Origin of the sequence: Deinococcus arboris, assembly GCF_009755355.1 — a bacterium.
Classification (GTDB): domain Bacteria; phylum Deinococcota; class Deinococci; order Deinococcales; family Deinococcaceae; genus Deinococcus; species Deinococcus betulae.
In genome coordinates this window covers 1-44,853 of sequence record NZ_WQLB01000038.1, presented here as the reverse complement: position 1 = coordinate 44,853, position 44,853 = coordinate 1, and the positions used below count along the sequence as shown (strand labels likewise).

44 protein-coding genes, 1 tRNA gene and 1 pseudogene are annotated in these 44,853 nt (G+C 65.5%); 20 read left to right on the top strand and 26 right to left on the bottom strand.

The window, feature by feature from the left end:
• Window positions 1-72 precede the first annotated feature (72 nt).
• The 11 genes from GO986_RS19765 (at window position 73) to GO986_RS19720 (ending at window position 7,623) form a co-directional block, all read left to right on the top strand.
• Window positions 73-1,641 (top strand): hypothetical protein, encoded by a 1,569-nt coding sequence (locus tag GO986_RS19765; RefSeq protein WP_157461239.1) that lies wholly within the window; start codon window positions 73-75, stop codon window positions 1,639-1,641.
• Window positions 1,625-1,804, top strand: coding sequence for a hypothetical protein (locus GO986_RS19760; protein WP_198170849.1), 180 nt, complete (start codon window positions 1,625-1,627; stop codon window positions 1,802-1,804). Before GO986_RS19765 ends, GO986_RS19760 begins: the two co-directional genes overlap by 17 nt.
• A 9-nt stretch (window positions 1,805-1,813) precedes the next feature.
• On the top strand, window positions 1,814-2,341 hold the full coding sequence (locus tag GO986_RS19755; protein ID WP_157461237.1) for a hypothetical protein: 528 nt from the start codon (window positions 1,814-1,816) through the stop codon (window positions 2,339-2,341).
• Entirely contained in the window at window positions 2,332-4,071 is a 1,740-nt protein-coding gene (locus tag GO986_RS19750; protein WP_157461236.1) for a complement C1q domain-containing protein, read from the top strand. Before GO986_RS19755 ends, GO986_RS19750 begins: the two co-directional genes overlap by 10 nt.
• An 8-nt stretch (window positions 4,072-4,079) precedes the next feature.
• The gene (locus GO986_RS19745; RefSeq protein WP_157461235.1) at window positions 4,080-4,436 is read left to right on the top strand and encodes a hypothetical protein; all 357 of its coding nucleotides are present in this window, start codon (window positions 4,080-4,082) and stop codon (window positions 4,434-4,436) included.
• Window positions 4,437-4,672: 236 nt separating this feature from the next.
• Entirely contained in the window at window positions 4,673-5,071 is a 399-nt protein-coding gene (locus GO986_RS19740; protein ID WP_157461234.1) for a hypothetical protein, read from the top strand.
• Complete coding sequence (locus tag GO986_RS19735; protein WP_157461233.1) at window positions 5,071-5,583, top strand: hypothetical protein; 513 nt, start codon at window positions 5,071-5,073, stop codon at window positions 5,581-5,583. The genes GO986_RS19740 and GO986_RS19735 overlap by 1 nt, the downstream gene beginning before the upstream one ends.
• Window positions 5,580-6,398 (top strand): glycoside hydrolase family 19 protein, encoded by an 819-nt coding sequence (locus tag GO986_RS19730; RefSeq protein WP_157461232.1) that lies wholly within the window; start codon window positions 5,580-5,582, stop codon window positions 6,396-6,398. Before GO986_RS19735 ends, GO986_RS19730 begins: the two co-directional genes overlap by 4 nt.
• Window positions 6,382-6,714: a hypothetical protein gene (locus tag GO986_RS19725; protein WP_157461231.1), complete on the top strand. Its 333-nt coding sequence runs from the start codon at window positions 6,382-6,384 to the stop codon at window positions 6,712-6,714. Before GO986_RS19730 ends, GO986_RS19725 begins: the two co-directional genes overlap by 17 nt.
• A gap of 210 nt (window positions 6,715-6,924) precedes the next feature.
• Entirely contained in the window at window positions 6,925-7,245 is a 321-nt protein-coding gene (locus tag GO986_RS22675) for a hypothetical protein (protein ID WP_198170847.1), read from the top strand.
• Window positions 7,246-7,269: 24 nt separating this feature from the next.
• Window positions 7,270-7,623, top strand: coding sequence for an SLOG family protein (locus tag GO986_RS19720; RefSeq protein WP_157461230.1), 354 nt, complete (start codon window positions 7,270-7,272; stop codon window positions 7,621-7,623).
• 93 nt (window positions 7,624-7,716) lie between these two features.
• On the opposite strand, the gene GO986_RS19715 is transcribed toward GO986_RS19720, so the two are convergent.
• From GO986_RS19715 to GO986_RS22670, 4 genes are all read right to left on the bottom strand, one after another.
• A tRNA-Leu gene (locus GO986_RS19715) sits at window positions 7,717-7,798 on the bottom strand.
• A 42-nt stretch (window positions 7,799-7,840) separates the two neighbouring features.
• A complete protein-coding gene (gene purD / locus GO986_RS19710) occupies window positions 7,841-9,100 on the bottom strand; it encodes a phosphoribosylamine--glycine ligase (protein WP_157461229.1) in 1,260 nt (419 codons plus the stop codon).
• On the bottom strand, window positions 9,100-10,026 hold the full coding sequence (locus tag GO986_RS19705; RefSeq protein WP_157461228.1) for an MBL fold metallo-hydrolase: 927 nt from the start codon (window positions 10,024-10,026) through the stop codon (window positions 9,100-9,102). Before GO986_RS19705 ends, purD begins: the two co-directional genes overlap by 1 nt.
• A complete protein-coding gene (locus GO986_RS22670; RefSeq protein ID WP_198170845.1) occupies window positions 10,023-10,196 on the bottom strand; it encodes a hypothetical protein in 174 nt (57 codons plus the stop codon). Before GO986_RS22670 ends, GO986_RS19705 begins: the two co-directional genes overlap by 4 nt.
• A 109-nt stretch (window positions 10,197-10,305) precedes the next feature.
• On the opposite strand from GO986_RS22670, the gene GO986_RS19700 reads away from it, so the two are divergent.
• Window positions 10,306-10,782: a peroxiredoxin gene (locus GO986_RS19700; protein WP_157461227.1), complete on the top strand. Its 477-nt coding sequence runs from the start codon at window positions 10,306-10,308 to the stop codon at window positions 10,780-10,782.
• Window positions 10,783-10,841: 59 nt separating this feature from the next.
• Here the strand turns inward: GO986_RS19700 and GO986_RS19695 are convergent, their stop codons facing one another.
• From GO986_RS19695 to lysS, 7 genes are all read right to left on the bottom strand, one after another.
• Window positions 10,842-12,776 carry a hypothetical protein gene (locus GO986_RS19695; RefSeq protein WP_157461226.1) on the bottom strand — a complete coding sequence of 645 codons (1,935 nt, stop codon included), beginning with the start codon at window positions 12,774-12,776 and terminating at the stop codon, window positions 10,842-10,844.
• Window positions 12,773-13,471: a redox-sensing transcriptional repressor Rex gene (locus GO986_RS19690; protein ID WP_369409491.1), complete on the bottom strand. Its 699-nt coding sequence runs from the start codon at window positions 13,469-13,471 to the stop codon at window positions 12,773-12,775. The genes GO986_RS19695 and GO986_RS19690 overlap by 4 nt, the downstream gene beginning before the upstream one ends.
• Before the next feature lies 1 nt (window position 13,472).
• On the bottom strand, window positions 13,473-14,516 hold the full coding sequence (locus GO986_RS19685; protein WP_157461225.1) for an SPOR domain-containing protein: 1,044 nt from the start codon (window positions 14,514-14,516) through the stop codon (window positions 13,473-13,475).
• The gene (locus GO986_RS19680) at window positions 14,513-16,144 is read right to left on the bottom strand and encodes a tetratricopeptide repeat protein (protein ID WP_369409490.1); all 1,632 of its coding nucleotides are present in this window, start codon (window positions 16,142-16,144) and stop codon (window positions 14,513-14,515) included. Before GO986_RS19680 ends, GO986_RS19685 begins: the two co-directional genes overlap by 4 nt.
• Before the next feature lie 91 nt (window positions 16,145-16,235).
• Window positions 16,236-17,267: a dual-specificity RNA methyltransferase RlmN gene (gene rlmN, locus GO986_RS19675; protein WP_157461224.1), complete on the bottom strand. Its 1,032-nt coding sequence runs from the start codon at window positions 17,265-17,267 to the stop codon at window positions 16,236-16,238.
• A gap of 149 nt (window positions 17,268-17,416) precedes the next feature.
• Entirely contained in the window at window positions 17,417-18,787 is a 1,371-nt protein-coding gene (locus GO986_RS19670; RefSeq protein ID WP_157461223.1) for a DUF1990 family protein, read from the bottom strand.
• 93 nt (window positions 18,788-18,880) lie between these two features.
• The gene (gene lysS / locus GO986_RS19665) at window positions 18,881-20,068 is read right to left on the bottom strand and encodes a homocitrate synthase (protein WP_157461222.1); all 1,188 of its coding nucleotides are present in this window, start codon (window positions 20,066-20,068) and stop codon (window positions 18,881-18,883) included.
• Between the two features lie 149 nt (window positions 20,069-20,217).
• On the opposite strand from lysS, the gene GO986_RS19660 reads away from it, so the two are divergent.
• Both GO986_RS19660 and GO986_RS19655 read left to right on the top strand, forming a co-directional pair.
• Window positions 20,218-21,621, top strand: coding sequence for an MATE family efflux transporter (locus GO986_RS19660; RefSeq protein WP_157461221.1), 1,404 nt, complete (start codon window positions 20,218-20,220; stop codon window positions 21,619-21,621).
• Window positions 21,622-21,714: 93 nt separating this feature from the next.
• The gene (locus tag GO986_RS19655; RefSeq protein ID WP_157461220.1) at window positions 21,715-22,110 is read left to right on the top strand and encodes a hypothetical protein; all 396 of its coding nucleotides are present in this window, start codon (window positions 21,715-21,717) and stop codon (window positions 22,108-22,110) included.
• Between the two features lie 46 nt (window positions 22,111-22,156).
• Here GO986_RS19655 and GO986_RS19650 read toward each other — a convergent pair whose 3' ends face one another.
• From GO986_RS19650 to GO986_RS19615, 8 genes are all read right to left on the bottom strand, one after another.
• Window positions 22,157-22,906, bottom strand: a complete 750-nt coding sequence (locus GO986_RS19650; protein ID WP_157461219.1) for an ABC transporter ATP-binding protein — start codon at window positions 22,904-22,906, stop codon at window positions 22,157-22,159.
• Window positions 22,903-23,736, bottom strand: a complete 834-nt coding sequence (locus GO986_RS19645; RefSeq protein ID WP_157461218.1) for an ABC transporter permease — start codon at window positions 23,734-23,736, stop codon at window positions 22,903-22,905. The genes GO986_RS19650 and GO986_RS19645 overlap by 4 nt, the downstream gene beginning before the upstream one ends.
• An 18-nt stretch (window positions 23,737-23,754) precedes the next feature.
• Window positions 23,755-24,714 (bottom strand): ABC transporter substrate-binding protein, encoded by a 960-nt coding sequence (locus tag GO986_RS19640; RefSeq protein ID WP_157461216.1) that lies wholly within the window; start codon window positions 24,712-24,714, stop codon window positions 23,755-23,757.
• Between the two features lie 168 nt (window positions 24,715-24,882).
• Window positions 24,883-26,058, bottom strand: coding sequence for a sulfate adenylyltransferase (gene sat, locus GO986_RS19635; RefSeq protein ID WP_157461214.1), 1,176 nt, complete (start codon window positions 26,056-26,058; stop codon window positions 24,883-24,885).
• Window positions 26,059-26,157: 99 nt separating this feature from the next.
• Window positions 26,158-26,871, bottom strand: a complete 714-nt coding sequence (locus GO986_RS19630) for a phosphoadenylyl-sulfate reductase (RefSeq protein ID WP_369409489.1) — start codon at window positions 26,869-26,871, stop codon at window positions 26,158-26,160.
• Window positions 26,868-27,407 (bottom strand): adenylyl-sulfate kinase, encoded by a 540-nt coding sequence (gene cysC, locus GO986_RS19625; protein WP_157461212.1) that lies wholly within the window; start codon window positions 27,405-27,407, stop codon window positions 26,868-26,870. The genes GO986_RS19630 and cysC overlap by 4 nt, the downstream gene beginning before the upstream one ends.
• Entirely contained in the window at window positions 27,404-28,975 is a 1,572-nt protein-coding gene (locus GO986_RS19620) for a nitrite/sulfite reductase (protein WP_157461210.1), read from the bottom strand. The genes cysC and GO986_RS19620 overlap by 4 nt, the downstream gene beginning before the upstream one ends.
• A gap of 58 nt (window positions 28,976-29,033) precedes the next feature.
• Complete coding sequence (locus tag GO986_RS19615) at window positions 29,034-29,483, bottom strand: DUF4395 domain-containing protein (protein WP_157461209.1); 450 nt, start codon at window positions 29,481-29,483, stop codon at window positions 29,034-29,036.
• A gap of 179 nt (window positions 29,484-29,662) precedes the next feature.
• Here GO986_RS19615 and GO986_RS19610 point away from each other — a divergent pair, with 179 nt between their 5' ends.
• The 3 genes from GO986_RS19610 (at window position 29,663) to GO986_RS19600 (ending at window position 32,435) form a co-directional block, all read left to right on the top strand.
• On the top strand, window positions 29,663-31,045 hold the full coding sequence (locus tag GO986_RS19610; RefSeq protein WP_157461207.1) for a YdgA family protein: 1,383 nt from the start codon (window positions 29,663-29,665) through the stop codon (window positions 31,043-31,045).
• Window positions 31,046-31,270: 225 nt separating this feature from the next.
• Complete coding sequence (locus GO986_RS19605) at window positions 31,271-31,801, top strand: phosphoribosyltransferase family protein (protein WP_224576909.1); 531 nt, start codon at window positions 31,271-31,273, stop codon at window positions 31,799-31,801.
• Between the two features lie 91 nt (window positions 31,802-31,892).
• Complete coding sequence (locus GO986_RS19600; RefSeq protein ID WP_157461205.1) at window positions 31,893-32,435, top strand: phosphoribosyltransferase family protein; 543 nt, start codon at window positions 31,893-31,895, stop codon at window positions 32,433-32,435.
• Window positions 32,436-32,779: 344 nt separating this feature from the next.
• On the opposite strand, the gene GO986_RS19595 is transcribed toward GO986_RS19600, so the two are convergent.
• From GO986_RS19595 to GO986_RS19585, 3 genes are all read right to left on the bottom strand, one after another.
• Window positions 32,780-34,009, bottom strand: a complete 1,230-nt coding sequence (locus GO986_RS19595; protein WP_157461203.1) for an NAD(P)/FAD-dependent oxidoreductase — start codon at window positions 34,007-34,009, stop codon at window positions 32,780-32,782.
• On the bottom strand, window positions 34,006-35,109 hold the full coding sequence (locus GO986_RS19590) for a semialdehyde dehydrogenase (RefSeq protein ID WP_157461201.1): 1,104 nt from the start codon (window positions 35,107-35,109) through the stop codon (window positions 34,006-34,008). Before GO986_RS19590 ends, GO986_RS19595 begins: the two co-directional genes overlap by 4 nt.
• A 211-nt stretch (window positions 35,110-35,320) precedes the next feature.
• Window positions 35,321-36,310: an NADPH:quinone oxidoreductase family protein gene (locus GO986_RS19585; protein ID WP_157461199.1), complete on the bottom strand. Its 990-nt coding sequence runs from the start codon at window positions 36,308-36,310 to the stop codon at window positions 35,321-35,323.
• Window positions 36,311-36,453: 143 nt separating this feature from the next.
• On the opposite strand from GO986_RS19585, the gene GO986_RS19580 reads away from it, so the two are divergent.
• Both GO986_RS19580 and GO986_RS19575 read left to right on the top strand, forming a co-directional pair.
• The gene (locus GO986_RS19580) at window positions 36,454-38,538 is read left to right on the top strand and encodes a 3-hydroxyacyl-CoA dehydrogenase NAD-binding domain-containing protein (protein ID WP_157461197.1); all 2,085 of its coding nucleotides are present in this window, start codon (window positions 36,454-36,456) and stop codon (window positions 38,536-38,538) included.
• Between the two features lie 97 nt (window positions 38,539-38,635).
• Window positions 38,636-39,586 carry a VOC family protein gene (locus GO986_RS19575; protein WP_157461195.1) on the top strand — a complete coding sequence of 317 codons (951 nt, stop codon included), beginning with the start codon at window positions 38,636-38,638 and terminating at the stop codon, window positions 39,584-39,586.
• Between the two features lie 42 nt (window positions 39,587-39,628).
• On the opposite strand, the gene GO986_RS19570 is transcribed toward GO986_RS19575, so the two are convergent.
• The 4 genes and pseudogenes from GO986_RS19570 to GO986_RS19555 form a co-directional block, all read right to left on the bottom strand.
• A complete protein-coding gene (locus tag GO986_RS19570; RefSeq protein ID WP_157461193.1) occupies window positions 39,629-40,183 on the bottom strand; it encodes a hypothetical protein in 555 nt (184 codons plus the stop codon).
• Between the two features lie 91 nt (window positions 40,184-40,274).
• Window positions 40,275-41,654, bottom strand: a complete 1,380-nt coding sequence (gene miaB, locus GO986_RS19565; protein ID WP_369409488.1) for a tRNA (N6-isopentenyl adenosine(37)-C2)-methylthiotransferase MiaB — start codon at window positions 41,652-41,654, stop codon at window positions 40,275-40,277.
• 49 nt (window positions 41,655-41,703) lie between these two features.
• Window positions 41,704-43,086 (bottom strand): recombinase family protein, encoded by a 1,383-nt coding sequence (locus GO986_RS19560; RefSeq protein ID WP_157461191.1) that lies wholly within the window; start codon window positions 43,084-43,086, stop codon window positions 41,704-41,706.
• 4 nt (window positions 43,087-43,090) lie between these two features.
• Window positions 43,091-44,111 (bottom strand): annotated as a pseudogene (locus tag GO986_RS19555) (IS4 family transposase).
• Window positions 44,112-44,392: 281 nt separating this feature from the next.
• On the opposite strand from GO986_RS19555, the gene GO986_RS19545 reads away from it, so the two are divergent.
• Complete coding sequence (locus tag GO986_RS19545; RefSeq protein WP_157461240.1) at window positions 44,393-44,671, top strand: transposase; 279 nt, start codon at window positions 44,393-44,395, stop codon at window positions 44,669-44,671.
• Window positions 44,672-44,853 lie beyond the last annotated feature (182 nt).

Here is a 44,853-nt window from a genome sequence, read left to right as displayed (position 1 = left end):
AAGGCGCCCCACAACCCACAAGCCCCAGCCGCCCCCCGTGGGCGGTTTTTCATTCCCCTTTGGAGACCAATCATGGAAGACTACCGAATCCGCGTGCTGTCCCCAGACGGCACGGAGAAACACATCCGCGAACTGGACCCGCCCACCGGCACGCCCCTGTACCTCATGGGTGGCCCACGGCGCATGGAGGTGGGGCCACTGAACGACTGCCGCGAAGCCACCTTTGAGGGTGACCCGGCTACGCTGGGCATCGGGCCCCGCGACACGGTGCAGGTGCAGTACCGGCCAGCAGGGACCGGCCCGTGGCTGAATAAATACGCGGGTATAGCCGTCATCACGGGCAGCGCGCGCAGCGAGGTGGGGCGCTACAAGCTCCAAGGCTTCAAGATTCGGCGGCTGACCGAAGTGGAGGCCCGTACCCTGCTGGCTGAAGCGGACCTAGGTGCCCAGGTGCGGCAGCTGTTCACCGATCTGATCAGTTCTGGCCAGCTGGGCAGCACGCTGCTGGCCCCCACCACCGCCACGGTGCCCGACCTGAACAAATCGAGTCCGGCCATCCACGGCAACCATTGGAAGGTGTCCAAACTGATTGAGGAGCGGCTACGCGGCCGATCCGAGAGGACACAGGCTCTTCTCAATGCAGATGGCAGCAGCACGGTCAAAAAGACCAATCCCGACTGGGGTGTGAACCCAGATCTGCGCCCGGTCTTCGGCTACCCCACAGGGACGCTGGCCATTGACGAGGCCACTGAGGGCGTGGAAATCGACGGCCTCGATACCGACAGCACCCTGCTCGTGACTGACGTTCGGGTGACCTTCGCGCAGACGGTCCTGACGACAGGCGTGGAGAACTTTGCGAATGGTGCCGGCACGGTGCCCTACCGCGATGCCCGCGCGCCTCTGACCCATGCGCTGAACGTGGCGCCGCACAGCTACGGCGAGGCCTGGCGCGGCTTGCCGCTGCCCGCTGACCCCGCGCTGTTCGAACGATTGGTGGCCAGTACCGTCGAGGTCTACGCCACGGGCTTCGTGCGGCAGGGGGCACCGAATCCACCGAACACCACGGTAGGCGTCAGTGGGCCATCTGGTGCGCTCTGGGATGGGGACAGTGGTACCAGCCTGACCCTCACGCCCCCGCCGGACATCGTGGTGAGCTACTACAGCGTTCTGCTGACCTTCCCAGAGACAGCGCCCTTGCCCGATGGCTGGGAAGTGAAGGTGGAAGGTGGCACGGTCTCAGGCCTGAACATCACCGCCACAGACGGCAACCTGGCGCCGAACAACGGCGCGCGGCTGGCCAGCGTGGCCAGCGAGGGGCCACCGACCGCTGCGGGCCTGGCCCTGATGGGTGACACCTCCCAAGCCCGGCTGGCCGGCGCCTGGACGACAGGTGGGGTCTATGACAAGACCCGCAGCGCTTCATTCCTGGTCAAGCCCAACGATCCGGACGCACCCGTCAAGCTCTCGGCCGGGACGCTCATCCGGGCCAGCCCCTCGCTCATGGGCCAGCGCCACGCCCCTGGCCCGCGTGCCCACCCTGAACCCCGTCGTGGCCCGGCTGCCTGGCTGGAACTACAGCCCAGCAGCGAAGGCCGTCCTCACCCTACGCGACCCGTTAGGCGCGGTGCTGGAAACCCGTGAGCTGCCCATTGAGCTACTGGTCTATGACACCGACGAGGACGGCGAACTGTACACCGAGGTGAGGTGTGGTCAGCGAGACGAAGCGGAAGCGCTGAGTTTCACGGCCGCCATCTCTGCCCGTGACCAGGACGCCACGACAGACGCGGTGCGCGCCAGCACCTAAAGGAGGTCTATGAACATCACCCGATTGCCAGCGATTCCGCCTCCCCCACAACCCAGCCAAGCCTTGCCCCCCGCGATCACCTCGGGGGGTATCACTTACCCCCTGAGTGGCGGCGCCGTCACCGTGACACGCGGCGCCATCACCACGCCGTTGAACGTCACGCCGCGCCAGACCGCGCGAGGCCGCACCTGGGCCAGTGGCAGCCGCACCGCCAAGGCGGTCAGCGTGACGCTGACCTTTCAGGTGGAAGCCAGCAACGCCGAGACCCTGGCCGCCCTGGCGAACCAGTGGCACGCCCTGGCATTGCTGGCCTCTGCGTATTGGGAGGGCATCAGCGCGCTGACCATCCTGGAACCTACAGAATCCCAGGAACCGTTCGGCGAGGGACTGACCCGGACCTTTACCGTCACCTACCTGCTGGCCGGGCCGCTCTGGGCAGCGGAGGGGCATGACCCGCACCCGGCGCCGTTGGCCGGGGACTTGAACCTGCCGCCAATTGGGTCTGGCACACCGCAGTGGGGGAACCTATGGACATAAAAGCCACGCAGCTGGACGAGCTGCCAGATGATCTTGAACCCGGCACGCTGTATCTCATCCGCCAGCCAGGTGGCACTTGTGCCCTCTTCGTGACGGGCCTAGACGGCATCCCCTACCGCGTGGTGGGCCCAGCCGACAGCGGCACCCCACCCCCCACCGAGGTCACCCGCAGCGGCCCGATCACAAACCGGCTGACGTTGACCGGCCCCAGTGACGTGCGGCAGATCATCCGGCCTTCGGTCAACATTCCCCTGACCAGCGTGCTCATCGAGAACGCCAGCAAGTCTGGGAACGTGGCCATCGCTCTGATCGCCCTGAACAGCGCGGACCCCTCTTATGCAGCGGCAGCCGTCACCGAGGGCAGCCACCTGCGCGGCACGATGCCGGCGGGCGCCATGCTCTTGGCGGGGCGCGATTACTATCTGCATGTCGGCCAGTTGGGCAACGGCATCAACGGCACGGCCTACACCGGCTCCCTGAGCAGCATCCAGCTCAGCAGCGGCCACACCTGGACCGGGTTGGCCACCGTAGGCAACCCCAGTTACTACAGCGGCACCGCACAGACCGTCCCCGCCCCAGAAGCGCAGATTGCCGCCCAGTACGTGACGGGCGACATGACCGGCACCGACCGCAGTGGCCTGACATTCCGGGCTGTTGCGCCTGCCGTCGTGACGCTGGACCGTGCAACCCGCACGGTGACGACCAGCCTGCAGACCGAGCCCGGCGAGCCGACGGCGATCAGCAGCGGAGTCAGTGGGGGCGCGACCAACGGGGGCCGCAGCGCATTTGTCGAGTTGACACCCACTGAGACGGTCTACCTGTACGGTGCCAATGCCGCACATCAGTCGGGCAATACGGTGGTGCTCCAGGTGTGGGCTGCTGATGGCACCCTGCTGGGTCAGTCCCCCGGGGTGCCCAACGCCACGGATGCGCTGTTGCCTGCACCGCTGCGCCTGGATGCCGGGCAGACCTCCCGCATCGGGTACCGGGGGGCGCTGGCCCAGTCACAGTTTCGCCGGGTGGTCAGCAACACCCCACCCGTCTGGGACGGGTTCGCGGTGGGCAGCCTCTTCACCAGCGCTCTGGATGATCAGTTCCCCACGGTGGCCCTGAACGATGGCGGGGTACCGGCGTTCGATCTGCTGGTCGGGCAGCCGGGGGTGGCCCTGATCGGCCACCGGCACGCGCCAAGCGAGATTGAGGGTCTGCCCAGTATCCTCGCGGCGTACGGCGTGGAACTGGCGGATCACGAGACCCGACTGACCACACTCGAAACCGCGCCACCCAACGGTGGGAGCACCTTTGCGGCCTCTGACATCGTGGGGGCGGATGGGGGGGGCAGTGCGGGCACCTACCAGTATGTGAGCGGCGGTGTATTTACCATCATCAACTTCAACACCGTGCTCAGCGGCAGTGCGGCGAACTTCAACCTGAGCACGGACATCTGGACGTGCCCCACGACGGGTGAGTACACCATCGGCATTGGCATGCAGGCAGATCTACCGGGTGGCACGGAATACTACGTGTTCATCTACGTCAACGGCCAGAGGTCGCGGGACATCCTGCATGACCGCACGCCCAGTGCCGGCTATTACGGCGGGGCGAACTCGGTCAGCCTGCCCCTGAACAGCGGCGATCAGGTGACGGCCCGGGTGTATTTCGACCCCTATGGCGGCACGGTGGTGGGCCATACGTTCCGGACCTTCGCCAGTTTTACCCGAATTCGATAGGAGGACCCATGAAGCTGACCCCTGAACAAGTGGTGGCAGGGTTGCGCCAGCTGCACCCTGGCATTGACCTGATGAGTGATGTGGAGGTGCTGGCGGATGCGCGCGGCACCGTCGAGCTGCGTTGGCACCGGGACGGCCCGGCGCCAACCGAGATGGCCTTGTTGGCGGCGGCTGGCGTGGCGCAGGCACAGGAGGCAGCCCGGCGTGACCTGCGCGAGTGCCAGGCCCTGCTGGACGAGCGGGCCGCACTGCTGGTGCGCGCTCAGCTGACAGGCAACACGGTGGCCGAGGCTGAAATCAAGGCCGAAGCTCAGGACTTGCTGACCTATATGGAGGAGCTGCGCAATGCCCCCGACCCTACCTAAGCGCTGCCCGAACTGCGCGACCCGCTGCACGAAAACAGGTGCTGGCCTGGCGTACTGGAAATGCCCGTCGTGTGGCTGGACTGATGACCCTGAGGTGCTCCAGCCTCTCAACGTGCCGGAGGCTGAATCTGTAGCCAGCGACGCCCCCGACACAGCCATGTCCTGACTCACCCCCCTGCGCCCGCCCCCGGTTGCCAGCACGGGGGCGTCGTCATTCTTGCTGGCACTGGAGACCTATGCGCACACATTTTCATCGACTCTCCCTGTTTCTGACGGAGGGCCGCTTCTGGTATTTCCGGCTCTTCACCAGCTTGGCCACCATCGCCTTTGGCCTGGTCTGCCTCTGGCAGCCTGACCTCTTCAGTCAGGGCAAATCCTTCTCTGGCATGGTCTGGCTGCCCCAGTGGGTCTGGGGCCTCGTGGCTGTGGCTGCTGGGGCGCTGCTCCTGTGCGCGACTGCTGGCCGCTGGCGGCAACTTGCCTACCTGCTGGTCTTCTTCTTCCACATCAGCCTAACGATCAGCTTCGTGCTGGGCTCTGGCACCATTCTGACCGGCACCACCACCTACGGCTTACTCGCCCTGTTCATCGCCTACGCCGGCATCACGGAGCCGCAGCGCTTCCGGGGGGCCTAATGGAACCTGCTGTCATCACGGCCATCATCGGCGGCGTCGCGACCGTTCTGGTGGCGTACCTGGGCTTCTTGCACAACCGCCTCTCTGCGGCCAAATCCTCTGAGCAGGCCATGATCGAGCGTCTCGAAAAGCGCCTGGACAAACAGGACGGCGAGATCAAGGCCCTGGAACAGAAGCTGGCCAAGACCGAGCAACGCGCTGAGACGCTGGAAAAAGAGAACGACCAACTCAAGGAACGGGTGCGCAAAATTGAAGGTGAACGGCAAGCGGTCGGCCAGATCAACGCCACCCTGACCGCTGAGAATGACCGGCTGAAGGGTGAACTGGCCACAGCCGCACGGCACAGCACGGACCAGCTGACGCAGCTCAATGATCTGGAGTTCGAGAATCAGGCGCAGGCCCAGAAGCTTGCGGAGCAGGCAGGCACCATCGCCCAGCTGGAGAAGCTGGTCAGCGAGCTGAAGGCTCAACTGGGGCCGCAGGGCGCTGCCCCGGCGGGAGAGTTCGCATGAACCTGATCCTCACGCCTGAGCACATCCGCGCGGTGGCCACCAACCCCGCCCCAAACGGTGTGGTGCACGCTCTGGCTCCGGTCATTCGCCGGTTTGACATCGACCAGACCCCCGAGCGCCTGGGCATGTTCCTCGCGCAGTGGGGCCATGAAAGCAACTTTGTGGTGCAGAGCGAGAATCTGAACTACTCGGCCGAGCGGCTGTGTCAGGTCTGGCCGAACCGCTTCCCAAACATGGCCGCTGCCCGCCCCTACGCCCGCAACCCCCAGGCGCTGGCGAACAAGGTTTACAACGGCCGCATGGGCAACCGGGCAGGCAGCAACGACGGCTGGACCTTCCGAGGGCGCGGCTGGCCACAGCTGACCGGCCGTGACGGATACCGGGCGTACGGGCGCCTCGTCGGGCTGGATCTGGAGGGCAATCCAGACCTGTTATTGCGCCCGGAGGCGTCAGCAGCCGTGTGCGGAGCCTTCTGGACGCACAAACGCCTGAGAAGTGATCCGCGCAGCGCCAACCAAATGGCGGACCAGGGGGACATGGTGAGCGTCACCCTGCTGATCAACGGGGGTGAGAACGGCCTGCAGGACCGCCTGGCCCGCTACCGCCGCGTGATTCCCCTGCTGCGTGACCAGGCCGAGGCCCTGAAGGCACAACAGGCCGTGGTGTTTCCGGTGCAGACCCTCTTCGTGAACGGGGTGGAGTTGCCGCTGGGCAGCGCAACGATTGAGGGGGACACCATCACGCTGCCCAGTGGCACCCACCGGATCGTCAAACAGAATCAGGTGGGGACCAAGCTCTATGTCCAAACCAGTTGAGCCGCTTGGCCAGCGCGTGCGGCGCGTCATCATCCCCGGCACCACGGGTGGGTTCTACACCCTCACGCTGGGCGCGTTGGGCTTCCTGACGGTCCTGGGGGTGTACGTGCATTCGTACGTCACGGGGCGGGCCATGCCGGACCTGTCGGGCGAACTGCTGGCCGGTTCACTGGTGGCGCTGGGCGTGCATCAGGTGCGCGGCATCTCGGCTGACCGGGTGAACGCCGCCAACGGCTTGGCACCGGTGCCCATTGATCCCACGGCTCCAGCACAGCCAACCCCTGGGCCGCTGCCAGATCTCAGACCTACGGATTAGAGGCACGGACAACTTGCGACGAATCGCCCCCACCTTGCCTTCGGGCGGGTGGGGGCTTTTTTCTTGTCCACAGGCGGGCTGTGGATTGCTGTGGACTATTCCTCGCCGTAAACCTCGTGATAGGCGGCCCGGTGCTTCTCAAACGCGCGGTCATAGGCAGAGTACAGCCTCACCCGTACCCAACTTGCTTTCGTTATGGTCTAAGGCCTGATGAGGCCTGAATGGAAGCCGAAGGGGCCGACTGTCCTGCAAGTGCTTGCTCCGATTGTGTTCAGCCTGTTTGTGATTGGCTTTGTCTGCCTGGGAAGCGTGCCTATTCTCTTGGGTTATGCCGTTGTCGAAGCATGGAGTGGTCAGCGTGCAGAGGCCGGTGAGTACCTGGGAAGCGCGTTGAATGCCAGCTTTTTTGCGATCTTGACACTTGCCCCAGCCATGTACGCTTTTCGGCGGTTCATGAAAAACACAGACCCCGAGCCCCGGAAAACTGATCAGAGTAAGGCGGCCCGAGGGCAGATCGGTCCACGCAAGTAGGTGCGTGGCAGTCCCCACCAACAAGTGCGGGGCCGTCACTTCGCGGACCACGAGCAGCTGCACCTCGCCCTGGCCCACTGGATTGCCCAGCACGGCTGGCCCACCGAGATCGTCAGCGGCGCCGTACCAGGGGCAGACCGGCTAGGGGAAGAGTGGGCAGCAGAGAATGGTGTCCAGATCAAGCGCTTCCCGGCGGCATGGCGAGAGCACGGTAGACGTGCTGGACCCATCCGCAACGGGCAGATGGCGGCCTACGCAGACGGCTGCCTGGCCCTGCCCGGCGGCACCGGCACAGCGGACATGCTGCGGCGGGGCTGGTGGTGGTGGAGTGGTAGGGGAGAGGAAGCTGACCCTCAGAAAATGCTCACAAAAAGCTAGTTACAGTACGGGTTGCAGCAAAGTGGAAGTTCGGTGCGGAATTGCAGCACAGCCAAATGAAGAAAGCTCCGTCTGGGACGGAGCTTTCTCTGATGGTGCCGGTGAGGGGACTCGAACCCCTACGGTTTCCCGCTCGATTTTGAGTCGAGTGCGTCTACCATTCCGCCACACCGGCACAGCGGGCGAGGCGAATGCTAGCGCCCCAGCCCCCTGCTGGTCAAACAGGCTTGGCGTCCGCTTCGGGGACGGCTCCAATTCGTGCCCCCAGGTCCCGCCGGTATTGGGCACCTGGAAAACCCACGCGCCCTGCCAGGGCGTAGGCACGGCTAAGCGCGGCATTCAGGGTGGGCGCAGTTGCTGTCACCGCCAGCACCCGGCCGCCACTGCTCACGAGCTGCCCCCCGTCTTGCTGCGTCCCCGCGTGATAAATCACCTCGTTTTGAGCTTCCTCAGGCAGCGTCAGCGGCACTCCCTTGACAGGCTTACCGGGGTAACCGGGGGCGGCCAGAATGACCACAGCGCTGGCCTGATCAGTAAAACGGACTTCCTCGGGCTTCAGCTGTCCCCGCGCCGCGTCCAGGGCATGCTGGGCCAGGTCGCTGGCTAGCAAGGGCAACACGGCTTCGGCTTCGGGGTCGCCAAAACGGGCGTTGAATTCCACGACTTTTGGGCCAGTCGGCGTCAGCATCAGGCCCGCGTACAAGACGCCCTGAAATGGGTGGCCGTCGGCCTGCATGCCCCGCAAAGTCGGTTCGATGATGGTTCGCTTGACGTTCGTCAACATGTCTGCGTCCAGAGGGAAAGGGCAAATGACACCCATGCCGCCCGTCATGGGGCCGGTGTCGCCTTCAGAGATGGTTTTATGGTCCTGGCTGGGCGGGGTCAGGGCGTAGCGCTCTCCATCGGTCATGGCCAGTACCGTGACCTCCTGGCCCACCATGAAGTCCTCAAGGACAGCCTGGGCGCCGGCTTCGCTGAAAATCTCCTGCAAGGCCGCCTGCGCTTCTGCAAAAGTGTGTGCGATGGTCACGCCCTTGCCCGCTTTCAGGGCGGCGTCCTTCACCACGATGGGCGGCGTGAGGCTGCGCGCATAGCCCAGCGCCGTATCCAGGTCCTGAAAAGCCTGGTGCGCGGCGGTGGGAATGCCGTGGCGAACCATGAATGCCTTGCTCCAGGCCTTGTCGCTTTCCAGGCGACTGGCGGCACGGTTGGGGCCAAAAGCCGGAATGCCCAGAGCGGCACACTCGTCCACCACGCCCGCCGACAGGTAGGCTTCTGGCCCCACGATGACCACTTCTACGCCTTCTCGCTGCGCCAGGTGGGCCAGGCTAGGGGCGTCCTGGGCGCTGTCCAGCACCTGGGCCAGACGAGCAATCCCCGGATTTCCTGGCGTACACAGCACCTCGTGGCCCGCGCGGGCGCAGGCGTGGACGATGGCGTGTTCACGCCCACCGCCGCCAATGACTAGCACCCGCATCAGTAGCCTCCCGCCGCGCCGCGCACGGTCTCCCGCTGCCAGTACCGCATCAGGCCCTGCACACTCATCCAGGGTGGGCAGGCAAAGTCGTAGCGGCCGGGCAGATCAGGAGCCTCGGCCCGCAGGTCGGCCATCAGCTCGCCGGTAAAGGCGGCGTTGATGGTCTCGAAGTCCTGGCCCGCTGCCAGGCCGGCGCGCACCCGTTCGGCGTCGGCAGTCATGGTGCGGCGTAGGCCCGCCCAGTGGTCCAGAGTCTTGGGATAGGTGCCAAAGTGCGCGAGGTGAAGGCGCGTGGCCTCCAGCGCTTCCAGGGTGTCCAGACTGGTGCGCCACGCCTTCAGGTCAATGTCTGGGGGCGGGGTGGGGGCGCGGGGGGTCTGCGTTTCCGTCAGGCGGATGCCTCCCGTATCCCCCACGAAGAGCTCGTCCCCGCTGTGGTAGGCCAGATGGTGCGAGGCGTGACCAGGCGTGGCGATGGTCTGCACCTCTAACTCGCCTAGGCGGAGCCTCTCGCCGCCTTTCAGGGCGGTGAGGCGCGCCGGGGCAATGGGCCGCATGCCCCCCCACAAACGTTCCATCTGGTCACCGTAAATCTGGCTGGCACTGGCCAGTAGCCGCTCAGGACGGGCCAGATGCCCGGCGCCACGTTCATGGACATAGGCGCGTGCCTGAGGCACCTGGGCCAGCACCTCACCAGCACCGCCCGCATGGTCCAGGTGAATATGTGTCAGCAGAAGGTGCCGCACGTCCTCTAGCCGCGCACCTAGGGCTTCAAGGGCCACGCGCAAGGCCGGCAGGGTGCTGGCAGGGCCGGTGTCCACCAGGGCCAGGCCGTCGCCGGTGTCAAAGACAAACGACGCAATCACGCCAGGAGTACCCAGAAACAGCAGATCAAGCGCCTGCACGGTGGAGGCGGTGGCCGTCATGCGTTGCCTGTCAAGCGGGCACCCAGGAGGAGCGCTGCCAGTGCGTATTGAACGCCAGCAATCATCCGGAGCATTTGGGCGCTGGGGGCAGACTTAAGCGGCCCCAGCGCCAGCGCCAGAATGCCTGTGGCGCTCAGAAGAATCACGACAAAAAACACCCACAGTCCCATGCCTGTCAGCATAGCGTTCTGCCAGAGCCAGCAGCTCTGACCTGCGCGTCTTAAAAGGCGTTGAGCCAACGCTTGCCCAGGTAGCATTTGGTCCTTTTACACTGCGGCCATGTCACTGACTGTTGGAGACCATCTGCCCCGCCTGACCGCCGAGCAGGACACCGGTCTGGCCTATGCTCCGGCACAGGGCCGCTGGCGCGTGCTGTTCTTCTTTCCGAAGACTGCGACCACCCACTGCCAGCTGCAGGCGCGGCGCTACCAGGCGCTGTACCCACAGTTTCAGGCCCAGGGGGTGGATGTCGTGGGCATTAACGGCGACCCCCGTCAGGAACAGGCCCGTTTCAGAGATGTTTGCAAGCTGGATTATCCACTACTGGATGACCGCAAGCAGGTTGTCAGCAGTCTGTTTGGCGTACTGGACGACCCCTGGCCCGGCGAGGATGTGCGCCGCCCCCGCCGCGAGACCTTTCTGGTGGCGCCAGACGGCGTGATTACCGACCACTGGAAAGAGGTTATCCCTGGCCAGGATGCCGAAACGGTGCTGGCGCAGGTGCAGGAGCGGCTTGGGGCAGAGTTGACAGCGTAGAGAAATGAGCAGTAGAGGCCACCTCTCTTTAAGAGAGGCGGCCTCTATTCAGATCGGGCTTACGAAGCGTTGCGCTTCACAACAATAATACCGCCCTGATAATACCGCGTTACACCCGTGACCAAATCCTGAACGATATAGTCAATCCGGTAACTTCCCTCATCTGCGAAGCTCTGTGTCAATTGGATGGTTGAGCCTGCGGAGAACACAGGGTCAAGCCGCTGACGCGTCGGAATCAACGTGTTCGTGGTGTTGTCGTACGCCAGGGTAGAGACGCGCACGCGGTTGACCGTTCGGCCAGGCACACTGCCGTCACTGCCCGGAATGACCCAGCGGGCGCTGCGAATATTAAGCTCTCCGGGCCGGGTGTCTTCCACGATGTTGTCCACAATGGACTGTTCTGCTAGCCCGGCGATATCACTGTCCACTGTAGCCCGGGAGACACGAACCGGCATTTCCTGAACGTTGGAGTTTCCACTGCCGTCTGAGGCCGTGACGCGGAGCGAGTAATTGCCGTTCTGCACGTAAGGCTGGGCATCAAGCAGAGCGCCAATTTCGAAAATGCGGTAGACAACGCCCGCGACATTCACCGGGATATTGTGAGTGAATGGTGACGCTGGGCACGACTGAGTGGGCAACGCTGTCGCAACATCGCAGATGAAGTCCACACGGATATCCGTGATCCCGCCGTCGTCACTGCCCTGAATCTCCAGTGCCGAATTGCGCGAGAGAATGGAACGGGTAGCGCCCGCGTATGGATCTTCGACGTACGCCGGCATCAGAACACTCAGGGCAGGCGGTTTGGTGTTGTTGACCTTGGTGGTAATGGGTGTTGCCGCATTCAACGTCCGGGTGGAGTCATCAGTCAGCACAGCCTGCGCTGTTGCGGTAATGGTATAGGCATTGCTTGAAAATTCAGACCCAATCAGGTCAAGCGGGATATACGCTTCAAAAATCCCCTCACTGACACGGTTCGCCTTGCCATAGGTGGTTTTGACAATCCGTCCCTGGAAGTCGCGCACATCAAGGCGCACGTCGTTGCTCCCGTTGAATGGGGTCAAGGTAAAGGCCGAGGTGGATTGACGCAGCTGGACACGAACGGTCACTGGTCCAGTGACCGTGGAGTTGGCATCTGGACTCAAGATGCTGATGGTGGGCGCCGAGATATTGCGAATCTGTACCGTCTGAGGTGTGCTCTCACCACGCAGGCCGCTCTCTGTCAGGGCGATGATCTTTAAGGTGAGCGCGCCATCTGGATACTTCGAAGTGTCCACGCTGAAGCTGACGTTAGGATTGACGCTGGTGAAAGAGGTGTTGTCGATGTTCCCTTTACTGTCACTCACCTCAAGCACCAGGCTCTTGACCTTGCTGGTGACATCGAAGTTTCCCGACGCGGTGATACTCAGGCTGCCGCTGTAAGGCTGCGTCCCAGTGGTGTTAATAGTGAGCAGCGGCTTAGGCGCGGCTTCTGCAGGCTTTCCGTCGTCGCCGCCCTGAGCTGTGGAAGTGAAACTAAAGGGCAGGCCATTCTGCGTGCCATTGAACTGCACAGTCACCGGCAGATTGCTCGCGCTGGGGTTGGCGCTCAGGACCTTGGCAAACAGCTCTGCGTCAGAGAAGGTCTTGCTGAGTGTACGGTCAGCGTAAATCGTGCCGGAATCGTTAAAATTGCAGGCTGCTGACGGGTTGCTCGTTGCTGCGGCGCAGGTGAGGCCAGCTGGCAGCGTGAACGATGGCACGCTCACCGTTTCGCTCTTGGCCGTCTTGGTCGTCGTGTCTGTCCAGGTTAATGTGGCGCTATTGATGGTGACTTCACGCCCGCCCGCCTTGTTGGTAAAGGCATATGTGGTGGTGCCAGCGAGCTGACCAGCAGTCGTCGTCACGCTCGTCTTATTGGGTGAAACGGTTACGGAAGCGTTGCTGCCGCCTGGCGTGCCTGTGGTGTTGCAGGCCGCCAGCAGCAGGGGCAGGGACAAGAGAGCAGCTTTCTTCATGCAGGTTCCTCCGGAGCAGGAGCGTCTTTGAGGTGAGGATTAAGAATATAAAAGGCCAGGCGCTTCATGCCCGCGAGAAAGTCAACATTCTCCACAATCACACCACGCCACTCATCACTGATTTCTTGCTGACCCGCCCGTTCGGCTCCTCTGGGCTGAATGACCGTGGGGGCAAAGTTCAGGATGCCTTTGACCCCGGCGTCAGCCAGAGCCTGCGCGGCGTCCTGGGCGCGCTCGGGCGGCACAGCCAGAAAGCCCATATCCACGGCGTTCAGGCGCGTGAACTCGCTCAGGGTATCAATATGGTCGACCTTCAGGCCGCGCACTTGCTGCCCAACCAGATCCGGGTGAACGTCAAACAGGCCCACATATTGAAACTGATAGTCACTGGCCCCCGGATAGTTGGCAATGGCCTGACCCAGACGGCCCATGCCAACAATCACCACGTTCCACGAGCGGTTAAGGCCCAGCACCCGCACCAGTTCGCGCTTCAGGATGGGCACGGTGTAGCCCATGCCGCGTGTCCCGAAGCGCCCAAAATAAGCCAGATCCTTGCGGACCTGAAAGGCCGTCACCCCGGCGCGCTCGGCCAGGTCGTTGCTGCTGGTGCGGCTCACGTCCTGCAGTTCCAGGCTTTCCAGAATACGCAGGTAGGTGACGAGGCGGCTGATGGCGGCGGTGGGAATCTCGGCCACTTCAGCGCACCCGGAAACTGTCGAGGCCGTTGTCGTTCAGGCGGCCTTCGGTGCGGCCCAGGGCGTCGCCGGTGTAGGGGCCAACCAGCACCGTCACCTTACGGCCTTCAGGGGCGCTGACGGTGGGGGCGTAGCCCAGGTCGCGCAGCTGCTGCACGAGGTTCTGGGCACTTTCTACCCGGTCAAAGGCCCCCACTTGGAGGTAGGTGGGGCCGTCAGGGGCTGGGGCAGGTGTGGTGGCCTGTGGGGCGGGGGCTGCTGTCTCTGGCGTGGTGGTCGCTGGTGCTGAAGTGGTCGGCGTGGCTGCCTCAGGCGTCGTCGCTGTGACGCCTGTCAGGCTGCGGCCTCTGGGTGGGTACAGCACGGCGCTCGGGTAGGCGCGTTGAATATCCGCCAGGGCCTGACGTGCGCTGGTCTCGTCACTGAAGGGCCCCAGCTGCGCCACCACCTGCGTGCCCAGATCAATGGGGTAGACCGTGTAACCCAGGGCGCTGACCCCGGCAGCAGCGCTGCGGGCCCCCTCCTCACTGCCAAACGTACCCAGGCTGATGCGGTAGTCGCTGCGCAGTGGCACCCGCTGTTCAGAGGCTGCCACTGCGCCGCCCGTGCGGGGCGCCGGCGTGGTGGTCGGAGTCGCGCCGTCTTCTTCCGTCGCTGCTTCGGTATTGGCCCCAGCAGGCGCAGGTGTCTCCTGCGTGACTGGCGTTTGCAGCGCCGGGTCCGGTTGACCGATAGGCGCCGCCTCAATCACCGGGGCTTCTTCTGTGGGAGGTGCGGTCACGGGCGCAGCAGCTTCCGGAGAGGCCGTCTCGGTGCCTGCGCTGACGGCTGCGGTCTCGGTGGTGGCCGGTGCTGACGCCTCGGTGCCGGGGGCGCTGGGGATGGTTGGGGTCACGGCGGGGGCCGACCCCTGCGGGGCACTTTCAGAGCCGCCGCGCAGCAGCACGGTGCCAAACCCGCCCACCAGCAGGACCACCAGGGCGCCAATCATGACATCTGGCCAGCGGCGGGCTTTGCTACCGGGTTTGACCTGGGGACGGCTCACCTCAGCGCCCCCTGCGCGCGGGTGTTGCCCAGGGCTGCAGCGGTACGCAGTGAGGTCCGGGCCTCGGGTTCACGTGACTGGGCCCGCTGGGTCAGGCCAAGCAAGTACCAGGCCTCAGCGTTTTTGGGATCGTCCGTGACCAGGCCGCGCAGAATGGCCTCGGCCTCGGGGTAGCGGGCGCTGGCCAGCAGGGCGCTGCCCAGGTTCACGCGGGCGGTCACGCTGGGGCTGAGCTGCACACTTTCGGCCAGGGCGCTGGCGGCGCCAGCGTAGTCCTTCTGGGCGTAGGCGCTCAGGCCCAGCCACAGGGCTGTGTCAGCGTTCGGGGCGCGGGTCTGGCTGGACCGCAGCGCCGTGCGCGCCTGCGCGTACTGGCCCTGGCGGTAGGCGGCTACCCCCTGCACGAACAGGGCGCGGGCCAGGGTGGCGTCGTCGGGGCGCAGGGTCAGGGCCAGCGCCGCGTCGCGCGCGGCCTCGGCGTTCTGATTCAGGGTAAGGCGCACGCCCGCCAGCGCCGCGCGGTAAGCCGCATTTTGCGGGGCCAGTTTGACCGCGTTTTGCAGCGCAGTCAGGGCGCCGGGGCGATCGTTGCGCAGGGCGCGCAGCTCGCCCTCGCGGGCAAAGGCGGCGGCGTTGCGGCTGTCCTCGCGGCCAGCGTCGCGCGCAGCAAACACGGCGGCGCGGGTGTCGCCCGTGGCGGCCAGGATGTTGGCCTTCCGCAGCAGGAGGACGGAGCGGTCGCCGCCGTTCTGCACCCGGCCCGCCGCCGCGTCCAGTTCGCGGATAGCGCGGTCCGGGAGGTTCTGGGCCACATAAATGTCGGCGAGCAGCAGCGCCGCGTCCACGCGGGTCGGCGCCTTTTGCAGCAGGGCGTACACGCCGGGCAAGGCCGCTGTCCCCTGACCACTGAGGGTGCGGGCCTGGGCCAGGCGGTAGGCCACGTCCAAGTCATCGGGGACGAGCACCGCCAGCGCCGCCAGAGAGGTGCTCAGGGCGGCAAAGTCGGCCTTGCGGGTCTGCTCGGCGGCCAGGGCTTCGAGAACCTGCCGCTGGGCGGCGGGGGTGGCCTGGCCGGCCATCAGGGTGGCGGCCTGGGTAAACAGCGTGAGGGCCTGGTCGCGGTTGCCCTGACGTGCGGCGATGACGCCCAGGTTGTACGGCCCTTCAAAGCGGGTGGGGGCCAGAGCCTGAAACTGCTGAAATTCAAAGGTGGCGCCGCGCTCGTCGCTCAGGGCGAACAGCGTCAGGGCCAGCCCGAAATGAGGCTCGGGGTTGGTGTAGTTCTGGGCCAGAACCGCTTCAAACTGCGTGCGGGCGCGGGCGTAGTCCCCAGTCTGGTAGGCGGCGCGCGCCTGGTCCACTTGGGTTTGCTGCTCGGCAGTCAGGGGCGTCACCGTAACCGCCGGCGCCGTGGTGGTCGCCTGACCAGTCGCGGCGCTGCCCGGAGCGCCCGGCACTTGCAGATTCTGGGCACTTTGCAGCGCGCCCTGCGCCGAGGTCGTGCCGGCCGATTGCAGGGTGTTCTGCACGCCGATGGTGCTGACCGTTTCGATCATGGTCTGCGCGGCCCCAGACGTGGCCAGTGCCAGGGCCAGCCCCAGCAGAACCGCTTTCGTGTGTTGCGTCACCTTGATGGCCTCCTGATGTGCGGAAAACGCCTGTAGCCTAGCATTAACGTCTCTCGGAACCCTTACTCATGTGCGGGGCTGCTCCCTGGCCTCAGGCCGCGCCTGTGACGGCTGCGGGGCGCTTTAAGGCCAATTGCCCGCAGGCGGCGCCAGCGTCGCGCCCACGTGAACGGCGCACGCTGACATCCACCCCGCGCGCTTCCAGAATGTCGTAGAAGGTCTGAATCTGCTCCTCGGTGCTGCTCTCGAAGTTCGAGCCCGGCCAGGGGTTCATGGGAATCAGGTTGACGTGGCTGACCAGACCGCGCAGCAGCTCGGCCAGGCGCTCGGCCTGCCAGCCGTGGTCGTTGAGTCCCCTGAGCATGGTGTATTCCATCGTGATGCGGCGCCCCGTCACGTCCTGATAATCGCGGGCGGCGGCCATGATCTCTTCGATAGAGTTGACGTGCCCGGTGGGAATAATCTGGCGCCGGGTGTCCTCGTCGGGGGCGTGCAGGCTGATGGCCAGTTTGATGCCCAGGTCATCCTCGGCGGCCAGGCGGCGAATCCCCTTGGCAATGCCCACCGTGGAGAGCGTCACGCGGCGCTTACTCATGCCCAGCGCCTGCGGGTGCAGCAGAATCCGCGCGGCCTGCATGGTGTTCTCGTAATTGAGCATCGCCTCGCCCATGCCCATGAACACGAGGTTACGAATCTCGCGCGGGGCGACGTCCTCGCCGCCCGCCACCGCCAGCACCTGCCCCACGATCTCGCCGGGGGTGAGGTTGCGGCCAAAGCCCATCGCCCCGGTGGCGCAAAAGGCGCAGCGGGCCGGGCAGCCGACCATAGTGGACACGCAGATGGTCTTGCGGTCCAGGTAGGGCATGTACACGGCTTCCATCTGGCGGCCGTCGTGCAGGGTAAACAGGTATTTGACGCTGCCGTCGCTGCTGCGCACCGTTTCGATCAGCCGAAACGGATTGAGGTGATACTGCGCCCCCAGTTCGGCGCGGGCCGGGCCCGGCAGGTTGCTCATGGCGTCAAAAGTGCCCACGCCCTGCCCGAAGACCCAGTCGAGCAGCTGCCGCCGCCGGAACCCCTCCAGGGGGTAGGCGTCGGGGTGAAGGTCGAGAAGAAGCTCCATGCCAGGTAGTGTACGGGTCAGCCGCGCCCCGCTTCCGTGAAGTCCTCGGGGATAAGAAGGGCGTGGGGTCAGCAGAACGCGGTAGGGCAGGCAACGAGGCCAGCTATCTCTCTGATCAATTTGGCCTGAGAAGCTTCAGAGGGCAGGTTTTATTTTCCTGCGGCCTGCGCTTCGTGCCTTGCTTCTGGTTCCTGCACCACCCGGCCCCCGACCCAGACCTCAGTGCCGCCTGCGGTGGCGGCAAACTGGGCGCTCAGTCGGGCTGGCTGGCCAGGCATCCGCTGGGCCGCGCGCAGGAGGTTGGTGTCGGCCGGCAGGTCGCCGCGCGCGCCCAATGTGCCCACCAGGCAGGCCAGCATATTGCTGCTGGCGGCGTCCTCGGCAAAGCCGCGCAGCGGGGCGAAGGCGCGGAAGCTGACCAGGGCGCGGTCAGGCCCACCCGGCGCGTGCAGCACCAGGCCGGTGGTGCCCGTCGCCTGACCCAGGGCGCGGATGGCCCCGTCATCCGGCGCGAAAGCGTCCAGTGTGGCCAGACCGTTCACCTGAACCACCAGCGTGGGCCGCTCGGTCTGGGCCAGCCAGGGGTCCTGACCAGCCAGGCCGATGGAGGAGAGGTCGGCCGTCATCGGCCGCGCCTGCACCTCGCCCTGCCGCAGCAGCCATTCGCCGCCGCACAGCTGCGCAGCCTGGTCCTCGGCGCCCGGTCCCTCGCCCTGGGTCACGGTCAGCAGGTCGCTGAGAGGCAACTGGGTCTGAAGAACCGTCAGGGCCGCCAGCGCCGCACTGTCCGAACTGCCCTTCTCACGGGCAGGCGTGAACACGCGCAGGTGAACGGCGGCTGGTTCGGCCGCCTCCACGAAGACGCTCAGGGGCGTGCCTGCGTGGGCAGCGGCGGTTTGAGGGTCTGTGACGGCTCTGGGAAAGACGGTGACAGCCTTGCCCCCTTGCCCGTCTAGACCCGTAAAGACACGGCGGCGCGTGCCTGCTGAGGAAAGCAGAGCAGTCGTCAGTCTGGAAGCGTTCATTAGACCATTCTTCAGGACGCGCCCGCCTGCATGGCAAGGAGGTATTGACGTGTGCCCTGGGCCCGCACCCACAGGGCCAGGGGACGCCCCAGCCGCCGCAGGCCGTGGGCCGGGCAGGAGTCGGAACACCACCTTGTCGTCTTCCTGCCACTCCACGAGAAACAGTCCCTTGCCGTGTTCCGGGTGACCCGGCAGGGTGGTGTACACGAAGCCCCAGCGGCGCGGCTCGTCAATGATCTGCGTGACGCGGCAGCCAAACGCCAGGCGCAGTGGGCTGCGCGGTCCCGCCTGAAGACAGACCAGGACAGTCAGGCCCACGGCAGGCGGAGTGTCTAGAACGACCCGGAGCCAGCCCGAACGGTGCGTCTGCCAGCCGCGCAGAGGTGCGCGAGCCCGCCTAAAAGTGCCTTCGCCCCGGCCCAGGTCGGCCTGAGCCGCCTGCACCGCGCCCTCAGCCCAAGTGGTCAGGGGCGCCGCGCTCAGGCGCCGCCGCATGCGCGCCAGTGCGGCGGGCGTGTTGAGAACCAGGGGCAGACCTCTCACGGAAGAGGCGCGTCGCTGAGCGGCCGTCCGGGTCGCCCGTTTCCTTTACGCACTCACCCATTCCCGCAGCACCTGCTCCAGATGCTCGTCATCCAGCTCATTGTGCTCGGCCAGCGCCTTGATGTGGTCCGTCACGCGGCGCAGGGCGTCCTCGCCGTAGTGCAGACCCAGTTCGCGCGCCCGGTAGGCAATCGCGTGCTTGCCGGTGACCTTGCTGCCCGCCTGAATCCGCCGCCCCACGCCGAACACGCCCGGTGGAATGGCCTCGTAGGCGCCGGGGTTCAGGTAGATGGCCTTGAGGTGCATGCCGGCTTTGTGGTTGTAGGCAAATTCACCGGTCAGGTAGTTGTTCCAGGGAATCGGCAGGCCGACCATGCGGGCGATCATGGCGTCCAGTTCGGGCAGGAGGTCGAGGTTGTACTTGGCCATCAGGCCGTGCGGGTCAAAGGTGAACATCCGCGCCAGAAAGCCGCCCAGCGGCGTAATCCCGTTGCGCTCGCCAATGCCCAGGATGGTGGTGTCAATGTGGGTCGCGCCGGCCTCGACGGCCTCGTAGGCGTTGCTGACCGCGCAGCCGGTGTCGTTGTGGCCGTGGAACTCAATGCCGCAGTCCTCGTGAATCACTTTGCGGACCTCGCGCACCAGGGTGTAGACCTGGCGGGGGGTGGCCACGCCCACCGTATCCGCCAGCCCGACCCGGTGAACCCCCAGGTCAGAGACCGCCCGGTAAACCGCCATCAGGTCCGCCTCTTCTGAGCGGAAGGTATCCTCAGCGGAAAAGCGAATCTGAAGCTGAGGATGATTGGTCTTGATCCAGCCAATCACCTCCTGCGCCGCCTCGATAATCTGCCCGATGTTCTTGCCGTGGCTGAATTCGCGCAGGAAGGAACTGGTGCCGAACAGCAGGTCCAGGCCGTCTACACCCGTGTCTACCGCCCGCCGCACGTCTTCCATGTGGCAGCGCACATGGGTCAGGAACTTGGCCTTGAGCCCCAGCCCGGTCAACTGGCAAATGTCGGCGCGGGTCTGTGCGCTGACCATCGGCGTCGTGACTTCAATGAACTCGGCCCCGAAAGCGTCCAGGGCACGGGCAATCTCGATTTTGTCGGCCGTCCCGAAGTTTCCACGGGCAAACTGCTCGCCTTCCCGCAGCGTGGAATCAATGATGGCCCAACTCGTGGCGGGAATCAGGGGGGCGGGCAGATCGGTGATGGGGTCGGCGTCCTGGGTCATGGGGGTCTCGCTGGAGGGCATTCTGGTGCCTATCTTGTTAAATGTCAAGAAAAAGAGTTAAAGTATTTCCAAGTGAAAAGAATGGTCGCGTTTGTCACCTCGGTCATCTGGCTGATTCCTGGTCCTGTTCGGGCGTGTAGGGTAGGGGCATGTCTGCCGAAGCAGTTCTGACGCCGCCCCCTTCTGAATCGTTCAAGAGCCCAGCCCGTCAGATTGCCGATATTGCTGTGCCGGTCAGCCTGGAGATGGTTATTCAGCTGGTCCTGACGTTCGTCAACCAGATCATCGTGGGCACCCTGGGCGCGGTGGCGGTGGCAGCGGTCGGCCTGAGCGGCAGCCTGGGGTTTCTCTTCTTTGTCACGCTGGGGGCGCTGGGCACCGGGACCAGCATTCTAGTGGCCCGGCGTCACGGCGCGCAGGACACCGCCGGCGTCAACCAGACACTGACCGTCAGTGTCCTGACCAGCCTGCTGCTGGCGCTGCTGCTGACCGTGCCCGTGGTCCTGGGCGCCGGTGCGCTGCTGCGCCTGGCCGGCGGCGAGGAGGCAGTGACGCAGGCCGCCATTCCTTACATGCAGGTGAGCATGCTGGCCCTGATTCCCGGCAGCCTGGCCTGGATCTTCAGCGGGGCGCTGCGCTCGCTGGGGCACGCGCGCACGCCGCTGGTGGCGACGGTCATCACGGTCATCGTGGAGAGCCTGGTGGCGCTGGGCCTGGTGTTCGGGGTGGGGCCGCTGCCGACGCTGGGCGTAGTGGGCGCCGCGTGGGCGCTGGTGGTGGCCAACGTGCTGAAGGTGGCGCTGCTGGCCTACCAGATCTATGGTCCGCGCCACCTGGCCGCCCTGACCCTGCCGGCCCGTGCGGCGTGGCGCACCATTGCTGGCCCCCTCCTCAAGGTCAGTGCGCCGATGGCCTTTACCGAGTTTGCGTGGAGCCTGGGCGGGTTTCTGTACGCTGCGGTCTACGCCCGCGTGGGCACGGCGGCCCTGGCGGCCAGTCAGATTGTGGGCACCCTGGAAGGAATTTTTATCGTGGGGTCGTTTGGCCTGATGAGCGCCGCGACTGTGTTCATCGGCCGCGCCCTGGGAGCAGGCGACCCGGCAGGCGCCCAGGTGTGGCTGCGGCGCATTGGCCGCGCCGGGCTGCTGACGGGTGCAGTATTTGGTTTGCTGTTTGCCGCCAGCGCCCTGCTGGTGCCGCCCCTGTTTCCGCGTGTGGGGGCCGAGGTGCATCAGATTGCGCTGTTCGGCATTCTGATCAGCGCTGTGACCCAGGTGGCCAAAGTGCGCAACATGATTATCGGCGGCGGCGTGCTGCCCGGCGCCTCTGATGGCAAGGGCGTCATTCTTGGGGATGTGGTGGGGGCGTTTGTCGTAGGGCTGCCGCTGGCGGTGGCGCTGGGCCTGTACTCACCGCTGGGCGTCTGGGGCGTCTTCCTGGGCCGCAGCGCCGAAGAACTGGTGAAGGTGGCCATCTTCGAATGGCGCCGCCGCCGCATTGACTGGGTGAAGCTGGCCCAGGAGCAGCAGGGCAAAGAAGTAGCGGCGCATTGAGCCTGGTGTTCTCGGCAGAGGAGAGAGCGCTGCTCCTCCAGTCCTGCTATAAGGAGCCCCGGCTGGCTGACTGGCTGGCCCAGATGTGGACCAGTGGAATACGGGTTTCCACCCGAGTCCAGAATCTACAGAGAGGAAGAAATCCCGCTGTATCAACGCACCTGGAGTCAAATCTGGCACCAGGGCACCATCTATCCGGCAACCTGTGTGGCGGTGCCGGTGTGGTGTGCGGTCATCCACCGTTTTCCAGCCGTCTTTCACGGCGAACTGTTCGTTCTGCTGGCGCTGATAGAGGCGTCCAGACAGCGCCGAAATACCCACCCGCCCGGGCTTGAGGCTCACCTCTCGCTTGCCTTCAGGGTGAACTATCGGCAGGCGCTGGAGGGGCTGGCCGCCGTTCTCCCCGCGCAGATGGCACTGGCCGACCCCACCACCCCGCACAGTCAGGATGCTCTGCGGGTCATGCGATCGCTGCTGAACAAATGGTGAGGCGGCGTGTGAGCAGTCCACACGCCGCCTCACCCTTGCTCACTTCCTAGACCTTAAACAGCCCCTGCAACTCGGGCAGGCTGGTCTGAGTGGCCAGCGTGTCCAGCGCCACCTCGCCGTCGTGCAGAGCGACGATACGCTGGCCCAGATGCAGCGCTTCATCCAGCTGGTGCGTCACGAACACCACCGTCACGCCGGCCTGACGCCACAGGCTCAGCAGTTCGTCGGCCAGGGCAGTGCGGGTGGCGTGGTCCAGGGCGCTGAACGGTTCGTCCAGCAGCAGCAGCCCCGGCTGCGTGACCAGGGCGCGGGCCAGGGCGACGCGCTGGCGCTGCCCGCCCGACAGCTCATGGGGGCGGCGGCCTTCGTAGCCGGCCAGGTTGACCTGCCGCAGGGCCTCGGCCACCCGCGCCTTTTTCTCCTGACCAGAGACGCCGCGCAGGCCAAAGGCCACGTTGCCCGCCACCGTCAGCCAGGGAAACAGCGCCGCTTCCTGCTGCACCAGGGTCAGGCGGGGGTGGGGGCCGCGCACAGCCTCGCCGCCCAGCGAAATCTTGCCGCTTTGCGGGCGCAAGAAGCCCGCCAGCAGCGACAGCAGGGTGCTTTTGCCACTGCCCGAAGGCCCTACGACGCACAGGAATTCGCCAGCGGCCACCTGAAGACTCAGCGGCCCCACGCCTGCGCCGCTGGCCTGCTTGCCGTGATAGCGGTAAACCACGCCGTCCAGCTGCAGTGGGGCGCCGCCGCGCACAGCGCTGGACACCGCAGGCACAGAGCGATTCATGGTGGTGGTCATTGTGGCACCTCCAGGCCGTAATTGCGCCTCACGCGACCTTCAGCGGCGCGCAGCAGGGCGTCAAACAGCCCGCCGATAATGCCAATGATGATGATGGTCGCCAGCACCAGCGCCACATTGGCGGTGTTGCGCCCCACCTCTAATTGCTCGCCCAGACTGCTGGCCCCGGCAATTAATAGTTCGCCGCCCACCAGTGCCCGCCAGGCAAAGCTCCAGGCAGTGCGCAGGCCAGTCAGGATGTTGGGCACGCTGGCTGGCAGCAGCACCCGCAGCATCAGGCTCAGCGGCCCGGCGCCCAGGGTACGCCCCGCCACTCGCAGGGCGGGCGGGACATTCAGCAGCGCGCCCGATACCGCCAGCGCCACCGGAATAAAGCCCTCCAGAATGACCACAAACAGCACCGCGCGCTCGTTGAGGCCCAGAAACAGGATGGCAAACGGCACGAACGCGATGCTGGGGACACTCTGAATGCCTGTCAGGTAGGCGCCCAACGTCGTGCGCAGAGGCCGCCACGCCCCCATCAGCAGGCCGACCCCAACGCCCAGCGCCACTGCGATGACGTAGCCCGTCAGGACGCGCCGCAGGCTGCCAGCAATCGCGGACAGCAGTTTGCCGTCCTGGGGTCCGGTGCCCCACAGGCCGTAACTGATTTCGGTCCAGACGGCCTTGGGCCCAGGAAAGACGTAGGGCGGATACACCTTCAGGACATCGGTGACCAGCCACCACAGGCCCAGGATGACCAGCAGGCCGGCGAACTGCCAGGCCAGCATTTGCCAGCGAGAGGGACCGCCGGCGGGGCGGGCGAAGTCAGTTCGTTGCAGCGCAGTCATGACACTCCCCTGGGCCGCTTATTTGCGCAGGAACGGCGTGAGGTCGGGCGCGCTGCGGGCATAGCCGGCCTCCACGTTCAGGGCGGCGTATTCCTTCAGGGCGGCGGCGTCCAGGGCCGTGGTGAAGCGGGTGCGGGCAAAGGCGCGCTGCAGCACGCGCGGGTCCAGCTTGGCGCCGGTGAGTTCCAGCAGCTGCTTGTTCACGACGGTCTGGGCCGCCGCTGGCGACTTGTTGATGTACGCCACCGCGTCGCCGTGGGCCTTCAGGAGCGCCGCCACCAGCGCCGGATTGGCCTGGGCGAACTTGGTGTTCACGATGACCACGGTGGTCGGATACTTGCCGTCGCGCCACACGGTTTTCTCGGTGCCGATAATCTTGTGCCCCTGGGCTTCCAGCGCCGCGCCCCAGGGCTCGGGAACCAGCGTGGCGTCCACCCGTTTGGCCGCAAAGGCGGTTTGCACGTCGGCCGGGGCCACGGGGGTAATCGTGACGGTGCCGCCATCGGTCTTGGGCTTCAGGCTGTTCTCGTTCAGGATGTGGCGCAGGCTGATGTCCTGGGTGTTGCCCAGGCTGGGCACCGCCACAATCTTGCCGCTCAGGTCCTTGTAGGTCTTGATGCCGCTGTCTTTGCGCGCCACCAGCACGGCGCCGGCCTCGCTGGCCCCGGCGGCAATTTGCACGGGCATTCCGCGCGTAATGGCATTGATGGCCGGGCCCGGCCCGATGTAGGCGATGTCAATCTGGCCAGCGGCAAAGGCCTCGGTCAGTGTGGTGCCCGAGACAAATTCCTTGGGTTCCAGCTTGACCTTGCCCAGCGCCTTCTGAAAGGTGCCGCGCTCCAGGCCTACCAGCGCGGGGGCGTGGGTCAGGTTGGGAAAAAAGCCCAGCCGCACGCTTTGTGCCTCCTGGGCCTGAGCAGAGAGGGTGGTGCCCAAGAGGGCAAGAGACAGGGCAAGCAGGGTCTGGGTTCGGGTCATAGGAAGGGGCCTCCGGTGGAGATGCTGCATTTCAAGCTCAGGCGCCGCCGACCGGGTGTGACCATGTTGGCGGCGCCTTCAGGGCTTCTTAAGGCCCGGTCAGGAAGATGAGGAAGAGGGCGCAGTCGGCAGCCGGAAAGGGGCAGTGGCCAGACCCGCCAAGCGCCTTTACGCCCGCCCGGTATAGGCGGCGCGCAGCACCTCGGCCACTTCGGGGCGGGTGAATTCGGCTGGGAGGTCCTCGCCCGCGCGCAGCTTTTCGCGGACCTTCGTGCCACTCAGGACGAGGTGGTGGGAGGAATCGTGAGGGCAGGTGCGTGGGCTGACGAGTTGGCCGCAGGAGTTGCAATAAAAGGTGTGTTCAAACTTCAGAATCTGCACCCCCAGTTCGTCGGTGCTGTAGGCACTGAAAATCTCCTGAGCGTCGTAGGTGCCGTAGTAGCTGCCCACGCCTGCATGGTCACGCCCCACGATGAAGTGCGTGACGCCGTAGTTGCGCCGCGACAGGGCGTGCAAAATCGCCTCGCGCGGCCCGGCGTAGCGCATGGCGGCCGGGTAGACGCTCAGGAGGGTGCGGGCCTGGGGGTAGTACCCGGCCAGCAGCACCTCATAGGCCTTGACGCGGGTGTCAGCGGGCACGTCGTCACCCTTGGTGGTGCCCACCAGTGGGTGCAGCAGCAGGCCATCCACCAGTTCCAGCGCCACCTTTTGCAGGTATTCGTGGGCGCGGTGAATGGGGTTACGGGTCTGGAACGCAACCGTGCTGCGCCAGCCGCGCGCCTCAATCACCGTTCTGACCTCGGCGGGCGTGCGGTGATGCCCCGGAAAGGCGCCGCGCGGAACGTCAAACAGCGCCACCTCGCCGGCCAGGTTGTAATCACCCTGGGCGTACAGCGCGGCCACGCCGGGGTGCGCCTCGTCCTCGGTGCGGTAGACCTCGCGGGCTTCCAGGGCCTTTCTGGCCTCGTAAGACTCCTGCACGTCTATCCAGCCCACATCCTGGCCGGCCACCGTCAGCACCACGCGGCCCCGCAGGCGCGCGGCGTCCTCACGGCTCACGGGCAGCGTAATGGGAACGCTCCAGGGGGTGCCGTCCGCCAGGCGCAGCCGCTCGATGATGCTGAGGTAATCGGCCTCGCCCACAAAGCCGGTCAGGGGCGAGTAGGCGCCCGTCGCCAGCATTTCCAGGTCGGCGGCGCTGCGGTCCGAGAGCGCCAGGCGGGGCAGGCCAGCCAGCTCGGCGGGGTCAAAGTCAAGACCGGGGTGACGCAGACGGCTGACGAGGGTGCCGCCCAGAGGGGCCGGCAGGGCAGAGGGGGCAAGGTGGGGCAGCAGAATCGTCATGTCGTGGGCAACCTCGGATGGGGTGGAGTCAGCGTACTTGGTGGACAAAAGGGGTCAACTACTGCGGCAAAAAGAAAGAGGAGGAACATCGCTGGGCGCTCATAGGCGTCCCTCGCCGGCCCACAGGCCGCACTCGGTTTTGCCCTGGCCCGCCCAGCGGCCCGCGCGGGCATCCTCGCCGGGGCGCACCGCGCGGGTGCAGGGCCAGCAGCCGACGCTCAGAAAGCCGTCCCAGTACAGCGGATTGACCGGCAGGTCGTGGGCGGCGGCGTACGCTTCGAGCATCTCGCGCGTCCAGTGGGCCAGCGGATTGATCTTGACCCGCGCGCCGTCTTCGACAAACGGAATCTCGGCGCGGGTGGCGGCCTGGTCGCGGCTGCGGGCGTTGAGCAGTGCCGAGGGGGCCTGCTGGCGCAGGTATGTCTGCAAGGGGGTCACCTTGCGCGCCGCGCAGCAAGCATCCGGGTTGCTCGCGTACAGCGTGGGGTCGGTCTGCCCGTCCTCGGGGTGGGCGCCCGCATTCAAGGTCACGAAGGTCAGGCCCGGATAGCGCGCCGCCAGGCGGTCCCGCGTGGCCAGGGTTTCGGGAAAGTGGAACCCGGTGTCCACGAAGATCACCTCGCCCCGGTAGCCCGCCTGATAAGCCAGGTCCAGCAGCACCACCCCGTTGAGGTTAAACGCACTGGGCATCCGGAGGTCGGGGTAGGTCGCCAGCGCCCAGCGGATGACCTCCAGCGGGTCGGTGTCCGGCGAGAAGGCGGCGGGAAGCCAGGGGAGACGCAGGGCCTCTTCGGTCCGGTCCACAGCCGTCACAGCCCCAGAGCCACCAGCAATTGCCGCACCCCCTCATCCACCGCGATCTGGTCGGTGCGCAGGTGCAGGTCCGGGGCTTCGGGCGCCTCGTAGGGGTCGCTGACGCCGGTGAAGTGCGGAATCTCCCCGGCCAGCGCCTTCAGATATAGCCCCTTGACATCGCGCGCCGTCACAACCTCCAGGGGCGCGTCCACAAAGACCTCCAGGGGATTGGGCAGCCCGGACAGCACCTCGCGCCGGGTGTCGGCGTAGGGGCTAATGGCGCTGACCAGCACTGTCACGCCATGTTTGGCCAGCAGCCCGGCCACAAAGCCGATGCGGCGCACGTTGGTATCGCGGTCTGCCTTGGAAAAGCCCAGCCCCTTACTCAGGTTCTCGCGCACCGCGTCGCCGTCGAGCAGTTCGGTGGGAATGCCGCGCGCCAGCAGCTCGGCGTACAGGGCGCTGGCCAGCGTGCTTTTGCCTGCGCCACTCAGGCCCGTCAGCCAGACCACGCGGCCTTCTTGGGTGGAGGGGCGCTCTGCCAGGATGGTCATGCGCCCACCACTTCTTTGGCGTTCAGCACAGCGTCGGGGGTAAAGCGCTCGTGGCCCATGCGGTCGGCGTATTCCACGAAGCTCTCGCCCGGCGCCTTGCCTGCCTGGAAGTCGCTCAGCACGGCCTCGGTGTATTCGTTCAGTCGCTCGGCGGGCACGGCGCCCCTGAGCTTGGTGCCGGTGCGCTGCGCCTGCCCGATGCTGCCCGCCAGATGCACGTTGTAGACCTCATGGACGCTGCCGTCCTTGTCGGTGCGGTTGGCCCCCATGAAGCCCAGGTCGGCCACCTGATAGCGCGTGCAGGCATTCGAGCAGCCCGTCAGGTTGATGGTAAAGGGCACGTCCAGCGCCAGGGTGAGGGGTTCCAGGTGGTCCACCAGGTCGGCGGTGCGCGCCTTGGTCTCGGTCAGGGCCAGGCGGCAGAACTGGTTGCCGGTGCAGGCGATGGTGGTGCCGCGAATGGTGGCCTTCGGCGCCAGATTCAGGGCAGCCAGTTCGGCGCTGATGGCCTCCAGGTCCTCTGTCCCGACGTGCGGAATCACCATGTTCTGGAAGGCGGTGGTGCGCAGCGTGCCCTTGCCGTAGCGGTCGGCCAGGTCAGCCAGCGCGCGCGCCTTTTCGGGATTGATGCGGCCCACGGTGGTGGCCACAACCACATAGTTCAGGCCGTCGGCCTGCGGGTTGATGCCCAGCACGTCGTTGCCGCCGAAGCGGGCCACGGGGGCTGAGGGGCCGTCTTGCAGCTTGCGGCCCAGATACTCGGTTTCGACAATCTCGCGGAACTTCTCGGCGCCCAGGTCCTTGATCAGGAACTTCAGGCGGCTCTTTTTGCGGTTCTGGCGGTAGCCGTGGTCGCGGTAGGCCGCCGTGATGGCCTGGCCGACCTCCACCACTTCTTCCGGGCGAATAAACACGCCCAGACGCTTGGCCAGGTGCGCCACGGCCCCCAGGCCACCCCCCACCCAGACATCAAAGCCAATCTCACCGTTCACGCGGTGCGCCAGAAAGCCGATGTCGTTAATCAGGTGAATGCCTTCCAGCTCGGGTGTAGCGGTCAGGCTCATCTTGAACTTGCGCGGCAGATCCTGAAAGTCAGGGTTACCGGTCAGGCTGCCTTCCATGGCAAAGGCCAGCGGGCGCACGTCTATGATCTCGCGGGCGTCCAGGCCGGCCAGGGGGCTGGCAATCACCGCGCGCACCGTGTCGCCGCACGCGCCTTTGGGGTGCAGTCCCAGGGGCGCCAGGCGGTCAAAAATACGCGGAATATCCTGAATGGTCAGCCAGTGAAACTGAAAGGCCTGACGGTCGGTCACGTCCAGAAAGCCGCGGCCGTACTCCTCGGCGATATTGGCGACCTCGCGCAGGGTGGCGCTGGAGAACTCGGCGGCGGGCACACGCACCCGCATCATCAGGAAGCCGTCTTCCTGGGGGCGCTGCGGATAGACGCCCGCCCACTTGAGCAGGTCAATGCGCTCGGGGTCAATAAAGCCCTGGGCGGCGTACTGCGGAATCAGGTCGAAAATCTGGAAGGGAGGAACTTCTTTTTTCAGCGCTTCAATGTCGGACATGGCAGGTGGCTTCCTTATATGGGGGCAGGAGACGGCGGTGGGGCGGTGGTCTGAACCTTTAGCGCCCCAGCAGGGCGTACCTCAGGCGGCGAAACTGGAAGTACATCAGACAGCCCACACAGATCTTCTGCGAGAGGTTGAGCAGGGCCAGGGCCATGACCGTCAGCCCCAGTACGGTAGCGGCCACCCAGAGACCAGACAGGGACAGCAGCCCCGAGGCCAGCAGAAAGCTGCCGCCCACGCCCTGCGCAAAGTGGTGGGCGCGCGGGTCTTCGGCGACCACCTCGGGGGTCAGGCCCACCCGTGGCCCCAGCATTCGGTAGGCCGCGCGCAGCACCGAGCGCTGCGGCATCAGCGCGCCCAGCAGCATGGCTGCCCCCAGCCCCAGCGTCAGTGCCGGCAGCCTGGACAGCAGAGCCAGGGCCGTCACCACAACGACCAGCCACGCATTGAACTTCAGGGCGCTGAGGTCGGTCTGGGCCGGAAGGGGAGAGGCAGAAGCAATCATTGACAAAAAAGGTAAACCTTTATGGGAGACAAAACAAGTCAACAATTGGTGACCTGTCTTGGCAGGGGCGGGACAGGGGCCGGAGGCTGGCCACACATGAGGCAACGCGCCCCCGCCGCGCCCGGTAGCCTGCCGGAAGACTGAGCTTTGCCTTTGCCCCTTCACTGCCAGGAGTTGCCATGACTGTTCCCCCACCGGCCCCCACCCGTCCCCGCGCCCGCCGCCGCCCTCTGCCCCTGCTGCTGGGGGTGGGGGCCCTGCTGCTGGCCGGCACCTACGCCGGGGCCACCGCCCTGTTTTCCAGTCGTGCCCAGACCCTCACCCGTGACCTGACGGCCGGCCTCCAGCTTTCGGCCCAGGCCAGCGGCGCCGCCAAGGTGGAGCAGCTGTCTTACCAGCGGGGGCTGACCCGCAGCACCCAGACCATGCGCGTGACCCTCACGGACGCCGCGGCGCCGGTCAACCTGCTCGTGACCAACGAGATTCAGCACGGGCCGTTGCCCGGCTTTCAGGCGGCCGGGCAAGCGGTGATTCATACCACGGTGCGCTTTGAAGACCCCAAACTTCAGGCGGGGTACGAGCGGGCCTTTCCGGCCGACAAGCCGAAGCTGCTGACCCGCATTGCGCTGAACGGCGACACCACCAGCGACCTTGGCGTGCCGGCCGGCACTGTGACAGAAGAGGGCACCAAGCTGACCTGGCAGGCACTGAAAGGCCAGGTTGAGGTCCGTGGGCTCCAGACCCGCGCCAACCTGACCTGGCCTGGCCTCCAGATGAGCGGCCCGGACGGCTCGGGTCAGGTGGGCAATGTGACCCTGACCAGCGACCTGCGCCGCAGCGGCCCGGAAGACCGCTTGGGCACCGGCAGCAGCACCCTGAAGTTGGCGCAGGTGCGCCTGGGTGACGGCAGCGAGCAGGTTAATGTGCAGGACGTGGCAGTCACAGCCCAGAGCGCTCTGAAGGGCGAACACTACGACGTGGCCATGAACTACGACATCGGCCGTGCCGAGGGCGCCGGCCAGCGTTACGGCGGTGTGCAACTGCACCTGGGGGTCGGGCACCTGGCCCAGGCCCCGCTGCACCGCCTCCTGGTGCTGCTGGATGAGACGCGCAAGACCACAGGCGCGGCCTCGGCGGCGGGCGGATTGAACGCCCTGACCCCCGAGCAGGAGAAGCAGGCGGGCGCCGACCTGCTGGCCCTGGTCAAGGACAAGCCAGTCCTGACCCTGGACCGGCTGAGCCTGAAAGGTGAGGGCGGCGAAGTCCTGCTGACGGGCAGCGCGGCCCTCCCCGGCGCCACTGCCCTAAGTGACAGCGACCTGAAAGCCCTGTTGGAAGAACCCACGGGGGCGCTGGGCTTGCTGGACGTGCAGGCCAACTTGCAGGGGTCGGAAGCCGCGATGCGCGGCCTGCTGGGCACCTTTGGCCGCGGCCTGGAAGACAACCTCGACGCCTTTATCGAGGCAGGTTACCTGAAGCGCAGCGGTGACACCCTGAGCTTGGCCCTGCGACTGAACCAGGGTGAGCCCACGCTCAACGGCCAGAGTATGGCCGACTTCTGAGCACGGAACCCAGCGCTGTTGAAAGGCAAGCCCTCAACCGGTTCTCAGCAGTCCACAGGGTTGAGTGGTGCTGCGGAGGTCGCCCTGAGCGTGCGGAAACAGCTGAGGCGCCTCTGCAGGCAAAGAGGGTGTCCTTCGCTGCCCTCTTTGAGGTCTCCAGGTCGTCGGCTGCCTGGGGCTGAACACGAGCAGGCAGGGTCAGAGCGGTGCCGTACACTACCCAGAGTGAAGACGTTCAAGGTTCAAGTGGGTCAGGTTACCCGCGAGCTTCCCATCGTTCCCGTTGCGCCCGGCGTCAGTGTTGCCCTCTTTAACATGCTGGGTGACACCGAAGTCACCGAGGCGGCTGGGCGCGAACTGGCCGCCCTCCTGCCCGCCGAGATTGAGGTGCTGGTGACCCCCGAGGTCAAGGCGCTGTCGCTGGCGCATGTGCTGAGCCGGGAAAGCGGCAAGCCTTACATCGTGATCCGCAAGACCCAGAAACCTTACATGGTGGACCCGGTGGCGCGCGAGGTCATTTCGATTACCACGGGTAAGCCGCAGATGCTGGTGCTGGACGGCTTTGACGTGCAAAAAATTCGTGGCCGCAAGGTCGCCATCGTGGACGATGTGGTGTCCAGTGGCGGCACCCTGCACTCGATTCGCCAGATTATCGAAGAGGTGGGCGGTGAGGTCGCGGCGGTGGTTGCTGTGTTCACCGAAGGCCAGGAGCGCCCCGAGGTCACGGCGCTGGGCCACCTGCCCCTGTTCAAGTAAACCCGTCGGGCAGCGCAGAGGCGTTCCAGCGGCCCTGGACGTTTCTGCGCGTCTTTGTGACAGACCTGACGTGGGTGCGTTAGCCTGAGCCATGACCAGCACCCAGCAGGAATTGACCGTGACCATCGGCGGCGTGTCGCGCACCCTCCCCACTGTTCGAGCCGGAGGCATGGGCCGTGTGCCGCTGGTGGAGTTCATTGGCGACAGCGAATTTACGAACGCCGTGGCGCAGGAGATGGTGGCTCTCATTCCTGAGGGCACCGAGGTGCTGCTGACGGTGGTGACCAACGCCCTGCCCCTGACGCACGAACTCAGCGACCGTTCGGGCCTCCCATATGTCTGTGCCCGTAAAAAGCGGCGCACCTATATGCAAAACCCCATCATTCAGGATGTGCCTAGCATGACCCTGGGCGTGGCCGAAACGCTGTGGCTCGACGGCCCGCACGCCGCGCGTCTGAAGGGCAAGCAGGTGACAGTGGTGCAGGATGTGGTGGCCTCAGGCGGCACGGCGCAGGCGCTGGCGCGGCTGGTAGAGCGGGCCGGCGGCACTGTCAACGGCTATCTGGCGGCCTTCCGTCAGGGGGACAGCACCCTGCCGCTGGTGGCCCTGCAAAGTCTGCCGAAGACGCTGTAATACGGACTCCGATTGAATCGTTTGCAAAAACGATGAAATCCGAGCGGAGCGAGAAGGAGAAAAACGGGTTCCGGACGTGGAGTTGGCAAATCGGCGTTTTCCCGATTTGTTAACGAAACAAACGGAATCCGTATAAGACGAAGACTCAACAGCGCCATTAGTGAATGCAGAAGCGGCTAGACGAGGGGGTCTAACCGCTTCTACATTCACACCTCTCATCCGTGTCTTGATGCCTCAAGTGCGTCACCAGCTCTTTCACACCGCTCATCGGCTCGGCGCAGAAACTCACTCGGCAAGCTCGCTCATAGCGACAGGGTGCTGTATCTCGATGCCGGATTTTCCGATCAGGCCACCGTGCTGGGTGTGTCCACTGCGGCGGCCCGCACCGCTTTCGGCCGCCGCCACAACAAGTCGGCCACCACACGTGCGCCCTGCGCCTTACTTGGCATGAACCAGGCGAAAAAGGCCAGGCGCATCACCCACGCCAGTGGGCCTGTGAAGCGCATGCCCAGCAGTTCAGTAATGCCGTCGCCCAGTCCCAGGCTGGCGCTCTGACCCAGGCCGCGGTAGGCGAAGGGGCGAAGGGGCTGGCCTTTCAAACTGCGGCCGATGTTGTTGCCAGCGCACATGCCATGTTTCATGGCCCACAGGGCATTGACAGGACAGTCCTCGTCGCGCTGGGGACGGCGGACCCGCGCGGCGTCCCCGCCAGTCCAGATGTTCGCGTGGCCCGGCACCCGCATAAATTCGTCGGTCAGCAGTCGGCCGCGTGCGTCGCGGGGCAGACGCTCAGTGCCGGGCAAGGCCGTATGAGCAATCCCGGCAGCGTAGAGGGTCAGGTCAGCGGGAAAGAAGCGAGAAGCGTGAGCGCCAGCCGCGACCAGTTCGGTGACCCGCTCGCCTTCATGCACCTGGACCCCAGCGCGGCGTAACGAGGTGCGGGCGTGGGCGGCCAGTGGGGCCAGGCGGTCACCCAGGGTCTCCAGCACCGGACCACTGGCCAGCAGATGAACTTCGCCTCCCACGCCTTCACGCTGCTGGCGCTCGCGCAGGGCCGCCGCCATCTCCACACCCGCGTAGCCGCCCCCAATCACGTTGAACGTGGTGGGTTGGCGGGCCTGGAAACGGGCGGTCACCTCAGCGCGGAAGGCCTGCATATCGCGTGAATTTTTGAGGCGCCGGCCATGGGCGCGCAGGCCAGGCACCTGGTCCAGCGGGTCAACGGAGCCGACCCCCAGCACCAGATGGTCGTAGGGCAACCAGGTCTCCGCGCCGTCCTCCTGCGCCACGTGTACCCGCTGTGCCTCCAGGTCTACCTGTGTTACCTGGCCCTGGACAAATCGCGCGTGTGGAATGAGGGGCGCCAGGGGCGTGAGGGTATGCGCCAGGGGCACGAGGCCCCCCAGCCCCTCACCCGTGAAGCCGTGGAAGGTGTGGTACGGGACAGGGTTAATCAGGGTAATTGTTACCTCCCTGCGCTTGACCTGTTCACCCAGTTGCCGCATCAGGGCGCGGTAGGCGTCCAGGCCCACGTAGCCGCCGCCCACGATGACCACCTGCGCCGCCGCGCTCACGCCTGCGCCCCAGCCAGCGGCCCCATGGGCACGGGCGCGGAGCCTGCGGCGGCCTCTTCAAGTTCGACCGGCTGGCCAAACGAATGGGGGGCAGCCAGGGTAAAGCCCAGGTGCGAAAAGCGGCCCGCCAGTGCCAGCATCTCTTCGGCCTGCTCCAGACGGGGCCGCCCCAGCGAGTAGTGCCCCTGATGGCCCGCCAGGCCCAGCAGCAGCGTCTCGGCCAGGCAGGCGTAGGCGACTCCCTGTGGCAAGCCGATAAAGCCTTTGCGCTGCACGCCCGGCACGCTGACCAGGCCGCCGTCTATGACGCGCACATCGGGCCGTTCCTGCAGCAGTTCAGGGCTGGTGTTGCGCGGCTGGGTATCGTCCAGCACCACTGCTCCTTCTTTCAGATGTTCGCTGCGCAGCACGGCGTCGGTGGCGCTGGTCAGCAGGACCACAAGGTCGGCCTCGCGCACCCGGCGCATATCGGTGGTGACCTCGGCGCGGCCCGCCGGCAGCGAGGCTTGCAGGCTCAGCAGGCGGGCCTCGTTGCGGGCCACCAGCAGCAGGGGCTGCTGGGTGCGGCGGGCCAGCAGCTGGGTCAGGGGCGTGCCGACGCTGCCGCTGGCGCCGACCAGGGCAATGCGCGCGTCTGGAGGGCACAGGCTCAGCAGGCGCTCGGCGCCCAGAAAGGTCATGGCAGCGGTAAAGGCATTGCCATTGGTAATGCCCACATCGGTGCGGTGACGCAGGGCCGCACCCCCAGCCGTGGCCGGCGCCGTCAGGGCACCCAGGCCCACGGTGCGTGCGCCCAGGGCAGCGGCTTTACTTACTGCTCCATCAATAATGCGCTGCACGCGGCGCCCTCCTTGCAGCAGGCTGGCTGGTGTGAGCGGCACAGTCAGCAGCCAGGCGGCAGTCTCGGCTGGGCGGTCCGCGTAGCGTAGGGTTCCTGTAACAGGTGCGGGCAGGTCAAATCGGCGCAGGGCGGCGTCGTACACGCGGTTGGGCACCCAGCCCAGGGGCCTGAGAATGCCGCCCAGGTCACGCGCCACATTGGTACGCGGATGCACGAGAAAGGCAACGGGGTGGCGTGGAGCAGAGGGGGCATCGTTCATAGCGACCTCACAGGGGAGCGTATTGACTGGACCTGCAGGCACTGTGACTGGCGGTCCATGACCAGGGCGTGACCGGAAGCGGACACAACATGAGGCCAACGGAAGCGGATGCCACCGTTGGCCTCAGATGTGTACTCAGTCTAAGATGATTTCTTGATGAAGTAAATTAAGGCCCCTGATGGGGGGCCTGGCAGGGGAGTCGCCTGTTGCCTTACTGCCCCGGTTCGATAATCACCTTGCCGGTCGTCTTTCTGTCCAGAAGGTCCTGAAACGCCTGGGCACTCTGGGCCAGGGGGTAGGTGGGGCCGACCTGGGGGACCACTTGTCCGCTGGCCACGAGTTCGCCCAGCACCTGCGCAGCCTCGGCGGTGGCCTGGCGGTCTCCCATCAGGCTGGTCAGCCACAGGCCCGTGACGGTCAGGTTGCGTTTCATCAGTTCGACAGGGCGCAGGTTCGCCTGTTCCCGGCTGGCGTTGCCAATTACGATGATGCGGCCCTGGCTGGCGGCCATGTCCAGGCTTTCCTGAAAGCGCGCGCCTCCCACGACTTCCAGAATCAGTGGTACGCCCTTGCCGCCAGCGGCGTCCCTGACTTTCTGCACGCGCTCGGGGTCATCTTGCCGCAGCGTCACGTCGGCGCCCAGGCGGCGGGCCAGGTCCAGCTTTTCCTCGGTACTGGCCAGGGCCACGACGTTCAGGCCCAGGGCCTTGGCCAGCTGAACGCTGGCGGTGCCCAGCGCGCCGGCGGCGGCCTGCACCAGCACCCATTCGCCCGCTTGACCGTGGCCCAGCGTCTTCAGGCCGTGGTAGGCCGTGAAGTACGACACCGGAAAGGCGGCGGCCTGCGCTCCACTGAGGCTCTGGGGCACGGGGATCAGGCCCGCCGCGTTCACAGTGGCGTAGCGGGCCAGGGCGCCGCTGCCGCCCAGCGCCGCCACCCGCTGCCCTGGCTGCACGCCGCTGACGCCCTCGCCCAGCGATTCCACCCGGCCAGCAAACTCCATGCCTGGCGTGTAGGGCACGCGGGTGCGCGTCAGGTATTCGCCGGCCACGGCCAGGGCGTCGGCAAAGTTGATGCCCACGGCCTCGACCTCAATTCGCACCTCACCGGGGCCAGGCTGCGGCACGGGCACGTCCTGAAGCTGCATCACGTCGGGAGGGCCAAGACGCTCGACCCGGATAGCCTGCATGGTGTCGGTCATGCGGCGCAGCATACTCCGCCCAGAATGAACGTGAACGGACACAGTGAACGCGCGCGTGTTTGACCCCCTTTCCGAATCGTGGAAAGCTGGGGCCGCCAACCTCAAGCCCTTCCCCCGCCCCCACCCAAGGAGGCCACCCCACCATGACTAACCCCCAACTGGTCGAGCAAACCCGTGAAGGCTCTGTCCTTGTCCTGACCATCAACAACCCCCCCGTGAATGCCTTCTCGCCTGGTGTGCCTGAGGGCCTGAAAGCCGGTCTGGAGGCCGCTGCCGCCGACGACACCATTGAAGCCGTGATTCTGATCGGCGGTGGGCGCACCTTCGTGGCCGGCGCCGACATCAAGACCTTTAACCTGCCGCGCGATCAGGCGCCCGACCTGCGCGGCACGGTTGAAAAACTGGACGCCTTTCCCAAGCCCACGGTGGCTGCGCTGCACGGCACGGCGCTGGGCGGCGGTCTGGAACTGGCGCTGGCCTGTACCTACCGCGTGGCCGTAGGGGGCGCCCGCCTGGGGCTGCCCGAGGTGAAGCTGGGCGTGCTGCCGGGTGCGGGCGGGACCCAGCGGCTGCCCCGCGTGGTGGGCGCACCTAAGGGGCTGGAGATGATGCTGTCGGGCTCGCCTATCGGCGCGGCAGAAGCGAAAGCCATCGGCCTGGTGGATGAACTGGTGGAGGGTGACCTGCTGGCCGGGGCGCTGTCGTTTGCCCGCCGCGTGGCCGCCGCGCGTCCCCTGCCCCGCATCAGCGAGCGAGAGGTGGTGGGCGCGTCCCCAGAACTGTTTGCGCAGGCCCGCGAAGCCATCAACAAAACCCACCGGGGCCAACTCTCGCCGTCGCTCATCATTGACCTCGCGGAACTGGCGGCCACCCGGCCCTTTCAGGAGGGCTGGCAGGCCGAGGCGGTCAAGTTTATGGAAGCGCGCGAGTCGCCGCAGTCGCGCGGACTGCGCCACATCTTCTTTGCCGAGCGTGAGAGTGCCCGCGTGCCCGGGCTGGCCAAAGACACCCCCGCCACCACTATCCGCCGGGTGGGCGTCATTGGGGCGGGCACGATGGGCGGCGGCATCGCCATGAACTTCCTGAACGTGGGCATTCCCGTGACCATCGTGGAAACCGGTCAGGAGGCGCTGGACCGGGGCCTGGGCCTCCTCCGCCGCAATTACGAGAGCAGCGCGAAAAAGGGCCGCATCAGCGCCGAGGATGTGGATACGAGACTGGGCCTGCTGACCCCCAGCCTCGACCTCGCAGACCTGAAGGACGCCGACCTCATCATTGAAGCTGTGTTCGAGAGTATGGCCGTCAAGAAAGACATCTTCACGCGTCTGGACGCGGTTGCGGGGCCAGACGCCATCCTGGCCACGAACACCAGCACCCTCGATGTGAACGAGATTGCGGCTGTGACCTCGCGCCCCCAGCAGGTGATCGGACTGCATTTTTTCAGCCCCGCCAACGTGATGAAACTGGTGGAAATCGTGCGGGCGGACAAGACCAGCGACTCGGTGCTGGCGACCAGCATGGCGGTCGCCAAACAGATCGGCAAGGTGGGCGTGGTGGTGGGCGTGTGCGACGGCTTTGTGGGCAACCGCATGGTGCACCGCTACGGCGAGGAAGCCCGCCAGCTGGTCGAGGAAGGCGCGGCCCCAGGTGACGTGGACGCCGCCATGAACGCCCTGGGCCTGCCGATGGGGCCGTTTCAGATGACCGATATGGCTGGGCTGGACATCGGCCACGCGATCCGCGTCCACCGGGCGCAGCAACGCGGCGAACCCGAGCCGGACGGCTGGCTGGACCGCGTGGTGAAAACTGGGCGGAAAGGACAGAAGACGGGCGGCGGTATCTACGATTACGACGAGAACCGCAGGCCCCGCCCAAATGCCGATGTGCAGGCGCTGATTGACGCCTACCGCGCCGAGAAGGGCGTAACGCCGCGCGAACTCACCCAGGATGAAATTACCCGCCGCCTGACTGCCACCCTGGTCAATGAGGGCGCCAGGATTCTGGACGAGGGCATTGCGGCGCGCGCCGGCGACATCGACGTGATTTATATCTACGGCTACGGGTTTCCGGCCTACCGGGGTGGGCCCATGCACTATGCCAGCGAGCAGGGGCTGCAAGGCGTAGTCGACGACCTGAAACGCTACGGCAAGGCCCCCGCGCCGCTGCTGGAACGGCTGGCAGGGGAGGGCAAGACGTTTGCGGACTGGGAGAAGGAACCGAGGAGCTAGGGGGGCTGAGGCGGGCCAGCCCCCCTCTAGCGGTCATCCACCTTAGCCAGCGTTGGCCCATCACAATCGCTCAACATTAAACGATTAGGATAGAACCATGACGACGATCCCTCTTGTTCCGCATGGCCTGCACCATGTCACGGCCGTTACCGCCAATGCCCGCGAAAATCTGCGCTTCTACACTGGGGTGATGGGGCTGCGGCTGGTCAAGAAAACCGTGAATCAGGACGACGTGACTGCCTACCATCTGTTCTACGCCGATGCTGAGGGCAGTCCCGGCAGCGACCTGACCTTCTTCGAGTGGCCAGTGCCGCCCGAGCAGCCCGGCAACCACAGCATCTCGCGCACCAGTTTGCGGGTGCCACTGGGGTCGCTGGAGTGGTGGCGGGGACATCTGGAAGAGCAGGGCCTTCAGGTCACACCCGTCACCCGCGCTGGGCGGCCGCATCTGGACGTCCACGACCCTGAGGGACAGCGCCTGAGTCTGGTCGAGGGTGGGCCTCAGGGCGTGGTCTGGACAGGAAGTTCTGTCCCCGCAGAGCATCAAATCTACGGCCTGGGGCCTGCTGAGCTGACCCTGCCGAACCTCTTTCCCACTGCGCGGGTGCTGGAGCGGGCGTTTGGGCTGACGGCCAGCGGCACCTATCCCGATCCGGAGAACGCGGCGCACACCGTTCAGGTCTACCAGATGGGCGAAGGAGGTCCCCACGCCGAACTGCACCTGCGCATTAACCCTGCGCTGCCCCCAGCCCGCCCTGGCGCCGGCGGCGTGCATCATCTGGCCCTGCGGGTGCAAGACGGGCACTACCACGCCTGGAATGCCCATCTGAGCGGCCTGGGACTGCGCACCAGCGGCGAGGTGGACCGCCACTGGTTTCAGAGCATCTACTACCGGGAGCCGCAGGGCGTCCTGATTGAACTGGCCACAGACGGCCCTGGGTTCGCCGTGGATGAAGACCCGGCCCACCTGGGCGAAACCCTGATTCTCGCGCCGTTTCTGGAGCCCAGGCGCCCACAGATTGAAGCGGGATTGACGCCGCTGACCTGAGAAAAAAGGCGGCCCCATATGGGGCCGCCTTTTGTTTGACATTCAATCGGGAGAAACGGCGTCACCCAGCGCGGTACAAGCGGTATACACCGGGATGTAGTTCTGCGAGGTGGCGCTGTCGGAACTGGAGTTGTTGCTCACGGTTACCTTGCCATTGAAGCGGCCCCTCTGCACGTTCGAGGTTCGGACGTAGCGGTACAGTGGCTTCGTGGCGATTGCTTGAGCCTCAACGCTGGCAGGCAAGACCCCACTGTCAACCACGTAATCAATGAGATAATTGCCGCGATTAGAGGTTCTTAGGTCACTTACGGGGAACTGTTTGGCAGTCTTTGATTGAGAAATATCGCCAGTGAGTTCCAGGGTCGCCAAATTAAAACCACTGCCCGCGAACTCTGCTACGACGATGTTCTGCGTATTACTGCTTCCATCATTGAAGAAAATACGGTCGCACGCAACGTAGGCGTTAGTTCCTTCCTGGATGAATGTGGTTCTCAACTGAACACTATTATCGCCTATATAATCGGGCGGGATTACAACTACATTGCAACTTGCCAGAAGCCCTGCTACCCCTACCGCTGCCATACTTACTCGTTTCATGCGCTTCACTGTGCTCGCTCATCCTGACCCGAATGTGACGCCCGCCTGAGGGTATCTTCAGGCGGGCTTAAAAGACATTGGACGGCGCGGCTCAGGCCATCGCCAGTGGCGCACTCAGAGCCGCTGCTTCGGGGTTGTGCTTGGGCAGTTCGGGAAGCTCGTTGCCCTGGGCGTCCAGCAGCTTGCCGTACATGACATGTGGCGTGGCGTGGTTGATACGCACCTGATAGATACCTGCGCCCGTGATGCCCATGACCTTGGGAACGACCGTGGGGTGGTTGCCGCGCGTGTGGCCCTCCAGAAAGTTGGCGTCGTGGGCGTCGCCGCGCAGCAGCACCTCCTGCACCGTGCCAATCTTCCCAGCGTTCTTGCGGGCACTCCAGTCTTTCTGTTTGGCAATCAGGCGGCTCAGGCGCTCGGTCTTGACCTCACGCGGCAGGTCGTCAAAGTGCTTGTAGCTGGGCGTGCCGGGGCGGGCGCTGTAGGCGAACATATAGGCGCTGTCGTAGCCGACCTCGTCGTAAAGGCTGAGGGTCTCCTGAAAGTCCTCCTCAGTCTCGCCGGGAAAGCCCACGATGATGTCGGTGGCCAGCACCACATCCGGCATGTGCTTGCGGATATCGGCAATGTGGGCCAGGTACTTCTCGCGGGTGTATTCGCGGGCCATGCGCCTGAGCACGCGGCTGCTGCCACTTTGCACCGGCAGATGCACGTATTCGCACACCGCCGGGGTTTCGGCCATCGTGGCGGCCACGTCCTCGGTGAAGTTCATGGGGTGACTGGTCGTGAACTTGATGCGCCGGACGCCACTCTGGCCGACCAGACGCAGGAGGTTGGCAAAACTCGGGTAACCGCCCAGCCGTGCCCCACCGTCTACCCCGTAGGCATTCACGTTCTGACCCAGCAGGGTCACTTCCTGCACGCCCGCCGCCAGAAGAGTGTCCAGCTCGCGCAGAATATCGTCCGGGTGGCGGCTGACCTGTGGCCCGCGCGTGGTGGGCACGATGCAGTAGGTGCAGTGGTGGTCGCAGCCGCGCATGATGGTCAGGTGCGCCTGCAATTTGCCAGTGGGGGGCGGCGGAATGTGGTCGTGCAGCTCATCCTTGAAGGCCAGCCCCCAGAACCGGTCGTTGGTTTCCAGCGCCTTGCCGATGTCCAGCAGACTGCCTGGTCCCAGCAGCACGTCCACGCCAAACTTGCGGGCCATCTGCTGCCCTTCTTCCAGCTGCGCCAGGCAGCCCATCATGCCCACCACCAGCGGGCGGTGCTCTTTGGCCTTGCGCAGCTTCCCCAGGACGCTGCGCACCTTCTCGACCGGCTTGCCGCGCACGGCGCAGGTGTTAATCAGGACAAAATCGGCCTCGTCCACCGATTCCACGATATCGGCGCCAAAACTGACCAGTTGAGACTGAACGAGGTGCGTGTCGTACTCGTTCATTTGACAGCCGTAAGTAATCAGGTGGGCGCGCACCTTATAGATTTCCTTTGTTCAGAAGTTCCGCAAAACGCATTCGGCGATTCTACCCGCTGGCCCGTATTCGAAATGTCACAGCCCCGCCCGGCGACAGCAGCACCGTGATCCCCGCCGCGCGCAGCGCCTCACCCAGAGACAGCTGGGCCCGCTGCTCCTGCAAAGCGGCCTGCCAGGCCTGCACGTCGAGCTGGGGTGTCGTGGCCGGGGCCTCCAGCAGCCGGGCCCGCGCTGCGTCAATGCGCCGGCGTTCGGTGGCCAGCTCTTCGGGCTCGATGGCGCCGGCCCGCAACGCCCCTTTCCAGCGCTCCCATTCGGCGTCCAGGCGGGCCAGGGCGTCCTGGGGCGCCGCACGCACTTCAGGCACGGCCTCGACCGACCCCAGCACGGCGGCCGTGTCGCTCGCCAGCTGGCCCAGGGCGGCCTCGACCACCTCATGCACCTCCTCGATCCGGTAGTAGGTGCGGTGGGGGCAATGGGCCCCTTCCATCTTCAGGGTGCCCCGGCAGAAGTAGTAGCGCAGCGTGCCGCCGCTTTTCAGGTGCTGCACCTCGGAGGCCGTGATGGTCTTGCCACAGCTGCCGCAGTGGGCCACGCCCTGCAGATGGTAGATGTGCGCCAGCGACCCGGCGCGCCCCTGGTTGCGGAAGCGCCCCACCACCGCCGCATTCACCCGCGCCCACTGCTCTGGGGTCACCAGGGCCTCGACCGGCAGGGTCAGGCGCTCGCCCTTGCGGCCGTACTCGTAGACGCCCTTGTAGACCGGGTTGGCCACCAGCTGCAGCAGGGTGCTTTTCTGCCAGCGTGGCCGCCCGGTGGGGGAGGGGACGCCCTGGGCTTCGAGGGCATTGACCACGGCCAGCGTGCCTTTGGTTTCCAGCTGGTCGAAGATCCAGCGCACGGTGCGCGCCTGCTCTTCGTGGAGGACATCGCGCTGCCACCCGTAGGCGCTCAGGGGGGCCACAGGCTGCCCGGCGCGCACCTTGGCCAGCTTGCCGCCATACATGCGTTTGCGGATACGGCGGCGCTCCTGATCGGCAATCACCGCGCGGATCCCGAAGCCCAGGGCCGAGGAGTCATCGTCCAGGTCGAGGGCACCCTCACCGGCGCTGTAGACCTTCAGGCCGGCGTCCTGCAGGGCGCCCAGCATGGTGTAGCTCAAGGGCACGTCGCGCGCCAGGCGGTCCTGCACGCCCAGGATGACGGCGCTGTAGGCCGGGGCATCTTTGAGCAGCTGTCCGAACGCCTGCCGGTCATCGCTGACGCCGGTGATGTGGTCCACGTACACGCGCGCCACCTTCAGGCCCAGGCGCGCAGCGTAGGCGCGGCTCTCGTGCTCCTGGGCCTGAAGGCCATAGCGGTCAGGCCCGGCTTGGAGCTTGCCGGACACGCGGAGGTAAATTGCTGCTGGTAGAGAAGGATGGTTGGTCACCTGACTACCCGTCGAAACTAAGCATGAGAGCCTGAAGTGCTTGCCAGGACGAAGGCGACGGATGAAGCAGGAGATCTTGCAGATGATCGAGACCCAGTCGGAACGCGGACACCATGCGGTGTCCGTGTTTCTTCCGCTTTACGGGCTGCTGGGCGGCCAGGACTTGGCCCGTCACACAGGCCCAGATGAAGGCGGCCGACACGCAGGTGAGCAGGATCGAAATGCGCTCCGCCTGCGTGAGGCCGGTGTCTTCCAGATTGAAGCCTCTGGTTTTGAGGGCCGAGTGCAGGTTTTCTGCTTGCCAGCGCTGCGCATAGCGGCGCAGATTCACTGACGCGTGGCCCTGGTACGCCAAGTACAAGACTTCTCCAGCGGCATTCTTGGTGGCACACAGACGTAATGACACGCCGTAGACCACCATTCGTCGGTGCCAGCGACGAATCTCACCCGTCTGGAGCTGTTTGAATCAGGCTCAGACCGGCAATTTGCCGGTCCCGATGGTGGTCGTGGCGGGGAGACGAATACAGGGCGCAATGCCATGCTGATCCAAAAACGTAAACCACGTCATTGCTAATAAATTCGCGATCTGCCAGCAGACTGCTGAGCGACCGCTCGGGACAGCACTGGAGAAAGCGAGTCAGGAGCGCTTCGCGCACCTGTTGCGAACTGCTCCCCCGTGGGGCAGCAGGGTCCACATCAGCGGCAGGCTGAACCTTTCCCAGACGGCAGAGAGCAGGAGAATATTGATGTCCTGTTTGCCCAGTTTCCAAGTCGTCCAGTCAAGGATCAGGTGCAGCTCGCCGTGTGGCAGGAATGACAATGCGAAGCGCGCAAACAAGTGATCAGGGACGTCAAAGCGGACAAACCGGCGCAACCGCTGGTATCGCGTGTCTAGGGAGATGCACATGGGTCTTCAAGCTGTACAGCACGACACTGCGGGCTTGCACCATGGCCAGGATCAGCGCCGCCAGCACCTCAAGGCGGCGGGCGTCAATGGGGAAGGCAGACCTCAGCGCGCTCTGCATGGTATCGTGTGGGGTCGGTTCGGTCGTGTCTTCATCGCAGAAAACACGCTACACGAGCCGATTTTTTCATTCCCTCACGAGTTTTGACTGGTAGTCAACCTGCGACGATTGGGCTTTACCCCGCAGATGCCCCATGGGCGAGCAGCGGAACGCAATGAACTTCGGATCGCCAGTTGGAAAGAACAGGTGGCCCCGGAGCTGAAAAAAAAGGTCGCTGAAGGCGCCACGCTCGTGTATCTCGATGAGGTGGGCTTTGCGATGAATGGCGTGCGCAGGCAGACCTGGTCCACCAGGGGCGTCACACCCCTCGTCACTGGGAAAAACTCTCGACCATCGGCGCCATCACGTCGGCTGGGCAGTTCTTGCAGAACACCAAAACAGGCGCGATCCGCGGTGAGGATGTGATCCTCGTTTTTCACCACCTCCTGCGCCATGCGTCTGAGGACCTTGTGGTGGTGCTGGACAATGCGAGCATCCATCGGGCGAAAGTCGTGCAGGCATTCGTGGCTCGCCAGGAACGCCTCTCGTTGGTGTATTTGCCGCCGTATGCCCCTGAGTAGGGCCCGATCGAGTTGGTGTGGGCGTACGTCAAACGCAATGTTCTCGGGAACTTCTGTGCTCGCACCTTGATGGATCTGAAGGAGAAGCTAACCAGCGCGTGGCCACGTGTCCGGTATATCGACCTTCCGCAACACCTTATCGATACAAACCTACGCCGTAATCAATAAAGTGCGTCTGAAAA

Excerpts from the sequence above, each read along its gene's own strand:
- GO986_RS19695 (WP_157461226.1), bottom strand. The coding sequence starts at position 12,776 with ATGAAGAAAGCTGCTCTCTTGTCCCTGCCCCTGCTGCTGGCGGCCTGC.
- GO986_RS19615 (WP_157461209.1), bottom strand. The coding sequence starts at position 29,483 with ATGATTGCTTCTGCCTCTCCCCTTCCGGCCCAGACCGACCTCAGCGCC.
- GO986_RS19735 (WP_157461233.1), top strand. The coding sequence starts at position 5,071 with ATGGAACCTGCTGTCATCACGGCCATCATCGGCGGCGTCGCGACCGTT.
- GO986_RS19745 (WP_157461235.1), top strand. The coding sequence starts at position 4,080 with ATGAAGCTGACCCCTGAACAAGTGGTGGCAGGGTTGCGCCAGCTGCAC.
- GO986_RS19725 (WP_157461231.1), top strand. The coding sequence starts at position 6,382 with ATGTCCAAACCAGTTGAGCCGCTTGGCCAGCGCGTGCGGCGCGTCATC.
- GO986_RS19575 (WP_157461195.1), top strand. The coding sequence starts at position 38,636 with ATGACGACGATCCCTCTTGTTCCGCATGGCCTGCACCATGTCACGGCC.
- GO986_RS22670 (WP_198170845.1), bottom strand. The coding sequence starts at position 10,196 with ATGGGACTGTGGGTGTTTTTTGTCGTGATTCTTCTGAGCGCCACAGGC.
- GO986_RS22675 (WP_198170847.1), top strand. The coding sequence starts at position 6,925 with ATGAGGCCTGAATGGAAGCCGAAGGGGCCGACTGTCCTGCAAGTGCTT.
- GO986_RS19765 (WP_157461239.1), top strand. The coding sequence starts at position 73 with ATGGAAGACTACCGAATCCGCGTGCTGTCCCCAGACGGCACGGAGAAA.
- GO986_RS19570 (WP_157461193.1), bottom strand. The coding sequence starts at position 40,183 with ATGAAACGAGTAAGTATGGCAGCGGTAGGGGTAGCAGGGCTTCTGGCA.
- GO986_RS19650 (WP_157461219.1), bottom strand. The coding sequence starts at position 22,906 with ATGACCACCACCATGAATCGCTCTGTGCCTGCGGTGTCCAGCGCTGTG.
- GO986_RS19585 (WP_157461199.1), bottom strand. The coding sequence starts at position 36,310 with ATGACCGACACCATGCAGGCTATCCGGGTCGAGCGTCTTGGCCCTCCC.
- lysS (WP_157461222.1), bottom strand. The coding sequence starts at position 20,068 with ATGACCCAGGACGCCGACCCCATCACCGATCTGCCCGCCCCCCTGATT.
- purD (WP_157461229.1), bottom strand. The coding sequence starts at position 9,100 with ATGCGGGTGCTAGTCATTGGCGGCGGTGGGCGTGAACACGCCATCGTC.
- GO986_RS19700 (WP_157461227.1), top strand. The coding sequence starts at position 10,306 with ATGTCACTGACTGTTGGAGACCATCTGCCCCGCCTGACCGCCGAGCAG.
- GO986_RS19620 (WP_157461210.1), bottom strand. The coding sequence starts at position 28,975 with ATGTCCGACATTGAAGCGCTGAAAAAAGAAGTTCCTCCCTTCCAGATT.
- GO986_RS19750 (WP_157461236.1), top strand. The coding sequence starts at position 2,332 with ATGGACATAAAAGCCACGCAGCTGGACGAGCTGCCAGATGATCTTGAA.
- GO986_RS19610 (WP_157461207.1), top strand. The coding sequence starts at position 29,663 with ATGACTGTTCCCCCACCGGCCCCCACCCGTCCCCGCGCCCGCCGCCGC.
- GO986_RS19580 (WP_157461197.1), top strand. The coding sequence starts at position 36,454 with ATGACTAACCCCCAACTGGTCGAGCAAACCCGTGAAGGCTCTGTCCTT.
- GO986_RS19645 (WP_157461218.1), bottom strand. The coding sequence starts at position 23,736 with ATGACTGCGCTGCAACGAACTGACTTCGCCCGCCCCGCCGGCGGTCCC.
- GO986_RS19600 (WP_157461205.1), top strand. The coding sequence starts at position 31,893 with ATGACCAGCACCCAGCAGGAATTGACCGTGACCATCGGCGGCGTGTCG.
- GO986_RS19660 (WP_157461221.1), top strand. The coding sequence starts at position 20,218 with ATGTCTGCCGAAGCAGTTCTGACGCCGCCCCCTTCTGAATCGTTCAAG.
- sat (WP_157461214.1), bottom strand. The coding sequence starts at position 26,058 with ATGACGATTCTGCTGCCCCACCTTGCCCCCTCTGCCCTGCCGGCCCCT.
- GO986_RS19740 (WP_157461234.1), top strand. The coding sequence starts at position 4,673 with ATGCGCACACATTTTCATCGACTCTCCCTGTTTCTGACGGAGGGCCGC.
- GO986_RS19640 (WP_157461216.1), bottom strand. The coding sequence starts at position 24,714 with ATGACCCGAACCCAGACCCTGCTTGCCCTGTCTCTTGCCCTCTTGGGC.
- GO986_RS19730 (WP_157461232.1), top strand. The coding sequence starts at position 5,580 with ATGAACCTGATCCTCACGCCTGAGCACATCCGCGCGGTGGCCACCAAC.
- GO986_RS19670 (WP_157461223.1), bottom strand. The coding sequence starts at position 18,787 with ATGCGGCGGCGCCTGAGCGCGGCGCCCCTGACCACTTGGGCTGAGGGC.
- GO986_RS19590 (WP_157461201.1), bottom strand. The coding sequence starts at position 35,109 with ATGAACGATGCCCCCTCTGCTCCACGCCACCCCGTTGCCTTTCTCGTG.
- rlmN (WP_157461224.1), bottom strand. The coding sequence starts at position 17,267 with ATGGAGCTTCTTCTCGACCTTCACCCCGACGCCTACCCCCTGGAGGGG.
- GO986_RS19705 (WP_157461228.1), bottom strand. The coding sequence starts at position 10,026 with ATGACGGCCACCGCCTCCACCGTGCAGGCGCTTGATCTGCTGTTTCTG.
- GO986_RS19755 (WP_157461237.1), top strand. The coding sequence starts at position 1,814 with ATGAACATCACCCGATTGCCAGCGATTCCGCCTCCCCCACAACCCAGC.
- cysC (WP_157461212.1), bottom strand. The coding sequence starts at position 27,407 with ATGACCATCCTGGCAGAGCGCCCCTCCACCCAAGAAGGCCGCGTGGTC.